The 54,085-nt window shown below is 68.3% G+C and carries 54 protein-coding genes and 1 pseudogene; 14 read left to right on the top strand and 41 right to left on the bottom strand.

The features are described 5' to 3' along the window. Window positions 1-269 (top strand): annotated as a pseudogene (locus ACT4N3_RS02820) (hypothetical protein); the annotation flags it as partial. Continuing rightward, entirely contained in the window at window positions 269-1,306 is a 1,038-nt protein-coding gene (locus tag ACT4N3_RS02815; protein WP_444853689.1) for a glycosyltransferase family 2 protein, read from the top strand. The pseudogene ACT4N3_RS02820 and the gene ACT4N3_RS02815, both read left to right, overlap by 1 nt. Here the strand turns inward: ACT4N3_RS02815 and ACT4N3_RS02810 are convergent. Both ACT4N3_RS02810 and ACT4N3_RS02805 read right to left on the bottom strand, forming a co-directional pair. After that, a complete protein-coding gene (locus ACT4N3_RS02810; protein ID WP_444853688.1) occupies window positions 1,240-1,968 on the bottom strand; it encodes a class I SAM-dependent methyltransferase in 729 nt (242 codons plus the stop codon). The genes ACT4N3_RS02815 and ACT4N3_RS02810 overlap by 67 nt on opposite strands. Before the next feature lie 121 nt (window positions 1,969-2,089). After that, a complete protein-coding gene (locus ACT4N3_RS02805; RefSeq protein ID WP_444853687.1) occupies window positions 2,090-2,494 on the bottom strand; it encodes a GtrA family protein in 405 nt (134 codons plus the stop codon). Between the two features lie 80 nt (window positions 2,495-2,574). Here ACT4N3_RS02805 and ACT4N3_RS02800 point away from each other — a divergent pair, with 80 nt between their 5' ends. Continuing rightward, entirely contained in the window at window positions 2,575-4,383 is a 1,809-nt protein-coding gene (locus ACT4N3_RS02800) for an AcrB/AcrD/AcrF family protein (RefSeq protein ID WP_444853686.1), read from the top strand. On the opposite strand, the gene ACT4N3_RS02795 is transcribed toward ACT4N3_RS02800, so the two are convergent. The 8 genes from ACT4N3_RS02795 to gluQRS all read right to left on the bottom strand — a co-directional run bounded on the left by ACT4N3_RS02795 (window position 4,376) and on the right by gluQRS (window position 10,129). Beyond that, window positions 4,376-4,993, bottom strand: a complete 618-nt coding sequence (locus ACT4N3_RS02795; protein WP_444853685.1) for a MarC family protein — start codon at window positions 4,991-4,993, stop codon at window positions 4,376-4,378. The two genes, ACT4N3_RS02800 and ACT4N3_RS02795, sit on opposite strands and share 8 nt — an antisense overlap. Then, complete coding sequence (gene folD / locus ACT4N3_RS02790; protein ID WP_444853684.1) at window positions 4,990-5,877, bottom strand: bifunctional methylenetetrahydrofolate dehydrogenase/methenyltetrahydrofolate cyclohydrolase FolD; 888 nt, start codon at window positions 5,875-5,877, stop codon at window positions 4,990-4,992. Before folD ends, ACT4N3_RS02795 begins: the two co-directional genes overlap by 4 nt. Before the next feature lie 8 nt (window positions 5,878-5,885). Further along, window positions 5,886-6,188, bottom strand: a complete 303-nt coding sequence (locus ACT4N3_RS02785; RefSeq protein WP_444853683.1) for a YggT family protein — start codon at window positions 6,186-6,188, stop codon at window positions 5,886-5,888. A gap of 67 nt (window positions 6,189-6,255) precedes the next feature. Further along, entirely contained in the window at window positions 6,256-7,218 is a 963-nt protein-coding gene (egtD, locus tag ACT4N3_RS02780) for an L-histidine N(alpha)-methyltransferase (protein WP_444853682.1), read from the bottom strand. Continuing rightward, window positions 7,218-8,471 carry an ergothioneine biosynthesis protein EgtB gene (gene egtB / locus ACT4N3_RS02775; RefSeq protein ID WP_444853681.1) on the bottom strand — a complete coding sequence of 418 codons (1,254 nt, stop codon included), beginning with the start codon at window positions 8,469-8,471 and terminating at the stop codon, window positions 7,218-7,220. The genes egtD and egtB overlap by 1 nt, the downstream gene beginning before the upstream one ends. Window positions 8,472-8,528: 57 nt before the next feature. Then, window positions 8,529-9,077, bottom strand: a complete 549-nt coding sequence (locus ACT4N3_RS02770; RefSeq protein ID WP_444853680.1) for a cob(I)yrinic acid a,c-diamide adenosyltransferase — start codon at window positions 9,075-9,077, stop codon at window positions 8,529-8,531. A 2-nt stretch (window positions 9,078-9,079) separates the two neighbouring features. After that, window positions 9,080-9,280, bottom strand: a complete 201-nt coding sequence (locus tag ACT4N3_RS02765; RefSeq protein ID WP_444853679.1) for an HIG1 domain-containing protein — start codon at window positions 9,278-9,280, stop codon at window positions 9,080-9,082. 9 nt (window positions 9,281-9,289) lie between these two features. Further along, window positions 9,290-10,129, bottom strand: coding sequence for a tRNA glutamyl-Q(34) synthetase GluQRS (gene gluQRS / locus ACT4N3_RS02760; protein WP_444853678.1), 840 nt, complete (start codon window positions 10,127-10,129; stop codon window positions 9,290-9,292). Window positions 10,130-10,321: 192 nt separating this feature from the next. Here gluQRS and ACT4N3_RS02755 point away from each other — a divergent pair, with 192 nt between their 5' ends. Further along, window positions 10,322-10,888 (top strand): HNH endonuclease, encoded by a 567-nt coding sequence (locus ACT4N3_RS02755; RefSeq protein WP_444853690.1) that lies wholly within the window; start codon window positions 10,322-10,324, stop codon window positions 10,886-10,888. A gap of 1 nt (window position 10,889) precedes the next feature. Here the strand turns inward: ACT4N3_RS02755 and ACT4N3_RS02750 are convergent, their stop codons facing one another. The 4 genes from ACT4N3_RS02750 to argH form a co-directional block, all read right to left on the bottom strand. Then, a complete protein-coding gene (locus tag ACT4N3_RS02750; RefSeq protein ID WP_444853677.1) occupies window positions 10,890-11,843 on the bottom strand; it encodes a CorA family divalent cation transporter in 954 nt (317 codons plus the stop codon). Next, entirely contained in the window at window positions 11,843-12,703 is an 861-nt protein-coding gene (locus ACT4N3_RS02745; RefSeq protein ID WP_444853676.1) for a UTP--glucose-1-phosphate uridylyltransferase, read from the bottom strand. The genes ACT4N3_RS02750 and ACT4N3_RS02745 overlap by 1 nt, the downstream gene beginning before the upstream one ends. Before the next feature lie 88 nt (window positions 12,704-12,791). Next, complete coding sequence (locus ACT4N3_RS02740) at window positions 12,792-13,097, bottom strand: hypothetical protein (RefSeq protein WP_444853675.1); 306 nt, start codon at window positions 13,095-13,097, stop codon at window positions 12,792-12,794. Then, window positions 13,094-14,470, bottom strand: a complete 1,377-nt coding sequence (gene argH / locus ACT4N3_RS02735) for an argininosuccinate lyase (protein WP_444853674.1) — start codon at window positions 14,468-14,470, stop codon at window positions 13,094-13,096. Before argH ends, ACT4N3_RS02740 begins: the two co-directional genes overlap by 4 nt. Window positions 14,471-14,525: 55 nt before the next feature. On the opposite strand from argH, the gene ACT4N3_RS02730 reads away from it, so the two are divergent. Continuing rightward, window positions 14,526-15,092: a TlpA family protein disulfide reductase gene (locus ACT4N3_RS02730; protein WP_444853673.1), complete on the top strand. Its 567-nt coding sequence runs from the start codon at window positions 14,526-14,528 to the stop codon at window positions 15,090-15,092. A gap of 601 nt (window positions 15,093-15,693) precedes the next feature. On the opposite strand, the gene ACT4N3_RS02725 is transcribed toward ACT4N3_RS02730, so the two are convergent. From ACT4N3_RS02725 to ACT4N3_RS02710, 4 genes are all read right to left on the bottom strand, one after another. Then, a complete protein-coding gene (locus tag ACT4N3_RS02725) occupies window positions 15,694-16,623 on the bottom strand; it encodes a DMT family transporter (RefSeq protein WP_444853672.1) in 930 nt (309 codons plus the stop codon). Between the two features lie 69 nt (window positions 16,624-16,692). After that, complete coding sequence (locus tag ACT4N3_RS02720; protein WP_444853671.1) at window positions 16,693-17,091, bottom strand: VOC family protein; 399 nt, start codon at window positions 17,089-17,091, stop codon at window positions 16,693-16,695. 6 nt (window positions 17,092-17,097) lie between these two features. Next, on the bottom strand, window positions 17,098-17,910 hold the full coding sequence (gene dapD / locus ACT4N3_RS02715; RefSeq protein ID WP_444853670.1) for a 2,3,4,5-tetrahydropyridine-2,6-dicarboxylate N-succinyltransferase: 813 nt from the start codon (window positions 17,908-17,910) through the stop codon (window positions 17,098-17,100). Continuing rightward, window positions 17,907-18,581 (bottom strand): pyrimidine 5'-nucleotidase, encoded by a 675-nt coding sequence (locus ACT4N3_RS02710; RefSeq protein ID WP_444853669.1) that lies wholly within the window; start codon window positions 18,579-18,581, stop codon window positions 17,907-17,909. Before ACT4N3_RS02710 ends, dapD begins: the two co-directional genes overlap by 4 nt. Window positions 18,582-18,688: 107 nt before the next feature. On the opposite strand from ACT4N3_RS02710, the gene ACT4N3_RS02705 reads away from it, so the two are divergent. After that, window positions 18,689-20,992, top strand: a complete 2,304-nt coding sequence (locus ACT4N3_RS02705; RefSeq protein ID WP_444853668.1) for a S8 family serine peptidase — start codon at window positions 18,689-18,691, stop codon at window positions 20,990-20,992. Here ACT4N3_RS02705 and ACT4N3_RS02700 read toward each other — a convergent pair. From ACT4N3_RS02700 to ACT4N3_RS02660, 9 genes are all read right to left on the bottom strand, one after another. Then, a complete protein-coding gene (locus ACT4N3_RS02700) occupies window positions 20,989-21,984 on the bottom strand; it encodes a DUF4424 domain-containing protein (protein WP_444853667.1) in 996 nt (331 codons plus the stop codon). The two genes, ACT4N3_RS02705 and ACT4N3_RS02700, sit on opposite strands and share 4 nt — an antisense overlap. A gap of 18 nt (window positions 21,985-22,002) precedes the next feature. After that, the gene (locus tag ACT4N3_RS02695) at window positions 22,003-22,362 is read right to left on the bottom strand and encodes a HesB/IscA family protein (protein ID WP_444853666.1); all 360 of its coding nucleotides are present in this window, start codon (window positions 22,360-22,362) and stop codon (window positions 22,003-22,005) included. Then, window positions 22,363-22,827, bottom strand: coding sequence for an SUF system Fe-S cluster assembly protein (locus tag ACT4N3_RS02690; protein ID WP_444853665.1), 465 nt, complete (start codon window positions 22,825-22,827; stop codon window positions 22,363-22,365). It lies immediately after the preceding gene. Then, window positions 22,824-24,137 (bottom strand): cysteine desulfurase, encoded by a 1,314-nt coding sequence (locus ACT4N3_RS02685; RefSeq protein WP_444853664.1) that lies wholly within the window; start codon window positions 24,135-24,137, stop codon window positions 22,824-22,826. Before ACT4N3_RS02685 ends, ACT4N3_RS02690 begins: the two co-directional genes overlap by 4 nt. Beyond that, window positions 24,130-25,218 (bottom strand): SufD family Fe-S cluster assembly protein, encoded by a 1,089-nt coding sequence (locus tag ACT4N3_RS02680; RefSeq protein WP_444853663.1) that lies wholly within the window; start codon window positions 25,216-25,218, stop codon window positions 24,130-24,132. Before ACT4N3_RS02680 ends, ACT4N3_RS02685 begins: the two co-directional genes overlap by 8 nt. A 300-nt stretch (window positions 25,219-25,518) precedes the next feature. Continuing rightward, complete coding sequence (sufC, locus tag ACT4N3_RS02675) at window positions 25,519-26,358, bottom strand: Fe-S cluster assembly ATPase SufC (protein WP_444853662.1); 840 nt, start codon at window positions 26,356-26,358, stop codon at window positions 25,519-25,521. Next, window positions 26,358-26,606, bottom strand: a complete 249-nt coding sequence (locus tag ACT4N3_RS02670) for a hypothetical protein (protein ID WP_444853661.1) — start codon at window positions 26,604-26,606, stop codon at window positions 26,358-26,360. Before ACT4N3_RS02670 ends, sufC begins: the two co-directional genes overlap by 1 nt. Further along, a complete protein-coding gene (gene sufB / locus ACT4N3_RS02665; RefSeq protein WP_444853660.1) occupies window positions 26,599-28,071 on the bottom strand; it encodes a Fe-S cluster assembly protein SufB in 1,473 nt (490 codons plus the stop codon). Before sufB ends, ACT4N3_RS02670 begins: the two co-directional genes overlap by 8 nt. Continuing rightward, entirely contained in the window at window positions 28,068-28,532 is a 465-nt protein-coding gene (locus tag ACT4N3_RS02660; RefSeq protein WP_444853659.1) for an SUF system Fe-S cluster assembly regulator, read from the bottom strand. Before ACT4N3_RS02660 ends, sufB begins: the two co-directional genes overlap by 4 nt. A 168-nt stretch (window positions 28,533-28,700) precedes the next feature. On the opposite strand from ACT4N3_RS02660, the gene ACT4N3_RS02655 reads away from it, so the two are divergent. Then, complete coding sequence (locus ACT4N3_RS02655; RefSeq protein ID WP_444853658.1) at window positions 28,701-29,732, top strand: quinone-dependent dihydroorotate dehydrogenase; 1,032 nt, start codon at window positions 28,701-28,703, stop codon at window positions 29,730-29,732. A 134-nt stretch (window positions 29,733-29,866) separates the two neighbouring features. Here ACT4N3_RS02655 and ggt read toward each other — a convergent pair whose 3' ends face one another. Continuing rightward, window positions 29,867-31,579: a gamma-glutamyltransferase gene (gene ggt / locus ACT4N3_RS02650; protein ID WP_444853657.1), complete on the bottom strand. Its 1,713-nt coding sequence runs from the start codon at window positions 31,577-31,579 to the stop codon at window positions 29,867-29,869. 128 nt (window positions 31,580-31,707) lie between these two features. Here ggt and ACT4N3_RS02645 point away from each other — a divergent pair, with 128 nt between their 5' ends. Continuing rightward, window positions 31,708-33,501, top strand: coding sequence for an AMP-dependent synthetase/ligase (locus ACT4N3_RS02645; RefSeq protein WP_444853656.1), 1,794 nt, complete (start codon window positions 31,708-31,710; stop codon window positions 33,499-33,501). A gap of 15 nt (window positions 33,502-33,516) precedes the next feature. On the opposite strand, the gene gloB is transcribed toward ACT4N3_RS02645, so the two are convergent. The 3 genes from gloB to ACT4N3_RS02630 are packed head-to-tail and all read right to left on the bottom strand — an operon-like array spanning window position 33,517 to window position 35,071. Then, entirely contained in the window at window positions 33,517-34,239 is a 723-nt protein-coding gene (gloB, locus tag ACT4N3_RS02640; protein ID WP_444853655.1) for a hydroxyacylglutathione hydrolase, read from the bottom strand. Next, complete coding sequence (locus ACT4N3_RS02635; protein WP_444853654.1) at window positions 34,236-34,649, bottom strand: DUF4437 domain-containing protein; 414 nt, start codon at window positions 34,647-34,649, stop codon at window positions 34,236-34,238. The genes gloB and ACT4N3_RS02635 overlap by 4 nt, the downstream gene beginning before the upstream one ends. Beyond that, on the bottom strand, window positions 34,649-35,071 hold the full coding sequence (locus tag ACT4N3_RS02630) for a VOC family protein (protein ID WP_444853653.1): 423 nt from the start codon (window positions 35,069-35,071) through the stop codon (window positions 34,649-34,651). The genes ACT4N3_RS02635 and ACT4N3_RS02630 overlap by 1 nt, the downstream gene beginning before the upstream one ends. A gap of 105 nt (window positions 35,072-35,176) precedes the next feature. Here ACT4N3_RS02630 and ACT4N3_RS02625 point away from each other — a divergent pair, with 105 nt between their 5' ends. Next, window positions 35,177-35,905 (top strand): SIMPL domain-containing protein, encoded by a 729-nt coding sequence (locus tag ACT4N3_RS02625; protein WP_444853652.1) that lies wholly within the window; start codon window positions 35,177-35,179, stop codon window positions 35,903-35,905. Window positions 35,906-35,935: 30 nt separating this feature from the next. Here ACT4N3_RS02625 and ACT4N3_RS02620 read toward each other — a convergent pair whose 3' ends face one another. Further along, the gene (locus ACT4N3_RS02620; protein WP_444853651.1) at window positions 35,936-37,858 is read right to left on the bottom strand and encodes a TonB-dependent receptor domain-containing protein; all 1,923 of its coding nucleotides are present in this window, start codon (window positions 37,856-37,858) and stop codon (window positions 35,936-35,938) included. Between the two features lie 131 nt (window positions 37,859-37,989). Between ACT4N3_RS02620 and ACT4N3_RS02615 the strand changes: the two genes are divergently transcribed. Next, window positions 37,990-39,117 carry a sensor histidine kinase gene (locus tag ACT4N3_RS02615; protein WP_444853650.1) on the top strand — a complete coding sequence of 376 codons (1,128 nt, stop codon included), beginning with the start codon at window positions 37,990-37,992 and terminating at the stop codon, window positions 39,115-39,117. Further along, window positions 39,086-39,802: a LytR/AlgR family response regulator transcription factor gene (locus ACT4N3_RS02610; protein ID WP_444853649.1), complete on the top strand. Its 717-nt coding sequence runs from the start codon at window positions 39,086-39,088 to the stop codon at window positions 39,800-39,802. Before ACT4N3_RS02615 ends, ACT4N3_RS02610 begins: the two co-directional genes overlap by 32 nt. On the opposite strand, the gene ACT4N3_RS02605 is transcribed toward ACT4N3_RS02610, so the two are convergent. The 4 genes from ACT4N3_RS02605 to ACT4N3_RS02590 form a co-directional block, all read right to left on the bottom strand. Beyond that, complete coding sequence (locus tag ACT4N3_RS02605; RefSeq protein WP_444853648.1) at window positions 39,799-40,680, bottom strand: tetratricopeptide repeat protein; 882 nt, start codon at window positions 40,678-40,680, stop codon at window positions 39,799-39,801. The genes ACT4N3_RS02610 and ACT4N3_RS02605 overlap by 4 nt on opposite strands. Further along, the gene (locus tag ACT4N3_RS02600; protein ID WP_444853647.1) at window positions 40,677-41,420 is read right to left on the bottom strand and encodes an alpha/beta fold hydrolase; all 744 of its coding nucleotides are present in this window, start codon (window positions 41,418-41,420) and stop codon (window positions 40,677-40,679) included. The genes ACT4N3_RS02605 and ACT4N3_RS02600 overlap by 4 nt, the downstream gene beginning before the upstream one ends. Before the next feature lie 38 nt (window positions 41,421-41,458). Continuing rightward, a complete protein-coding gene (locus ACT4N3_RS02595) occupies window positions 41,459-42,085 on the bottom strand; it encodes a TetR/AcrR family transcriptional regulator (RefSeq protein ID WP_444853646.1) in 627 nt (208 codons plus the stop codon). Window positions 42,086-42,237: 152 nt separating this feature from the next. Next, complete coding sequence (locus ACT4N3_RS02590) at window positions 42,238-45,339, bottom strand: TonB-dependent receptor domain-containing protein (protein ID WP_444853645.1); 3,102 nt, start codon at window positions 45,337-45,339, stop codon at window positions 42,238-42,240. Between the two features lie 244 nt (window positions 45,340-45,583). Here ACT4N3_RS02590 and ACT4N3_RS02585 point away from each other — a divergent pair, with 244 nt between their 5' ends. Further along, complete coding sequence (locus tag ACT4N3_RS02585; RefSeq protein WP_444853644.1) at window positions 45,584-46,162, top strand: PadR family transcriptional regulator; 579 nt, start codon at window positions 45,584-45,586, stop codon at window positions 46,160-46,162. Here the strand turns inward: ACT4N3_RS02585 and ACT4N3_RS02580 are convergent. Together ACT4N3_RS02580 and ACT4N3_RS02575 are read right to left on the bottom strand one after the other, a co-directional pair. Then, entirely contained in the window at window positions 46,159-46,593 is a 435-nt protein-coding gene (locus tag ACT4N3_RS02580; protein WP_444853643.1) for a GNAT family N-acetyltransferase, read from the bottom strand. The genes ACT4N3_RS02585 and ACT4N3_RS02580 overlap by 4 nt on opposite strands. A gap of 4 nt (window positions 46,594-46,597) precedes the next feature. After that, window positions 46,598-47,068: a hypothetical protein gene (locus ACT4N3_RS02575; RefSeq protein ID WP_444853642.1), complete on the bottom strand. Its 471-nt coding sequence runs from the start codon at window positions 47,066-47,068 to the stop codon at window positions 46,598-46,600. Window positions 47,069-47,264: 196 nt separating this feature from the next. Here ACT4N3_RS02575 and ACT4N3_RS02570 point away from each other — a divergent pair, with 196 nt between their 5' ends. Together ACT4N3_RS02570 and ACT4N3_RS02565 are read left to right on the top strand one after the other, a co-directional pair. Then, a complete protein-coding gene (locus ACT4N3_RS02570; RefSeq protein WP_444853641.1) occupies window positions 47,265-48,398 on the top strand; it encodes a sensor histidine kinase in 1,134 nt (377 codons plus the stop codon). Then, window positions 48,395-49,183: a LytR/AlgR family response regulator transcription factor gene (locus tag ACT4N3_RS02565; protein WP_444853640.1), complete on the top strand. Its 789-nt coding sequence runs from the start codon at window positions 48,395-48,397 to the stop codon at window positions 49,181-49,183. Before ACT4N3_RS02570 ends, ACT4N3_RS02565 begins: the two co-directional genes overlap by 4 nt. A gap of 314 nt (window positions 49,184-49,497) precedes the next feature. On the opposite strand, the gene ACT4N3_RS02560 is transcribed toward ACT4N3_RS02565, so the two are convergent. The 3 genes from ACT4N3_RS02560 to gltB form a co-directional block, all read right to left on the bottom strand. Next, on the bottom strand, window positions 49,498-49,839 hold the full coding sequence (locus tag ACT4N3_RS02560; protein WP_444853639.1) for a hypothetical protein: 342 nt from the start codon (window positions 49,837-49,839) through the stop codon (window positions 49,498-49,500). Window positions 49,840-49,847: 8 nt separating this feature from the next. Continuing rightward, on the bottom strand, window positions 49,848-51,203 hold the full coding sequence (locus tag ACT4N3_RS02555) for a glutamate synthase subunit beta (protein WP_444853638.1): 1,356 nt from the start codon (window positions 51,201-51,203) through the stop codon (window positions 49,848-49,850). Beyond that, window positions 51,200-54,085: glutamate synthase large subunit (gene gltB / locus ACT4N3_RS02550; protein ID WP_444853637.1), on the bottom strand; the 2,886-nt coding region annotated here is incomplete at its 5' end. The genes gltB and ACT4N3_RS02555, both read right to left, overlap by 4 nt.

Genomic DNA, 54,085 nt, shown 5'->3' with positions numbered 1-54,085 from the left:
TCGATCCGGGGGCCAATTTCATCCAGGACGCGAGCCAGATCGTCACCGAGGTGCGCTGCCGCTACGAGCCGTGGCGGACAATCGATCAGGCGCTGGCGCATTTCCCGCGCCAGAGCTTCGACTATGTGTGGCTGATCGATCCGCCGCGCCACAATCCGGACCTGCTGCGCGGCCTAGAGCCCATCTGGCGCGAGGGCACCAGCGTCCTCTATAGGGTCGCCGATCGCAACCCGGTCATGCCCTCGCCCCTTGCCTTTCCGAGACGTTGATGTCCCCATTGCCGCTTTCCATCGTTGTCCCCTGCTACAATGAGGAAGCGTGCCTGCGCGAGCTGCACGTACGCCTGACCCGCGCCGCCGCCGCCGCGGTTGGCGCCGGCTATGAGATCGTGCTGGTCAACGACGGCTCGCGCGACCGGACCTGGGAGATCATGCGCGAGCTCGCCACCGGCGAACCCCGCCTCGTGGCGGTCAACCTGTCGCGCAATCACGGCCACCAGCTCGCGCTCACCGCCGGGCTCGACCTGTGCGTCGGCCAGCGTATCCTGATCATTGACGCCGACCTCCAGGACCCGCCGGAGCTGCTCTCCGACATGATGGCGGAAATGGACAAGCAACAGGCGGATGTCGTTTATGCGGTGCGCCGCGCCCGGGCCGGAGAAACGGCGTTCAAGAAAGGGTCCGCCAAGCTCTTTTACCGTACCCTTTCGCGACTCGCCGACATCGACATTCCGCGCGACACCGGCGACTTCCGGCTGATGAGCCGCCGCGCGCTTGACGCGTTGCTGAGCCTGCCGGAGCAGGCGCGGTTCATTCGTGGCTTGGTCGCCTGGATCGGCTTCAGGCAGGCGCCTTTCCCTTACGATCGCGCGCCGCGCCATGCCGGCGAGACCGGCTATCCGCTCGGCAAGATGATCCGCTTCGCACTCGACGCGGTGACCGGCTTTTCGACCGCGCCGTTGCGCTTCGCGAGCCATGTCGGTCTGGGCCTCGTCGGCGCGACGTTGGTCCTGGTGATCTACATCGTCTACGCCTTCCTCACCGGCCAGGCGATCCAGGGCTGGACGTCGCTGATGCTCGTCGTCGTCGTGCTCGGCACGGTGCAGATGTTCGTGCTCGGCATGATCGGTGAATATCTCGGCCGTCTGTATATCGAGGCGAAGCGGCGGCCGCTCTACATTGTCCAGGAAATCGCCGGGCGGGTCGGCGGCGAGCCCGTGCTCGGCCATGTTGCGACGCCTCAGGGCGCGGACGCGATCGCGACCAGTGAGACACCGGGCGGAAGGGGCAGCCTGCCCAGCGCGTAGCGCTCCAGCCGAAATATCCATTCGAACGTCTTGTTGACCGGTGCCAGCGGCAATTTGTCGCCGCTGGCCTCGTGACCCGTCATGCGCCCAGCCAACCGCGCCGTTGCCGCTAGCGGGAAGAGCAGGCTGTTGAACCAACTCATCATCTCCAGCTTCAGCCCCGCCTCATCGACAAGCGCGCGCAGCGTCGATTTTGTGTAGCGCCGCTTGTGATGGTTCACGACGTCGTGCGCGCTCCACATCCAAGGAAAGGCGGGAACGGTGATCAGCATCTTCGCGCCCGGCTTCAGCTTGCCCGCCAGCGCCCGCATGCCCGCGACATCCTCGTCGATATGCTCGATCACGTCGAGGATCGCGATCATGTCGTAGGCACGGTTCGGAACGCCCGGCAGGGCGGGCAACGGCGCGTCCATGATCGGCTGCCCCAGGCGCATGCTGGCCAACTGCCGCGCCGCCGGATCGACCTCGATCCCCTCGACCCGTCCGAAGCGATTCAGCATCTCCAGATTGTGGCCGGTGCCGCAGCCGACCTCGAGGATGCGCGCGTCTTTGGGCGGCGCGATCCGCCGGGCAATGAGATCGGAAAGAATCTCGCGCCGCGCCCGGTACCACCAATGGACCTGGTCGAGCTCCGCCATCCGGTCGTAGACGACCCGCTCCATCAGGACGCCTTCTCAAGGACTGCGCCGGCCCACTCCCCCCCCCGGCCTCCCAACGCATACCCGGGCGTGGGGTGGCCGGGTGGGGGTGTGGGCCGGAGCCGCACGAGCGCGAGCGAGATCATCAGCCGAACACCCAATAGCGGTTGAGGACGAAGGTCACGAGCGGCGTCACCAGCACCGCCGGAATGAGCGGCCACCATGTCGGACCGTGAAAGAGCGGGCCTGTGAGAACCCAGGTGAAAACCACATTGAGCACCATCCCGACCGACTGGACGGAGAGAAACCTGGCCTGCGTCCGCCCCCCTTCGCTGCCCTTGCCGTGGCCCCGAAAGCTCCAGTTGCTGTGCAGCACATAGCCGATGGCGACGGCGATGGAAAAAGCGATGACGACGGCCAGAACCGGATGCACGACATAAGTCGCCAGCGGCCAATAGATGGCGGCGTAGAGGATGGTCGAGAAACCGCCGACCAGCCCGAACCGAACCAATTGCCCGAACAGCGTCTTCAGCGCGCCCTCTTTGTGCATGAGCCGCGCGCGGCCTCCTGTTGTCCTTTGCTCGCGACCGACTAATGACCGGCGTTCGGCTTGGGAAGGGGCATGCGGGGATGACGCTGGGGGATTGGGCGGAGAAGCACTGGCGCTGGCTCGTCCTCGTCTTCTGGCTCGCCGTCTGCGCCTACATGCTGTGGGAGCGCTGGGACGCGATCCGCCTGTTCGCGCTCGGCGACACCGACGACAATATGCGGATGATGCAGGTCCGCGACCTGATCGCAGGGCAAGGCTGGTTCGACCTCAGGCAATACCGGCTGAGCCCGCCGGGCGGCGCGGACATGCATTGGTCGCGGCTCGTCGACCTGCCGATCGCCGCCATCTACCTGATTCTCGGGCCGCTGATCGGCGGCCGCGACGCCGAGCAGGCGGCCGTCGCGATCGCGCCGATGCTGCCGATGCTGGTCGTAATGTTCGCGACCGCGGTGATCGTGCGGCGGCTGATCGGCGGCGGCGCCTTCGCTATCGCGATCGCCTTGGTCGTCTGCGGCGGCTCGGCGCGCGGCATGTGGGCGCCCTTGCGGATCGACCATCATGGCTGGCAGCTCGCCATGCTGGCGGTGACGGTGATGGCGCTCACCGATACGAGGCGCGCGCGCGGCGGCGCGATCGCCGGCGCGGCGACCGCCGTCTCGCTCGCGATCGGGCTGGAGATGCTGCTTTATCTCGCCGTCGCCGGCGTGACGATCGGCTTGCGCTGGATCCGCGACCGCGAGGAAGCGAAACGGCTGTTCGCCTATGGCGTGTCGCTGGCCGGCGGCTGCGCGCTCGGCTTCGCCGCCTTCGCCTCCTACGCCAACCGCATGCCGGTTTGCGACGCGCTCTCGCCGGTCTGGCTGTCGGCGATGCTCGCCGCCGGCGCCGCGGCGGTGCTGCTCGCGATGGCGAGCCCGCGGCACTGGGCGTGGCGGCTCGGTCTCGCGGCGCTCGCCGGCGGTCTCATCGCCGGCGCCTTCATCCTTGTCTGGCCCGACTGCCTCGGCCGTCTCGAACGGGTGCCGCCAGAGCTCGACCGGCTGTGGCTCAGCAAGGTGCGCGAGGCGATGCCGGTCTATGGTCACGGCTTCGACACCACGATCCAGATCGTGACCCTGCCGATCGCCGGCCTGATCGGCTACGCTTTGATGCTTTGGGTCGACCGCAAGGACACGAAGCGGCTGATCGGCTGGGCCTCGGTCGCCGCGCCGGCCTTGCTCGCCGCCGCCTTGCTGCTCTGGCAGACCCGGGCCGGGCCGGCGGCGCAGATGCTGTCCGCGCCCGGCGCGACCGCGCTCGCCTGGGCGGCGATCCTCTGGCTGATGAGCCTGCGCTACATGATCGTGCGGGTCGGCGGCGTGGTCCTTGCCTTCCTCACCGTCTCAGGGCTGGCGAGCGGCTACCTTTCAATGCTCTGGCCGGAAGAGCCGCCCAGCGCCTATCGACAGTCGGTCAACGTCGCCAACTGGCGCTGCTCGACGATGCACGACCTGAGGCCAGTGGCGCTGCAGCCGCAAGGCAATATCCTCACCTTCGTCGATCTCGGCCCGCGGCTGATCACGGTGACACCGCAGAATGCGGTCATCGGCCCCTATCACCGCAATTCACGGCAGATCCTCGACGTGATGCGCGCCTGGCGCGGCAATGTCGCCAATGCCCGCGCGACGGTCGACCGCTACCGGATCGACTATGTTCTGATCTGCCCGAACATGTCCGAGGCGACGATCTACCGCTCCGAGGCGCCGCAGGGCTTCTACGCCCAGATCGCCAGTGATCAGGTGCCGAGCTGGCTGCAACGGGTGCAGCTGCCGGCGGATTCGCCGTTCCGGATGTGGCGGGTGATCCGTCAGCCCGCGTCCCAACCTCCGCAGCAGCCGCGCGCTAGCTGAAGCTGCGCTCGATCCCGTCGATCACGAACTGGGTGGCGAGCGCGGCGAGGATGACGCCGAGCAGCCGCGTGATCATCGCCTCCATCTTATGGCCGAGCAGCCGCATCAACGGCCCGGCGGCGAGCAAAGCGACCAGCGTCAGCACCAGCACCGCGAGCAGCGCGCCGAGCACAACCGCCGTCGCGGCAAGGCCGTCGGCGCGGGCGGTGAGCAGCATCGCCGAGGCGATCGAGCCCGGGCCGGCGATCATCGGGATCGCCATCGGGAACACCGACACGTCGTCCACCTCGCTCGCCGCCACTTCCTCGGCCCGGTTCTCGCGCCGCTCGGTGCGCTTCTCGAACACCATGTCGATCGCGATCAGGAACAGCATGATACCGCCGGCGATGCGGAAGGCCGAGAGCGAGACGCCGAGCGCGCCGAGCAGATCCTCGCCGAGCAAAGCGAAGAAGAGCAGGATGCCGGCCGCGATCAGCACGGAGCGGATCGCCATCGAGCGGCGCTGGGCCGCGCTCGCCTCTCGGGTGAGGCCGGCGAAGATCGGCGCGCAGCCGGGCGGATCGATCACCACCAGAAAGGTGACGAAGGCGGAGATGAAGAGCGCGCTCATAGCCTCTCCGGCGGCGGCAGGCCGGCGCGGCGATGCGCGGCGACCAGGGTGTTGCGGAGCAGAACGGCGATCGTCATCGGCCCGACGCCGCCCGGCACCGGCGTGATCGCGCCGGCGACTTCGCTCGCGCTGACATAGTCCACGTCGCCGACCAGCCGCGTGCCGCCGTCGGCCTTCGGGAGACGGTTGATGCCGACGTCGATCACCGTCGCCCCGGGCTTCAGCCAGTCGCCCTTCACCATCTCCGGCCGCCCGACCGCCGCGACGACGATGTCTGCGCGGCGCGTCACGGCAGGCAGGTCGCGGGTGCGGCTATGGGCGATGGTGACGGTGCAATTCTCGCGCAGCAGCAGCTGCGCCATCGGCTTGCCGACGATGTTCGAGCGGCCGATCACCACCGCCTCCAGGCCCGTGAGGTCGCCGAGCCGGTCTTTCAGCAGCATCAGGCAGCCGAGCGGCGTGCAGGGAACCATCGCCGCGCCGCCGACCGCCAGCCGGCCGGCATTTTCGGTCGTGAAGCCGTCGACATCTTTGGCCGGATCGATCGCGGCGATCACCGCCGCCTCGTCGATCCGGCCGGGCAGCGGCAGCTGGACGAGGATGCCGTCCACCGTCTCGTCCGCATCGAGCGACTGGACGAGGTCGATCAGCTCGGCCTGGCGCGTCGAATCCGGCAGGCGGTGCTCGAAGCTCGCCATTCCCGCTTCCAGCGTCGCCTTGCCCTTGGCGCGGACATAGACCTGGCTCGCCGGATCATCGCCGACCAGCACGACGGCGAGGCCCGGCTTGCGGCCCGTCGCCGGTTCGAAAGCCCTGACGCCCGCCGCAACGCGCTCGCGCAAGCCAGCCGCGAATGCCTTGCCGTCGATCCGCGCCGCGCTCATCGGCCCGCCTATTGCGCGATCGAGAGGATCGCGGCCGGCAACAGATAATTCTTCACTATGATGATCAGCAGCAGCACGATCATCGGCGAGAAATCGAGGCCGCCGAAATCGGGCAGAATCTTGCGGAACGGCCGGTAGAGGGGCTCCGTCATCCGGTCGAGCGCGCGCAGGAACGAGCGCATGAAATCGTTGTGCAGGTTGATCACGTTGAACGCGACCAGCCAGGACAGGATCGCCTGAATGATGATGACATACATCGCGACCGTGAGCAGCAGGTCCGCGATGCCGAACAGGGCTATGACGAAGTTCAAGCTTGGTTCCCTCCGGGCGAGGCCCCGCCTCTAGCGGCGCGGCTTCAACCGAGCAACGGGGAGCCGATCAGGGCGCGAAGCGGGGCGGCTCGGCTTCGGCGAGGATGATCGAGAACCATTGCTTCTCGTCCGTCCACTCCTCGATCACGCCCCAGCCGGCGGCGCGCAGCATCAGCCGGCTGTCGCGATGGCCATATTTGTGGCTGTTCTCGGTGTGGATCGTCTCGCCTGCGCCGAATGAAAAGCGCTGGCCGGACACGGTGAAGGCGACGTCGCGCACCGCTTCCAGATGCATCTCGATCCGGCTCATTTCGTCGTTCCAGATCGCGCGGTGGCGGAAGGCTTCTACGGGGATGTCGCCGTCGAGCTCCGTGTTGATGCGGTGGAGGAGGTTGAGATTGAACGCGGCGGTGACGCCGGCCGCGTCGTCATAGGCGGCGAGCAGCACCTCGACCGACTTGATCCGGTCCATGCCGATCAGCAGCCGCGATCCTTCGCCCAGTGTCTCCTTCATCGCCCGCAGCAGATCGACGGCGGTGCGCGCGACCAGATTGCCGATCGTCGAGCCCGGGAAGAAGCCGAGGCGTGGGAGGCCGGCGATCGCCTCCGGCAAGGCAAGGCTGCCCGTGAAATCGGCCTCGACCGGATGGATCGGCAGGGCCGGGAACTCGGCCTGGAGCGCGGCGGCGGATTCGCGCAGGAAATCGCCGCTGATGTCGATCGGCACATAGGCGGCCGGCGCGACGGCGCGGAGCAGGATCGGGGTCTTGGCCGAGGAGCCCGAGCCGAACTCGATGATCGCCGCGTTCCGCGCCGACAGCGCCGCGATCTCGCCGCTGTGCCGCTCGAGCAGCGCCGTTTCCGTTCGGGTCGGATAATATTCGGGGAGACGGGTGATCGCCTCGAACAATTTCGAGCCGCGATGATCGTAGAACCAGCGCGCCGGCACTGCCGGGATCGGCGCGGCGAGGCCGGCGAGCACGTCGGCGCGGAAGGCCGGATCGGCGCGGACGGTCGTCACCGCGTCCATCACAAATCCTTCGCCAGCCTGAGGCCGGAGAACATCCAGCGCTGATGAGGATAGAAGAAGTTGCGGTAGCTCGCCCGCACATGGCCGCGCGGGGTCGCGCAGCAGCCGCCCCGAAGCACCATCTGCGAGCACATGAACTTGCCATTATATTCGCCGACCGCGCCCGCCGCCGGCCGGAAGCCGGGATAGGGAAGATAGGCCGAGCCGGTCCATTCCCAGACGTCGCCGAACATCTGGCGAAGGCCACAGCCTTCCGAGGACAACGGCCGCACCGGGCCGGCGGCGTCGAGCTGATTGCCCGAATCCGGGTCGAAGCGCTCGGCCGCGACCTCCCATTCCGCCTCGGTCGGCAGGCGAGCCCCGGCCCAGCGGGCATAAGCGTCCGCTTCGTAATAGGAAATGTGGCAAACCGGCGCGCCAGGATCGACCGGCCGCGTCCCGTCGAGGCCGAAGCGGGCCCAGCCATCCCCGCTCCGCGACCAGTAAAGCGGCGCCTCGACATCCTCCGCCCGCACCCAGGCCCAGCCGTCGGCGAGCCAGAGCAGGGGATCGCGATAGCCGCCAGCATGGATGAAGCCGATCCATTCCGCATTGGTCACCGGCCGATCGGCCAAGGCGTGCGGATGGAGCAGAGCCCGATGGCGCGGCCCTTCGTTGTCGAAGGCGAAGCCCGGCCCGGCCTGCCCGATTTCGGCTATCCCTTCCCGTCCCTCGATCCAGCGGATCGGCGGCGGCAAGGCGGCGGGTGGCGCGGGCACGGCGTCCCACAAGGCGGGGCGCGAAGGCTCGGCGGCGAGCGCGGCTGTGAGGTCCATCAGCATCAATTCCTGATGCTGCTGTTCATGGTTGAGGCCGAGCTCGATCAGCTCGGCCGGCAAATCATCAATGGCATCAATCAGGGCGGCGTCGACGACGGCGCGCCAATCGCGCACTTCGTCGAGTGTTGGACTGGCGATCAGTCCGCGCTCGGCGCGCGGGTGCCGGTCGCCCTCGCCTTCATAATAAGAGTTGAAGAGGAAGGCGTGGCGTTCGTCATGGAGGCGATAGCCCGGCACATGGTCGCGCAGCAGGAAGGTCTCGAAGAACCAGGTTGTATGCGCCAAATGCCATTTGGCCGGCGAGGCGTCCGGCATCGGCTGAAGGCAGGATTCGGCCTCCGAAAGCGGCGCGGCGATCGCCGCACTGAGGCTTCGGACCGCCCGAAGGCGGTCCGCGAGACCTGGTTCAGTCCCTGCCTTGGCCTGCGTCGCCATCAAGCGCCTCCCGCTGCGCCGCTATAGCAGGGTTCCGGCACAAAAGAAGAACAAATCTCAGCGCGTCGCGCCGGGCTGCCAGAGAATATCCCCCTCATCACGCGCCAGCCAACGCGCGAGCACGAACAAATGGTCCGAGAGGCGATTGAGATAGGTGAGCGCGTCCGGGCGAAACGCATCCGCCCCAGCGACCGCGGAGCGCTCGGCGCGGCGCGTCACGGCCCGCGCGCGGTGCAATTCCGCCGAGCCGCCTTCGCCGCCGGGGAGAATGAAGCTTCGGAGCGGCTCCAGATCCTCGTTCATCCGGTCGATCTCGCGCTCCAGCCGCGCGATCTGATCGGGCAGGATGCGGAGCGCGCCGTCTATCCCCTCGGGCGTGGCGAGATCGGCGCCGAGATCGAACAATTCGTTCTGGATGCGCGACAGCATGGCTTTCGCCTGCTCGTCGCCGATCGCGAGCAATGCGACGCCGATCGCGCAATTGGCCTCGTCGACATCGCCGATCGCGGCCATGCGCGGATCGGCCTTGGAGACGCGCGAGCCGTCGACCAGGCCGGTCTGGCCGGCATCGCCGGTGCGGGTGTAGATCCTGTTGAGTTTGACCAAGGCTAGCGGCCGCTGGCGACCAGCAGCAGCAGGACGGCGATGAAGATCGCGATCGCCTGAAAGAGCACCCGCTTGCGCATCAGCTCCTGCGAGCGCTGCCCGGTAATGTCCTTGCCGCCGGCCATGGTGACGACGCCGCGGATCAATACGAACAGGGTCGCCAGGGCGGCGAGGACGAGCAGGATGACGAGAACGATGCGCATGGCGCCCCTCTAATCCCGTCCGAGCGAATAGCCAAAGGGCAAACGCCCGGCGCGCAGGCCTTCGACCAGTTCCGCCGGGTCCATGCCCTGATCGCGCAGATCGGCAATGGTCGGCGCGCCGTGCCTTTTGGCGAGCCGGCCGCCTTCTGCATCGGCAAGCAGCACATGGTGGTGATAGGCTGGCGTCGGCAGATCGAGCAAAGCCTGGAGCAGCCGGTGGACATCGGTGCAGGCGTAAAGATCGCGCCCGCGCACCACGTCGGTGACGCCCTGCGCCGCATCGTCCACCGTCACCGCGAGATGGTAGCTCGCCGGCGCGTCCTTGCGGGCGAGGACCACGTCGCCGAACCTTTCCGGCTCCGCCTGCGCCTCGGTATGGTCATCCATCCAGTAGAGCGGCCCGGCGCGGGCCATCGCCTTCGCCACGTCGAGCCGCCAGGCATGCGGCCGATCGAGATCGGGCTCGGCCAGGCCGCGACAGGTGCCCGGGTAGACCTGCCTTTCAGGGCCGTGCGGGGCGCTGGTGCTCGCGGCGATGTCGGCGCGCGTACAACAGCAGGGATAGATCAGATTCTGGCGCTTCAGAGTTTCCAGCGCCGCGGCATAGAGATCGAGCCGCTCCGACTGGTAGACGAGCTCGCCGTCCCATTCGAGGCCGAGCCAGAGCAGGTCCTCGAAAATCCCGTCCACGAAGGCGGCGCGCGTCCGGCCGGGATCGATATCCTCGATCCGGAGCAGGAACGTCCCCTCCCGCTCGCGGGCGAAATCATGCGCCATCAGCGCCGAATATGCGTGGCCGAGATGCAGCCGGCCGGTGGGCGAGGGGGCGAAGCGGGTGACCGGGTGCACGCCCCCTCATTATCGTGCTTGACCGCGAGTCGCGACCTATGGTGTCATGGCCGCGTCACGGTCATCCGCCAAATGGCCGCGACAGACAGGAGAAGACGGCCGCGAGACCGCTTTCTCCCTGATTTCGAGTGTGACGGCATCGGGGGCAGCGTTTCCGGGGGCGGCTTCGCCAGGAAACGGGAGCCTGTGACCTTGTACCACCCGGATCTCCTCCGCCATCCCGAAGGCTGTCCGGCGCTCGTCCTCAACGCCGACTATACGCCGCTGTCTTATTACCCGCTCAGCCTCTGGCCCTGGCAGACGGCGGTGAAGGCGCTGTTTCTGGAGCGGGTGGACGTCGTCGCCTGCTATCAGCGCGAGGTGCACAGCCCGAGCCGGGCGATGCAGCTGCCGAGCGTGATCGCGCTCCGCCAATATGTCCGGCCGAGCGAATATCCCGCCTTCACCCGGTTCAACCTGTTCCTGCGCGACCGCTTCCAATGCCAATATTGCCGCGGCATCGCGGAGCTCACCTTCGACCATGTTCTGCCGCGCGCCCAAGGCGGCCGGACGACCTGGGACAATGTCGCCACCGCCTGCGCGCCGTGCAACCTCAAGAAGGGCGGCCGCACGCCCCGGCAGGCGCATATGAACCTGCTGCGACATCCCTATCGCCCGACGAGCTGGCAATTGCAGGAGCATGGCCGCCGCTTCCCGCCCAACTATCTCCACGAGAGCTGGCGCGACTATCTCTATTGGGACGTCGAGCTGGAGGCGTGAGTCAGCGCCGCAGCCACTGGCGGAAGTAGAACCAGAACAAGACCCCCAGCCCCACCGCGACGCAGAAGGCCGCCACCCCCCAGAACGCCCAGGGCGCATGGGCATAGGGGATGCCCTCGACGTTCATGCCGAGCAGGCCCGTGATGAAGGTCAGCGGCAGGAAAATGAAGGCGACCACCGCGATCACCAGGCTGCGCTGGTCGAGCTGCTCGGCACGCAGGTCGGTGATCTGCTCGTGGAGCAAGGCGGCGCGCTCGCGCACCGCCTCCAGCTCCTCGGCCATCCGGGCGAAGCGGTCGGCCGCCTCATTGATGTGCAGCCGGTCGTCCTGCCCCAGCCAGTCGAATTCCTGCTCGGTGAGGGTGCGCAACGCGTCACGGTCGGGCGCGATGAAGCGGCGATGGCCGATCGCCTGCGAGCGGATCGCGGTGATCATCCGGCGCAGGCGATAGAGCTGGGTCGCCTCGAGATCGCTCTCGACATTGTCGAGCGCATCGCCGAGGGCGGCGACTTCGGGATCGAGCTGGGTGCTGATCGCCCAGGCATAGGCCGCGATCAGATCGCCCGAATCGAGGATCCTGCCCGCCTCCATCTTCGCGATCACGACCGGCGTCGCCGCCAGCGCGCGCCGGCTGAGCGAGGTCACCTTGTCGCGCGTGACCCAGAAGCGGATCGAGACCAGCCGGTCCGAATCGAGCGGGTCGCGATGGCCGAGGCCGCGCAGATTGACGATCGCGCCGTCCTCGATCGGCTCGCAGCGCGGCCGGGTCTCGGTGGCGATCAGGGCGCTGGTGGCGACATCGGGAATTTCGTCATGCGCCTTCAGCCGTTCGAGGTCGAGCTCGTCGCGGCCTTCGAGATGAGTCCAGAGGAAGCCGGGGCCGCGATAGGCCAACGCGTCCGCCGCGCTCATCCGCCGCGCGGCGCCGTCGACGAGCAGCCAGCCGCCTTCCATCAGTCGCGCGAGGCCAGGAAGGCGCGCACCCGGGGCGCGAGATCGGCGCGGCCGAGCGCGAGCGCGAGATTGGCGACGACGAAGCCGCCCGCGTCGCCGCAATCGTGCCGTTCGCCGGCGAAGGTGAAGGCGTGGAAGGGCTGCGTTCCGATCAGCTCCGCCATGCCGTCGGTGAGCTGGATTTCGCCGCCGCTGCCCTTCCCGATCCGGCCGAGGATCGCCATCACCTCGGGCTGGAGGATGTAGCGGCCGACAACGCCGAGCGTGGAGGGCGCGTCCTCCGGCTGCGGCTTCTCGACCAGTCCCCGAACCTCGGTCAGCGGCCCGTCGGACGCGCCGGGCGTGACGATGCCGTAGCTTTGGGTGCGCTCGCGCGGCACATCCTGCGCGCAGACGATGTTGCCGCCGACCTTCTCATAGGCCTCGACCATCTGGGCGAGGCAGTTCGGCTTGCCGACCATCAGATCGTCGGGGAGCAACACGGCGAACGGTTCGTCGCCGACGATCTCGCGCGCGCACCAGACGGCGTGGCCGAGCCCCAGCGGCTCCTGCTGGCGGACCGAGACCAGGGCGCCGGGCTGGAAGCGGGTGCCCCCGAGCCGATCGAGCGACTTGCCGCGCGACGTCATCACTGTCTCGAGCTCGTAGGCGATGTCGAAATGGTCGACGAGCGCGCTCTTGCCGCGCCCGGTGACGAAGACGAAGCGCTCGACGCCCGCCTCCAGCGCCTCCTCGACCGCATATTGGATCAGCGGCCGATCGACGATCGTCAGCATCTCCTTCGGCATCGCCTTGGTGGCGGGGAGGATGCGGGTGCCGAGCCCGGCGACCGGGAAGACGGCGGTACGGACCCGTTTCACGCGAAATCTCGATGGTGAACAGGCCCGTCATGCCCCCGGCATGACTGCAACGTGCGGGGCACGTTGCACCTGTTCATCGCGTGAAACGTCATTCCGGTCCTGCGCCTTGTGGATCGCTATTCTCGATCGGGATCGGCACGACGCCGGCCGGCACCTCCGGCGGCGGCAGATCGAACCGGTCCTCGTCGCGCAATTCGGAGCGGCGAACGATCTCGTCGACCCGGGCCGGGCGGGTGATCGGCGGCTGGGCGAGCAAAGCCTGCGCGTCCGGCCGCGTGCGCGAGGCCGCCGGCGCGACCGGCAGGCTGGCGCCGGGCGGCGGCTGCAGCGGCTCGCGCAGGCCGCAGCCGGCGAGCGCCGCCGCCGTCAGCAGGGTCAGCCCGATCCGTTTCATCCGCTTATGCCCAGTTCCTTGCGCGCCGCCGCGATCCGCTCCCGGACCCGGGCCGGCGCAGTGCCGCCGTAGCTCGTGCGGCTTTTAACCGAGGCGTCGGGCGAAAGCACATCGAAAACCGCCGGGCCGATCCGTTCGTCGACCGAACGGAGCTGGTCGATGGTCAGCTCCCACAGGGCCACGCCCGCCTTGTCGGCCAGCTTCACCGCCCGGCCGGTGATGTGATGCGCCTCGCGGAACGGCACGCCCGCCTCACGCACCAGCCAGTCGGCGAGATCGGTCGCGGTCGCGTGGCCGGCGGCGGCGAGGGCGCGCATCCGCTCGGACTGGAAGGCCGCGCTCTCGATCATGCCGGTCATCGCCGCGAGGCAGAGGCCGAGCAGATCGTGCGCGTCGAACACCGGCTGCTTGTCGTCCTGCATGTCCTTCGAATAAGCGAGCGGCAGGCCCTTCATGGTGACGCACAGCGAGGCCATCGCGCCGAGGATGCGGCCGGAATGACCCCGCGTCAGCTCGGCGGCGTCCGGGTTGCGCTTCTGCGGCATGATCGAGGAGCCGGTGGACCAGGCGTCCGACAGCTGCACGAAGCCGAAGGGCTGGCTCGCCCAGAGGATCAGCTCCTCGGCCAGCCGCGACAAATGCAGCGCGCACTGCGTCGCGCTCATCAGATAATCGAGCGCGAAATCGCGGTCCGAGACCGCGTCGAGGCTGTTCGCCGTCGGCCGGTCGAAGCCGAGCGCCAGCGCCGTCGCCTCGCGGTCGACCGGGAAGCCGGTGCCGGCGAGCGCCGCGCTCCCCAGCGGGCTCTCGTTCAACCGCGCCCGCGCGTCGGCGAAGCGCGAGCGGTCCCGCCGAAGCATCTCGTAATAAGCCATCAGATGGTGGCCGAGCGTCACCGGCTGGGCGGCCTGCAAATGCGTGAAGCCGGGCATCACCGTCCCGGCATGCTCGGCCGCGCGACTCACCAGCGCCCGCTGCAGCGCCGCGATGCCCGCGCCCGCCTCGTCGATCGCGTCGCGCACCCAGAGGCGGAAGTCGGTCGCGACCTGGTCGTTGCGCGAGCGGGCGGTGTGCAGCCGTCCCGCCGCCGGGCCGATCAGCTCGGCCAGCCGCGCCTCGACATGCATGTGGATGTCCTCAAGGCTCGCATCCTCCGGCACGCCGTCCGCTTCATAGTCATCGGCGATCCGGTCGAGCCCCTCCTCGATCGCGTCGGCGTCGGCTTGGTCGACGATGCCCTGCGCCGCCAGCATCGCGACATGGACCTTGCTCGCCGCGATGTCCTGCCGCCACAGCCGCTTGTCGAAGCCGATCGAGGCATTTATCTCGCGCATCACCGCCGCGGGACCTTCAGCGAAGCGCCCGCCCCACATCGCGCTGGAGTCCTGGTCCTTGCGGCTCGTAATCTCTTCTCTCCCCGCTCTGGCGATGAGCCTTGCGCTGGCCGGCTGCGATAGGCAAGGCGCCGGTGCCCCGCAAGGCGAAGCGGCCAATCAAGCCAATGCAGCCGGAGCGGCGGCTGCGCGCTATCCCACCGGCCGGCTCGACCGCAGCCATGCCGGCACGGCGGCGCCGACAACCCAGTTCCAGGACCCGCAAGGGCGCCCAACCAGCCTCGCGGCATTCCGGGGACGTCCGCTGCTGGTCAATCTCTGGGCGACCTGGTGCGGCCCCTGCATCGTCGAGATGCCGGCGCTCGACCGGCTCGCCGCGCGCGAGGCGGAGCGGATGCAGGTGCTGGCGATCAGCCAGGATACGGACGGCCGCGAGGCCGTCACCCGCTTCTTCGCGGCGCGCAGCTTCCAGCGGCTCCAGCCCTATCTCGATCCGCGGCTCGACATCATGATGGCGCTGCGCGTCGACACCCTGCCGACGACCATCCTCTACGATGCTGAAGGCCGCGAGGTCTGGCGGATGACCGGCATGGCCGAGTGGGGGGACGAGCGGACGACGCGGTTGTTGGGCGAGGCGGAGCGAGGCTCAACACCGCGTTGAGGGCGGGGATGTTCAAAGACCACATGATGCGCGGCCACTTTCCATCCTGGCGAACATAATGTAATAATGTCTCATTATGATCGGCCCGGGCGTTCTTGGCGCGGAGGCGCGGGCGGCGCTTATTCATATTCGCGCTGCCCTCCTCATCTTGGCGACCACGCTTCTCGCCATTTTCGGAGCCCTGCTCCCGTCGATCCCGACCCAGACACACGGCATCCTGCTTGAGTTGAACGACCAGCATCTTCGACAACTATCTCGAACCGGCAGCCCAACCCATAGGCTGGAAATAGATCGCGCCGGGCACCTGACATTCGACGGTAGACAGCTGTGTGATTTGATCGACCTTCGACAGCGTCTGGACTTTCTGATGCTTGGGCGGGAGCCGATCTTGAACGTGCGGCCAGACCCGGAGCTACGATATGAAATCCTTGTCGAAATTATAGCTGTGGCGGGGCGGGCGAGTGTTCGTAACCTCCGAGTCGATTTGCAGCCACAAGTCGCGAACCGCCGACCGGTCGGCGACGGTTCCGCGGACTGCCGCGACAGATATACGCTCTGAGTCACCTCGCCGCCGCCCAGCAGGCGCCCTGCTTCGAGGCAGTCAGATCTGAACCGGCCGCCTCCGCCGCACACGCGCCCACAATCGCCCGTCGATCGCCGCCAGCCCCAGCCCGATCAGCGCCATGCCGGCGAAGTGGCGGGGCTCGAGCCGCTCGCCGAGCAGCAGCGCGCCGAGCAGGATCGCGCTGATCGGGATCAGGAAGGTGACGAGCAGCGAGTTGGTCGCGCCGGCCGAGGCGAGCAGGCGGAAATAGAGGATGTAGGCGAAGCTGGTGCAGACCAAAGCCAGCCCGGCGAGCGCCGCCCAGGCCTGGGGCGTCGGCATCGTCGCGTTCCAGGGCGGCTCGAACAACAGGACGAGCGGCAGCATCACCAGGGTCGCGGCGGTGAGCTGCCCGGTCGCGACCGCCACCGGCGGCACGCCCATCGCCTTGAACCGCCGCGCATAGACGCCGGCCAGCGCGTAGCAGAGCGTCGCCCCCAAACATTCGAGCTGCGCGACCACGTTCGCGCCGATCCCGGCGAGAAAATCCACGCCGATCATCACCGCGACCCCGCCGAAGCCGAGGATGACGCCCGCCACCTTGCCGGGCGTCGCTTTCTCGTCGGCGGTGAAGGCATGGGCGACGATCACGCCCCAGATTGGCGTCGTCGCGTTGAGGATCGAGCCGAGCCCGCCGCTGATCTCCTGCTGCGCCTTGGCGAAGAGAATGAACGGGATCACGTTGTTGAGCAAAGCGAGGATCAGCAGCGCCGTCGCCGCGCCGGCCGGCAGCGCCATGCGCTCGCGCCGCACCGCCAGGAACAGCCAGAGGAACGCCGCCGCCAGCGCCACGCGCACCAGCACCAGGCTCAGCGGCCCGAACGAGCCGAGCGCGACCTCGATGAAGAAAAACGACCCGCCCCAGATCACCGAAAGGGCGAGCAGGATCGTCCAGTCCTGACGATTCATGGCGGGCGCGGGGATCATGCGCTGCGGATATAGAAGGCGGAGCCGCGGGCGCGTCACGAAAGCTGCGGCCAAAGTGATAAGCTCGGCTTATGGTTGCGCCGCGCCAGCCTCCTCCCAGCCGAAATCGTAGAAGACGCGAAGGACATTCCCGTCGATGTCCCGCGCGAAAAATTCGTAGAGCTTGTAGGGCTTTGCGGCGGGAGCGTCCGCGATATGCGCGCCCGCGGCTTGCCACTCTGCGTGGAGAGCGTCGATCTCGGCACGGCTGGAAAGGTTCAGCCAGAGGACGATCGGTGCCCGGTTCCCGCGCCCGGATCGATAGCCCGCGTCGCTCATGAACAGCCGGGCGTCGTCGCGCGACAGGCCGGCGAGGCCGAGCTCATCGTCCGACCAGTCGACGGCGAACCCGAGCTGGTCCCGGTGATAAACAAGCGCCGGCGCCAATGCGGCGACCGGAATTTCCGGACAAGCTGCGGGGAAATGCATGGCCGCCTAGTCCCGCAGCAGCTCGTTGATGCCGGTCTTGCTCCGCGTCTTCGCGTCCACACGCTTGACGATCACCGCGCAGGCGAGGCTCGGGCCGCCATCCTTGCCGGGGAGGGTGCCGGGGACGACCACCGAATAAGCCGGGACGCGGCCGTAGATCACCTCGCCGGTGGCGCGGTCGACGATCTTCGTCGAGGCGCCGAGGAACACCCCCATCGAGATGACCGCCCCTTGCTCGACGACCACTCCCTCCGCCACTTCGGCGCGGGCGCCGATGAAGCAATCGTCCTCGACGATCACCGGCCCGGCCTGGAGCGGCTCGAGCACGCCGCCGATCCCGGTGCCGCCGGAGATATGGACGTTGCGGCCGATCTGGGCGCAGCTCCCCACCGTCGCCCAGGTGTCGACCATCGTCCCCTCGCCGACATAGGCGCCGATGTTGACGAAGCTCGGCATCAGCACCGCGCCCTTCGCCACATAAGCGCCGCGCCGGACAATCGCGCCGGGCACGGCGCGGAAACCCGCCGTCTCGAACTCGGCGTCGCTCCACCAGGCGAACTTCGACGGCACCTTGTCCCACCAATGCGCGCCGCCGGGGCCGCCGGAGATCGCCGCCATCGGATTGAGCCGGAAGGAGAGCAGCACCGCCTTTTTCAGCCACTGGTTGACCGTCCAGCCGCCCGGCCCCGGCTCGGCGACCCGCGCCGCGCCGCTGTCGAGCAGCCGGATCGCCTCATCGACTGCTTCGCGAAGCTCGGCCGTCGGCTCCAGCGCGTCGCGCGACTCCCACGCCTTCTCGATCACCGCCTGGAGCGTCATGCCATTTCCTCTTCGAGTATCTCGTGCAGCCAGGCGCCGACGTCATGGGTGACGAAATCGATCGCCTCATGGTCTGCGTCATGGCCGCCTTTCTCGGAGCCGTTGTCGACCCAGATCGTGGTCATGCCGAGCGCCTTTGCCGGGATCAGGTTGCGCGCCATGTCCTCGACGAAGGCGGCTCGCGTCGGCTCGATCCCGAACCGCTCGCACAGCGCCCGGTAGGAGGCCGGATCGGGCTTGGGCGCATAGTTCATCGCATGGATGTCGTGCAGGCCGTCGAAGGCGTTGGCGAGGCCGAGCCGCTCAAGCACCCGCGCCGCATAATCCTCGCTGGCATTGGTGAAGACGAACTTGCGCCCCGGCAGCCGGTCCAGCGCCGCGACCAAAGCCGGGTCGGCGGCGATCCGGGCGAGATCGATATCGTGGACGAAGCAGAGGAATTCGCGCGGATCGACGTTATGCGAACGCATAAGACCGGCGAGCGTCGTGCCATGTTCGAGGAAATGCCGCTTCTGAACGCTACGCGCCTCCACCGGGTCGCAGCCGAGCAGGCGCTGGATATATTCGCCCATCCGGACGTCGATCAGAGCGAACAGGTTGGTCGCGGCGGGATAGAGGCAATTGTCGAGATCGAAGATCCAGTCGTCGACATGGGCCAGAGCGGGGATCATGGCGAGCGCCCTAGCCGAGCATGTGGCCTTCAGCAAAATGAAAGCATTTCGGCTCTATCCTGCGTCCAGGAAATCGATTAAGTTTCAATCAGATAGTAGCGACGGTCATGCGCATCGACTCGACCAAGGCTCGCCTCGCCCTTACCGTGTGCGCCGTTGCGCTCGCGGTGTCGGGCTGCGGCGGCGGCAGCACCGGCGGCGGTGGCGTCGAGCCGATCGCCGCCCCGCCGCCGGCGCCGCCCCCTCCTCCGCCACCGCCTCCCCCACCCCCGCCGCCGCCACCCCCGCCGCCACCGCCGCCGGCGGTGAATTTCGACGATGCCGAATATCGCCGCTCCACCGGCGCGGTCTCGTCGGGCGCGATCAACGCGTGGAACGCGGGCGGTCGCGGCCAGAACACAATTGTCGCGGTGGTCGATTCCGGCATCAATCCGAGCCTCGCCGAGTTCGCCGGGCGGATCCACGCAGCGAGCGGCGACATGGTGCTGAGCCGCGGCGTGGTCGACGAGGACGGGCATGGCACAGCCGTTTCCGGGGTGATCGCCGCGGCGCGCAACGGCAGCGGCCCGATGGGCGTCGCGTTCGAATCGATCATCCTGTCACTGAACACGTCCGACCCCAATGACTGCGACCCTCAGGACGGGTGCCAGCACAGCAGCACCGACATTTCCCAGGCGATCGACGTCGCGCGGGTCAACGGCGCGCGGGTGATCAACATCTCATTGGGCGGCGACGGCACCACCCAGCAGGTGATCAACGCGGTCAACCGCGCGGTCGCGGCCGGGATCGTGATCGTGATGTCGGCTGGCAATGACAGCGCCGCGAACCCGGACGGTTTCGCCGCCGAGACCGCCAGCGGCGCCAATGGCAGCCAGATCATCATCGCGGGAGCGATCGATTCGAGCGGGACGATAGCGAGCTTTTCGAACCGCGCCGGCACGTCGGCCCAGGTCTATCTCGCTGCGCTTGGCCTCGGCGTGCGCACGATCAACGAGAACGGGGTTCAGGTGAACGGCTCCGGGACGTCCTTCTCGGCGCCGATCGTCAGCGGCGCGGCGGCTTTGCTCGCCAGCGCCTTCCCAAACCTTACCGGCGCCCAGATCGTCTCGATCCTGCTCACTTCGGCGGACGATGCCGGGGCGGCGGGCGCCGACACTGTCTATGGCCGCGGCATCATCAATATCGGCCGCGCCTTCCAGCCGATGGGGACGAGCACCCTCGCCGGCACGTCGCTGGCCGTTGGCGAGCTTGGCGAAGGCGATGCCTCCGAGGCGATGGGCGATGCGACGCCGGCCTTGGCCGGCGCGATCATCCTCGACGGCTATTCGCGCGCCTTCGCCGCCGATCTGGTGCGCGCGCTCAACCGCGCGCCGGCGCAGCGGCCGCTGGCGCAGGGGCTCCGCACCGGCCTTTCCACCGGTCATGCCGCAGCCGGCCCGGCCTTGGTGTCGGTGACGGTGCGCCGCGATTTCGCCGGTCAGCCCAATGTCGGCCTGGCGCAGCAGGGGCTGACCCGCGAGGACGCGCGCGCCGCGCGGCTCGTCGCCGGCCATGCGATCAGCAGGCTGAGCCGCGACACCGCGATAGCTCTGGGCTTTTCGGAAAGCGCCCGCACGCTCCAGCAGCGGCTGGCCGACACCGGCGACGCGGCCTTCCTCGTCGCCCGCGACCCGATGGGGCGGGCGGGCTTCCAGGCCGACAGCGGCGTCGCTTTCGGTGTGCGCCAGCGGCTCGGCCCGGTCGCTTTGACCCTCACCGGCGAGCGCGGCGATGTATTGCTGCCGGGCGCGCGGCACGGCGTCGCCGACCCGCGCTACGCCTTGTTCGGGCTGACCGCCGACCGCGACTTCGGCCCGCTCAACCTGTCGCTCGGGCTGGCCCGGCTCGAGGAAGACGGGACGGTGCTGGGCGGCCGCTTCGCGATGGCGCCGACCGGGGCGCGCAGCCTCTTCATCGACGCGGCGGCGCGCTACGATCTCGGCGGCGGCTGGGTCGCCGGCGCGCGCTACCGGCGCGGGACGACCGGCATGGGCGCGAGCGGCGGCCTGGTCGCGGGCGGGCGGCTTTCCACCGACGCCTGGTCGGCCGATCTCGGCCGCGCCGGCCTGTTCGCGCGCGGCGACAGCCTGTCCTTTCGCGTCGCCCAGCCGCTCCGGGTGCGGAGCGGCGGCTATCGGCTGAACCTGCCCGTCTCCTGGGACTATGAGACGGCCAGCGCCGGCTATGCCTCGCGCGAGTTCAGTCTTGCCCCGAGCGGGCGGGAGATCGACTTCGAGGCGGTCTATTCGCTGCCGATCCTGCGCGGAGCCGGCAGCGTCAGCGGCAACGCCTTCCTGCGCCGTCAGCCCGGCCATGTCGCCGCCGCGCCCAACGATCTCGGCGCCGCGGTGCGGCTCAGCCTCGGCTTCTAGTCGATCGGCCGGTCCGGCCGCAGGATCAGGACATTCAGGTCGCGGGTCGGCCGCCAGTTGCGCCGCCTGATCTCGAACTGCGTCGGGCTGATGCGGCGGACGCCTTCGCCACAGAAGCTGACCAGATTGCCCGGAAGGCCCTTGTCGACGACCAGCCGGAACTCGCCGATCGGCGAGCGCCAGTTGCCGCCGGTGGTGAGGATATAGCTCACCCATTCCTCGCCGACATTGATGATCTCGCCGGCCCGCGCCCGCGCCTGGAGACGGTCGACGCCGGCCATGAAGGCGTCGTCGATGCAATAGCGCTCGCGCCATTCGCGGATGCCCTCGCCCTGCCGGTATTCGTGGCTGAGCAGGCCGGTGGTGACGGTGCCGCCGGCGCCCGGTGCGTAGCGATGCGCGACGGTGACGTTGCGCCCGGCCGGGAAAGTCTGCGTCCAGTGCCAGGTTTCGCGCACGATCCACATCGGCTGGAAGCGCCGGCGCCCGCCGTCGTTGAACCCTTCGATGAGCCCCAGCCGCTCCAGCCGCTCCCGCTGCCCCGGCGCCAGCCGCTCGATCGCCTGCGATCCCGGCTCGGACAGCGCCACCTCGGCAGCGATCGGGATGCGAAGTTCGCGGAGCAGGGCGCTGTGTTCGACATTGCCGAGAAAGGCGCGATGCTCGACCTGCATCCGGACCGGCCGTCCGTCGACCTGGGTGCGGAAGTCGCGCGGCCAGCCGCGGTCGCCGTCGCCATATTCGGCGAGGTTGCGGTCGGGCAGCGGGAAGGCGACGATCGTGCGGACCGGGCGGCGCGATCGGTTGCGGAAGACGTAGCGGACCCGGATCTCGGCGGCCGAGACGTAAAGGTCCTCCGACAGCATATCGATGTCGCGGTTCTGCCGGAGCACCAGCCCGCCAGCGGCGCTTTCCGCGCTGCTGTCATTGGCGGAGGCTGTCGGCCCTAGCAGCAGCGCCGCGCCTGCGGCCAGTCCTGCAATCCAGCGCATCTGCCCTCCTGAGCAAGATCAGACGGTGAAACTCTCGCCGCAGCCGCAGGCGCCCTTGGCGTTGGGGTTTTCGAAGAGGAATCCGGCGGCGAAATCGTCCTCCTTCCAATCCATCGTCGAGCCGACGAGATAGAGGACCGAGGCACCGTCGATGTAGAAGGCGCCGCCGGGCGTCTCGATCTTCTCGTCGAACTTTACCTCCTCGGTCACATAGTCGACCGAATAAGCGAGGCCCGAGCAGCCGCGCCGGGGAGTCGACAGCTTGACGCCGATCGCGCCTTCCGGCGCGCGCGCCATCAGGTCGGCGATACGCTGCTCGGCGGCCGGCGTCAGGGTGACGGCGGCGGGTCGCTGGCGGATTTTGGTTTCGACGTTCATCTAGAGCATTCCCAGTTCGAGGCGGGCCTCGTCGGACATTTTCTGCGGGTCCCAGGGCGGATCCCAGACCAATTCGACTTCGGCGTCGCCGATCCCGGGCACCGCGCCAACGCGCAGCTCGACCTCGCCCGGCATCGATTCGGCAACCGGGCAATGCGGCGTGGTCAGCGTCATCTTCACCTTGGCGTGATGCTCCGGTGTGATCTCGACATCGTAGATCAGGCCGAGATCGTAGATGTTCACCGGGATTTCCGGATCGTAGATATCCTTCAGCGCCTCGATCACCGCCTCGTACAGGTCGCCTGCGGGTTCGATCGCCGATGGCTCGGCCGGTTTCTGGGCGAGGAAGCCTTCGAGATAGTCGCGCTTGCGCTCGAAGCCCTCGCGCACATCGGAGACGCGTGCCTTGGGCGGTGGGGCGACGCCCTCCACCTCTTGCGCCTCGATCTTGCGTTCCTCGTTCACCCGAAAATCTTCCTTACCCGCTCGATCCCGCGCGTCAGCGCGTCGATATCGCGCCGGCCGTTATAGACGCCGAAGCTCGCCCGCGCCGTCGCGTCGACCCCAAGCGCCGCCATCAGGGGCTGTGCGCAATGATGACCGGCGCGGATCGCCACCTTTTCCTCGTCCAATATGGTGCCGATATCGTGGGGATGCACCCCCTCCAGCGCGAAGCTGACGATGCCGGCCGAATCCTCGGGCCCGAACAGACGGACGGAATTGAGGCCGCGCAGCGTCTCGCGCGTCTCTGCGACCAGCGCCGTCTCGTGCGCGTGGATCGCGTCGAGGCCGATCCCGCTCACATAATCGATCGCCACGTGAAGCCCGATCACGCCGACGACGTGCGGCGTGCCCGGCTCGAACCGCGCCGGCGGCGGGGCGTAGGTCGTCTTCTCGAACGTCACCTTGTCGATCATCGCGCCGCCCCCCTGCCAGGGGGGCATCGCGTCGAGAATCTCGCCGCGCGCCCAGAGCACGCCGATTCCGGTCGGACCGTAGAGCTTGTGGCCGGAGAAGACGTAGAAGTCGCAATCGAGCGCCTGCACGTCGACCGGCATGCGCGGCACCGCCTGGCAGCCGTCGAGCAGCAGTTTCGCCCCGGCCGAATGGGCGATCTCGGCCGCGCGCTTTGCGTCGAGCACCGAGCCGAGCACATTCGAGACATGGGCGAGCGCAACCAGCTTGTGCTCCGGCCGGATCATCGCGGCACAAGCGTCCAGATCGATGCGATGGTCCGCGGTCAGCGGCACCACATCGATCTGAGCACCCGCCAGCTGCCACGGCACGATGTTGCTGTGATGCTCGAGCGTCGAGAGCAGCACCCGATCGCCCGGTTTCAGATTGTCGCGGCCCCAGCTTTGCGCGACGAGATTGATCCCCTCGGTCGCGCCGCGGACGAAGACGATTTCCTCCGGCGCGGCCGCGTTGATGAACTCCGCCACCCGCCTGCGCGACGCCTCGAACGCCAGCGTCATCTCCGCCGAGCGCTGATAGACGCCGCGATGCACCGTCGCGTAGGTTTCGCCATAAGCGCGCCCGATCGCGTCGATCACCGCCTGCGGCTTCTGCGCGGTGGCGGCGCTGTCGAGATAGGCCCAGCCCTCGGGAATCGCCGGGAAATCGGCGAGCCAATCGAGCGGTGTGCTTTCCCTCTCCCGCTCGCGGGAGAGGGCAGGGTGAGGGTCTTGCTGAGTCAGAAGCTCGCGCCGCGCGCTCGCACCCTCACCCCAACCCTCTCCCGCAAGCGGGAGAGGGGGCTTGCTTGCGTCAGCCATCGCCGCCTCCAAACCACCCTTCCGCATCGGCGTAGAACGCGTCCCGCACCTCTACCGCGCCGATCCGGTCGAGCGCGTCGGCGACGAAAGCGCGGGTGAGCAGGGCCTTCGCCTCCTCCGGAGTCACGCCCCGGCTTTCGAGATAGAAGAGCGCGCGGCGGTCCAGCTCGCCGACGGTCGCGCCATGCGCGCATTTCACGTCGTCGGCGAAAATCTCCAGCTCCGGTTTGGCGTTGATCGTCGCGCCGCGGCTGAGCAGCAGGCCCTTCAGGCTCTGCTCGCCATCCGTCTTCTGCGCATCGCGCGCGACCTCGACCCGGGCGGCGACCGAGCAGGCCGCCTTGTCGTCGGCGACCGAGCGCCACAGCTGGCGGCTGGTGCCGGACGGGGCGCGGTGGCGGAGCACCAGATTGACGTCGTGCCGCTGCCGGGCGCGGGCGAGCAAGGCGCCGCCCGCCTCGGCGAAGGCGCCCGCGCCGTCGAGATCGATCTCGCCGTCGAGCCGCGTGTCGCGCCCGCCGGCGGCAAGCGTCGCGAGATCGAGACTCGCGCCTTCGCCAAGGCTCGCGTGGTCGGTCAAGCTGACAAATCCGACAGTCCCCAATACCCGCCGGCTCAGCATCAGCCGCGCGCCCTTGCCGAGGCTCATCGCGGTCAGCCGGTTGGTCCAGCCATCGCCAATATAGGTCTCGACGATCGACGCCTGCGCATCGTCGGCCAGCGCCATCTCGGCGGCCAGATGATCGGCCGCGCCGGTCGAGACATGGATGATCTGGACGAGCCCGCCCGCCGCATGGTCGCGCCCGAGCCGAAGCGCCCAGCCGGATTTGCCCGCAAGGCGGCCGAGCGGGTGGGAGGTTTCGGCCGTGACAGTGCCGATCTCGACCGGACCGAGCCGGCTGCGGCCCTCATCCAACTTCCCATCGACGAACAGCAACCGCGCCGCCTCATGCTCCGCCTCGATCCAGGGCAGCGCCTCCGGCACGCGCCCGCTCGGCGCGGCATCGGCCAGCGCCGGCAGCGCCGAAAGGTCGCTCCAGCGCCACGCTTCCGCACGATTCGAGGGCAGATCGAGCAACATCACCGCGCCGTGCTTCCGCACCCGAAACGGGCCGGAAGTTTCATAAGTTTCAGCTTCCCTGGAGCAAAAAAAGTGGCCCTTCCGGACGCTCCATTCGACAGGTTCAACAACCTTGGGCGACGGCAGGCCATAGCCGCGCCAATGCCATGAACGGGGGCATGTAGGAAAATGCCGGCTTCAACCGCTGTTCCGTCATGCCGGACTCGATTCAGCATCCACCTTCTCCTTCGAACAACGCTGCGAGGCAGGTGGATTCCGGATCAAGTCCGGAATGACGAAGGGTAGAGGCGAATGCAGCCATCACGCCGCCATCTCTCCATAGCCCTCACGCTCGAGCTCGACCGCCAGCTCCGGCCCGCCGGAGCGGACGATCCGCCCGCCGGCCAGCACATGGACGAAATCCGGCGCAACGATGTCGAGCAGCCGCTGGTAATGAGTGATCAGCAGCACCGCCTTGTCGGGCGCGCGCATGATCCGGTTGATGCCCTCGCCGACGACGCGCAGCGCATCGATGTCGAGGCCGCTGTCGGTCTCGTCGAGGATGGCGAGCTTGGGATCGATGATCCCCATCTGCACCATCTCGCCCCGCTTCTTCTCGCCCCCCGAGAAGCCGACGTTCACGCCGCGCTTCATCATATCCATGTCGAAGCCGAGCTTGCCGGCCTGCTCGCGCGCCAGGCGCAGGAAATCGCCCGCCGAAAGCTCCGCCTCGCCCCGCGCGCGGCGCTGGGCGTTGAGCGCGGTGCGCAGGAACTGGACGTTGGAGACGCCCGGAATCTCGACCGGATACTGGAAGCCGAGGAACATGCCGAGCGCGGCGCGCTCGTGCGGCTCGAGGGCGAGCAGGTCGATTCCCCTCCCGCTTGCGGGAGGGGTTAGGGGAGGGCTTGTTGGGTCGGAGCGTGCATCGACAGCCCCTCCCCCGACCCCTCCCGCCAGCGGGAGGGGAGGAAGGTAGGTCACCGAACCCTTCGTGACCTCATAGCCCGGCCGCCCGGCGAGGACGTAGGCGAGCGTCGACTTGCCCGACCCGTTCGGCCCCATGATCGCATGGATCTCGCCCGGGTTCAGGGTGAGGCTGATCCCGTTGAGGATCGCCTTGCCGTCGACGGTGGCGTGGAGGTTATCGATTTTGAGCATCATTCCGAATCCGTGAGCGCGTCTAGACCGTCGAGCTGAGCGAGGTCGCCGCCATAGCGTCGATAGACCGCCTGCAGTTCGCGAAGGTCTGCGGCTGTCAGCTTTTGCGCGTCGATATCGAGGAACAGTCGGCGACCTTCGCCGCGCACGCCATTGATCGCAGCGATGCGATCCAGCCACGCAAAATGCGCGTCCTCATCGCCGGGCGACCAATAGGTCGTTTCCTCGAAAAAGTAGGCGCTAGCCAACGGAGCCCTCCAGACTGATCCCCAGCAGCTTCTGCGCCTCGACCGCGAACTCCATCGGGAGCTGCTGCAGCACCTCCCGGGCGAAGCCGTTGACGATCAGGGCGACGGCATCCTCCTGCGAAAGCCCGCGGCTCATCGCGTAGAAGAGCTGGTCGTCGCTGATCTTGGAGGTGGTCGCCTCATGCTCGATCTGCGCCGAGGGATTGCGGACCTCGATGTACGGCACGGTGTGGGCGCCGCATTTGTCGCCGAGCAGCAGGCTGTCGCACTGGGTGAAGTTGCGGACGTTCTCGGCGCCACCCTGCACCCGCACCAGCCCGCGATAGGTGTTGTTCGAGCGGCCCGCCGAAATGCCCTTGGAAACGATCGTCGATCGGCTGCCGGCGCCGATATGGATCATCTTGGTGCCGGTATCGGCCTGCTGCCGGTTGTTGGTGAGCGCGACCGAATAAAATTCGCCGACGCTGTTCTCGCCCTTCAGGATGCAGGACGGATATTTCCAGGTGATCGCCGATCCGGTCTCGACCTGCGTCCACGACACCTTGGAGCGCGCGCCGGCGCAGATCGCCCGCTTGGTGACGAAATTGTAGATGCCGCCGCGCCCCTCGGCATCGCCCGGATACCAGTTCTGGACGGTGGAATATTTGATCTCCGCGTCCTCGTGCGCGTAGAGCTCGACCACCGCCGCGTGCAGCTGGTTCTCGTCGCGCATCGGCGCGGTGCAGCCTTCGAGATAGGAGACATAGCTGCCGTTGTCGGCGACGATGAGCGTGCGCTCGAACTGGCCGGTATTCTCGGCGTTGATGCGGAAATAGGTGCTGAGCTCCATCGGGCAGCGCACGCCCTCCGGCACATAGACGAAGGTGCCGTCGGAGAAGACCGCGCTGTTGAGGCAGGCATAATAATTGTCGCGCTGCGGCACGACGCTGCCGAGATATTTGCGGACCAGATCGGGATATTCGCGGATCGCCTCGCTGATCGAGCGGAAGATGACGCCGGCCGCCTCCAGCTCCTTGCGGAAGGTGGTGGCGACGCTGACACTGTCGAACACCGCGTCCACGGCGACCTTGCGCGCGCCTTCGACGCCGGCAAGCACCTTCTGCTCCTCGATCGGGATGCCGAGCTTCTCGTAGACGCGCAGGATTTCGGGATCGACCTCGTCGAGGCTGCCGAGCTTCGGCTTCGCCTTCGGCTCGGCGTAATAATAAGCGTCCTGGAAATCGATTGGGGGGATGTCGAGCTTCGCCCAGTCGACCTCCGCCATGGTCAGCCAGGCGCGCCAGGCCTTGAGCCGCCATTCCAGCATCCACTCCGGCTCCTGCTTCTTCGCGGAGATGAAGCGGACGGTGTCTTCGCTCAGCCCCTTGGGCGCGAACTCCTGTTCGATCTCGCTCGACCAGCCGAACTCATAACTGGCGGCGCGCTCCGCCGCTTCGATCGCCTCGCGGTTTTTCACATCGGTCATGACGCCACCCGTTCCCCAGCGAAGGCCGGGGCCCAGGCCTGGGCTCCTGCCTTCGCAGGAGCGCAGGAGAGATTGGCCAGCGAGACCCCCGCCAATGCACCGCGCACCGCGCCGTTGACGACGCTCATGTGCGGCCGGACCTGGCAGCAGCTTTCGAGCGCGCATTCATGCCGGCCGGCATCGATGCAGCTCGTCATCTCGATCGGCCCCTCGACCGCTTCAATGATGTCGGCGAGGCTGATCGCGGCCGGCGGCCGGGCGAGCCGGACGCCGCCGCCGACGCCGCGGGTCGATTCGAGCAGGCCCGCGGCGGAGAGCTTGCTGACCAGTTTCTGCGCGGTGGGGAGCGGGATGCGCGTCTCGGCGGCCAGGGTCGTCGCGTTGACCTTGGCCTGCCCGCAGTGGCGCGCGGCGGCCGACATCATCACGACGGCATAGTCCGCAAGACTGGAAAGACGCATATCCGTTCCCAATTGCGAACGATTCTCAAATAAGATCAAATCGTTCCGATTTGTCATCTAGTCGCGACGGACCATTACTTCAACCGTCATCGCGAGGTGCGAAGGACCGTGGCGATCCAGAGCGTGACTGGATTGCTTCGCTCTGCTCGCAATGACAGGGGTGGGAGAATGGCGCTCTACCCGCTCTTCCGCCCGCTGGCCTTCGCGCTCGATCCCGAGCGGGCGCACCGGCTGACGATCCGGGCGCTGAAGCTGAAACCTGCTGGCCGGCCGCCGGAGCCCGATCCGATGCTCGCGATCGAGGTCGCCGGGCTCACCTTCCTAAATCCGGTGGGGCTCGCCGCGGGCTTCGACAAGGATGCCGAGGTGGCCGACGAGATGCTGGGCCTCGGCTTCGGCTGCGTCGAAGTCGGCACGCTGACACCGCTGCCGCAGCGGGGCAATGCGAAGCCGCGGCTGTTCCGGCTGGTTGAGGACGAGGCCATCATCAACCGCATGGGCTTCAACAATCGCGGACAGGACAATGCGTGGCCGCGGCTGCACGCGCGGCGTTACGATTGGAAGGATGGCATTGTCGGTGTGAATATCGGCGCCAACAAGGACAGCGAAGACAGAGTCGCCGACTATGCGTTGGGCGCGCGGATAATGTGCCCGGTCGCCGACTATCTCACCATCAACATCTCCTCGCCCAACACGCCAGGCCTGCGCGCGCTGCAGCACAAAGGGGCGCTCGATGAGCTGCTCGCCGCGGTAATGGCGGCGAACGAGCGCAAGGTGCCCGTTTTCCTGAAGGTCGCGCCGGACCTGGAGCCGGCCGACATCGACGACATCGTCGCGGTGTCATCCGAGCGGAAGATCGATGCGTTGATCGTCAGCAACACCACGACTACCCGGCCGCCACTCCGATCCAGACACGCGCAGGAAACCGGTGGTTTGTCCGGCGCGCCGCTGAAGGCGCTGGCGCTCCAGCGGCTCAAGGATTTCCGCGCGGCAACCGGCGGTGCGCTGCCGCTGATCGCGGCCGGCGGGATCGCCAGCGGCGCCGACGCTTATGCTCGCATCCGCGCCGGAGCGAGCCTCGTCCAACTGTACACCGCGCTCGTCTACAAGGGCCCCGGCCTCGCGAGACAGATCAACGCCGAGCTGAAGACTCTGCTGGAACGCGATGGCTTCGCCTCGGTCGCCGAGGCCGTCGGCTAGTCTTAGAGGGAGTCATCCCGGCGGAAGCCGGGACCCATGACCACCTGGTTTTCGGCTGAGCGTTCCGGCCCAATCGCATTCCTGAATATGCCGAGTTCATGGGTCCCGGCTTCCGCCGGGATGACTCGAACGATTCAGCGCGCCGGCTCGATCAGCACGACGCCCTCGCGTCGGCGGTCGGCGCCGCCGTCGAGCCGGCCATTGCGCCACATCACCCCGTGCAACCCCGAATCCTCGCCCTGGCCGGAGCGGACCTCGACGCCGCGCGCGCGCAGCGCCTCGACGACGCCGGGCGGGAAGCGGTCGACCTCGCCCTGGAAGGCGCCGCCGCGGGCGATGAGGTTCGGCAGATCGATCGCCTGCTGCACCGGCAGACCCCAATCGATCATCCCGACCAAAGCCTTGGCGACATAGGCCAGGATCGCATTGCCGCCGGGAGAGCCGATCGCGCCGACGAACCGGCCTTGCGCATCGAGGATGATCGCCGGGGTCATCGACGAGCGCGGGCGCTTGCCGGGCGCGACCGCGTTCGCCGCCGGCCGTCCTGCCGCGTCACGCGCGCTGAACGAGAAATCGGTCATCTGGTTGTTGAGGAACATGCCGTCGACCATCCGGCCGGAGCCGAAGATCGATTCGACCGTCGCCGTCATCGACACGACATTTCCCTGAGCGTCGCCGACGATGAAATGGGTGGTGCCGGCGGGTTCGCGGGTCATATCCCGCGCGGCCGTCGCGGACCCGGGCGGCGTTCCCGCGAGCGGTGGCGACCCAGCCTGCGCGCCGATCAGCGCCGCGCGGGAGGCGACATAGGCGGGGTCGAGCAGCCCATCGACCGGCACCTGCGCGAAGGCGGGATCGCCGACATATTGGTCGCGGTCGGCGTACATCAGCCGGCTCGCCTCGGCGAACAGGAACCAGCCCTGCGGATCGCTCGGGCCCCGCGCGGCGATATCGGTCCGCTCCAGCATTGCGATGACTTGCAACAGCCCGACCCCGCTCGACGGCGGCGGCGGCACGCAGATGACATAGACGCGGAACGGACGGCAGAGCGGCTCGCGCTCGATCGGCCGATAGGCGTCGAGATCGGCCTGGGTCATCGCTCCCGGCAGCGCGCCCTCGCGGACCCGGGCGAGAATCCGCGCGGCGGTCGGTCCGCGATAGAGCGCGTTCGGCCCTTCGGTGGCCAAGCGGCGGAGGAAATCGGCATAGGCCGGGTTGCGCAGGCGATCGCCCAGATCGAGCAAGGTTCCGTCGCCTTCCGCGAAATAGGCGCGCGAATCGGGCGTTCCGGCCTGCGGCGCGGAACTCGCAATCATCCGGGCGAGACGAGGGCTGACGATGAAGCCGTCGCGCGCCGTCCGCTCCGCGTCGCTGAACAGGCTGTTCCAGCGCAGCCGGCCGTGCGCACGGTGGGCCATGTCGAGCATCCGCACGACGCTCGGCACGCCGGTGGCGCGGCCGCTCAGCACCGCCGTACGGAACGGCAGCGGCTGCCCGTTGTCGTCGAGGAACATGTCCGTGGTGGCGCCGGCCGGCGCGGTCTCGCGGCCGTCATAGACGGTCACCCGGCCGCGCGCGGCGTCGTAATAGGTCATGAACCCGCCGCCGCCGAGGCCCGAGCTCTGCGGTTCGACCAGGCTCAGCATCGCCTCGACCGCGATCGCCGCGTCGACCGCGCTGCCGCCGCGGCGCAGCACGCTCATTCCGGCTTCGGCGGCGAGCGGATTGGCGGCGATCACGTAAATCTGCCGCTGCGGCTGGGTCGTGGCGGTCTGGCGCGAGGGCGTGGCGCAGCCGGCAAGCGCGACCGCCGCGATCAGCCAGAAGAACCGGAGCAGCCCACCCATCGGAGCGGACCTAGCCAAGCCGCCGGGACCCGTCCACACCCGATCGGGTTGGCGCTTTGGCGGCAAGCGGATTAGGAAGCGGGCTCGGACGCGGCAAAGCCGCGCGGGGCCGGAGGGGTGTCATTGCAATGAGCCGTCAGCTCGAACATTTTCCGAACCTCGTCACGATGTTCTTCGCCCGCGCCGCCGCCAAGGGCGACGTGCCCTTCCTGTGGGCGAAGATCGGGGGCGAATGGCGCCCGACGAGCTGGAAGCAGGCGGCCGAGCAGGTCGCCAACCTGTCCTCCGCGCTGACTCGCTTGGGCCTTCGGCCCGGCGACCGGGTGATGCTGGTCTCGGAGAACCGGCCGGAATGGCTGATCTCCGACCTCGCGATTATGGCCGCCGGCTGCGTCACCGTGCCGACCTACATCACCAACACCGAGCGCGATCACCAGCATATCCTGGACGACAGCGGCGCCCGGGCGGTGATCGTCTCCACCCAGAAGCTGGCGAAAAACCTGCTTCCGGCCGCCGTGCGCTCGAACGTCTGCGAACATGTGATCGGGATCGAAAAATTGCCAGGCGGGCAGGCCGGCACGGTCGCCTTCCACGACTGGGCGGCCCTGATCGCGGCCGAGCACACCGACGTCGCCGCGGCCGCCGCCGGCGCGATCTTCCTGCGCAATGAGCTTGCCTGCATCATATACACCTCCGGCACCGGCGGCGCCCCGCGCGGCGTGATGCAGCATCATGGCGCGATCCTCTGCAATATCGAGGGCTGCGCGAAGCTGATCTCGGAGGATTTCGGCTGGGACGACGAGGTGTTCCTCTCCTTCCTCCCCGCCTCCCACGCCTATGAGCATACCGGCGGCCAGCATTTCCCGATCGGCCTCGGCGGCCAGATCTATTATTCGGAAGGGCTGGAGAAGCTTGCCTCCAATATCGAGGAGGTGCGCCCGACGATCATGGTCGTCGTGCCGCGGCTGTTCGAGGTGCTGCGCCAGCGCATCCTCAACCAGGTCGAGAAACAGGGTGGCCTCACCAGCTATTTGATGGGCCGCGCGCTCTCGATCGGCGCCAAGGACTATCATGGTTCGGTGCCCGTCTGGGACAAGCCGATGAACTTCTTCCTCGGCCGCACCCTGAGGCCGAAGATCGCCAAGAAGTTCGGCGGCCGGATCAAGGCGATGGTGTCGGGCGGCGCGCCGCTCAATCCCGAGGTCGGCATCTTCTTCCACGCCCTCGGCCTCAATATGCTGCAGGGCTATGGCCAGACCGAGGCGGCGCCGGTCATCTCCTGCAACCGGCCCAAGGCTGGCCTCAAGATGGACACGGTCGGCCCGCCGCTCGACAAGGTCGAGGTCCGGATCGCCGAGGATGGCGAAATCCTGGTCCGCGGCGAGCTGGTCATGCACGGCTACTGGCGCAACGAAGCGGAGACGGCGCGCGCGCTGGTCGGCGGCTGGCTGCACACCGGCGACGTCGGTCATGTCGACGAGGCCGGTCGCATCGTCATCACCGACCGCAAGAAGGATCTGATCGTCAACGACAAGGGCGACAATGTCGCACCGCAAAAGGTGGAGGGAATGCTGACCCTCCAGAGCGAGATCGTCCAGGCGATGGTCGCCGGCGACAAGCGGCCTTATCTGGTCGGCCTCATCGTCCCCGATCCGGAATGGACCGCCGATTGGTGCGCCGCGAACAAGCGCGAATGCCATTTCCACGAGCTCGCCCACGACCCCGATTATGTGAAGGCGCTGTCGGCGGCGGTGGACCGGGTGAACCGGGATCTGTCGGTGATCGAGAAGGTCCGCCGCTTCATCATCGCCGACGAGCCGTTCACGGTCGAGAACGAGCAGCTGACGCCCTCGATCAAGATCCGTCGCCACGTGATCAAGAGCATTTACGGCGAGCGGCTCGACGCGCTGTACAAGCGGTAGCCTGCTCCCGGCGAACTAGAACGCGTCCTTCGCCGCCCGTCGTTTGGCCAGCTCCTCGACCGAGCCGGCGCGCATGAAGGGGTTGGTGGCGCGCTCGAGCGCAATCGTCGTCGGCACCGTCGCCTCGCCGCGGGCGCGCAGCGCCTCGACCTCGGCCATCCGCTCGACGAGGGCGCGATTGTCCGGCTCGACGGTGAGCGCGAAGCGGCCGTTGGCGAGCGTATATTCGTGGGCGCAATAGACGAGTGTGTCGGGCGGCAGCGCGGCGAGCCGCTGCATGTTCGCATGCATCTGCGCCGGTGTGCCCTCGAACAGCCGGCCGCAGCCCATCGCGAACAATGTGTCGCCGACGAAGGCGGCGCATTCGCTCGGCAGCAGATAGGCGATGTGGCCGGCGGTGTGGGCCGGGACCTCGATCACCTCCGCCTCGATCTCGCCCAGGCAGACGATATCACCCTCGCCCACCGCGCGATCGAGCGTCGGGATGCGCCCGGCCTCGGCCGCCGGCGCGGTCACCGTGCAGCCGGTCGCCGCCTTGATCGCCGCATTGCCCCCGGTGTGGTCCGGGTGCCAGTGGGTGTTCCAGATCTGGGTGATCTGCCAGCCATGCTTCACTACCTCGGCCAGCACCGGGTCGGCGACGGCGGGATCGATCACCGTCGTCTCGCCCGAATCGGGCTCGTGAACGAGCCAGACGTAATTGTCCGAAAGAACCGGGATGCGGACGACCTCGATCATCGCGACTCGCCCTCGGCGAGCCGCGCGTCGCGCGGGCCCGTCCAACTGATGAACATGACGCATTGCTCGCTGAGACAGGAATCGGCATGGGCGACGCCGCCCGGCTGGAACCAGTAGCTACCCGGGCCGAGATCGGCGGTCTCGCCCGCTTGATCCGCCGCGCGATGGCGCATCGTGCCGCTGGGCACGACAAGGCGATAGTCGGCGCTGTGGACATGGAGTCGCCCCTCGCCGCGGCCTATCCGCAGCAGCATGTCGGAGGGGCCGGCGGCGGGGTCGCCGCGGAGCACCGCGATCGCCGCGCCGTCGGGCCGGGCGGGATCGATGGGGGCAAATCGCGCCTCGCCGCCGGGAACGACGACCATCGGCGCGCCGGCAGCCAGCAGGACGGCGAGGAGGCCAGCGCTCATCACCAATGGCCCGTATTCGGCATCGAGGCCCAAGGCTGCGCGACGGGGAGATGACCGCCTTTCTGCAGCAGCTCGACGGAAATGTTGTCCGGCGTGCGGACGAAGGCCATCCGGCCTTCCCGCGGCGGCCGGTTGATCGCGTAGCCGGCCTCGGTCAGTCGCCGGCAGGTGTCGTAGACGTCGTCGACTTCATAGGCGACATGGCCGAAATTGCGGCCCTCGCCATAGCCTTCCTGCGGAACGTCCCAATTGTGGGTGAGCTCGATCTGCGCCTGCTCGTCGCCCGGCGCGGCGAGGAAGATCAGGGTGAACCGCCCCTGTTCGTTGTCCATCCGCCGCACTTCCCTGAGCCCGAGCACCTCGAAAAAGCGCAGCGTTTCCGCCGGGTCCGAAACGCGGATCATCGTGTGCAGATATTTCATGGACACCGCCTCAATTCATCGACATAAATGCACGGTTCATCGTGCGCGGCGCATGGATGAGCCGTGCCGGGCAATCGCGCCCGGCCAAGGGGAAGGATCTATATCATGTCCGAGCGTTTCACGGGCAATCGTATCATCATCTGGGTCGCGGCGGGAATCCTCGCCATTGGCGTGATCCTTGGCGGCTATCTGCTCGGCGATGGCATGCGGCGCGCCCGCATGGCCGACCGCGCCGTCACCGTGCGCGGCCTCGCCGAGCGCAACGTCACCGCCGACCTCGCGACCTGGAACATCAGCTTTTCGGCGCAGGGCAGTGACCTCTCGGCCGTGCAGGCCGAGATCGACCGCGACACGGCGACCGTGAACGAGTTCTTCCGGCGCGCCGGCTTCCCGGCCGAGGCGGTGACCGATGGCGGCGGCTCGGTGAACCAATATTACGACACCAACCGCGGCGAGAACCAGATCACGATCAACCGCCGCATCCAGCTGCGCACCACCGACGTGATGCGGGCGCGGCAGGCCCATGCGCTGCAGTTCAACCTGATCCGCGCCGGGGTCGCGATCCAGGACGGATCGGGCATGCAGTACAACTTCACCCGCCTCAACGACATCAAGCCCGAGATGATCACCGAGGCGACGCGCAACGCGCGCGACGTCGCCGACCGCTTCGCCGCCGACAGCGGCACCGCGGTGGGCGGCATCCGCTCGGCGACGCAGGGCTATTTCTCGGTCGGCGCGCGCGACGGCGACGTCAGCGAGGAAGGCTCGGGCGAGCGCGACTCGCCGTTCCAGAAAGTCCGCGTCGTGACGACGATCGACTTCTATCTGAACTGACCCGAGGGGCGGCCCGCGCCGCGCCGCTCGCTAGCGGCGCGGGCCGAAACCGAGCGTGAGGATCGCGCGCACTGTGCGGGGCGCGATGGGCGAGAGGAGGCCGGAAGGCGCGACGAGGAAGCCTTCTTCGCCGGCGAGGTTCGAGGCGAGCACGCGCAGCTCCGCCGGGCGGCCGGCCAGGCTGAAGCGCCCCCGAACGCCGAGGCTGAACGTCGTCACCGCCGGCGCCCTGAAGCTGTTCGCCGTATCGGCCCAGCGTTCGCCGAGATGGCTGACGCCGGCGTCCACCGACCAGCCCTCCCAAAGCCGCCGCTCGATATTGGCGTTGACGACGAATTGCGAGATGCCCGCCGCGCTCCCCCCGACGATGCCGGCATCGACCAGCGGCCCGGTCACATCCGAATCGAACAGCACCATTCCGGCGACGACCCGCGTCGCATCGTCCAGTTGCCCGGCGATCGAGGCCTCGAAGCCGCGGTGCCGGACCTCGCCGACCAGCCCGAATGATCCGTCGCCGCGGAAACCCGGGGTCGGCTTGGAGACCTGGAACAGCGCGCCGATCAGGGTCAGTCGCGGCGTGATCGCGTAGCGCGCGCCAAGCTCGAATTGTTCGGTCTGCACCGGCGGCAGAACCTCCTCGCGGTTGGTCGCGGACGCGGGCGCCGAGCCGCTTTCCTCCAGCCCCGTCACCCAGCTTCCGAACAAAGCGAACCGATCGGTCAGGTTAACGACGGCGGAAATATTGTAGTCGGTCGTGTTGCTGACGCGCTCACTCGTTAGGCCGGACGTCGAGCGCACCGTCTTGTCGTAGCGCGTCCGGTGCACGCCGAAGCGCAGTTGCACCCGGTCGCGCCAGGTCAGGCCATAGCCCGCGGAGACGATAGTTTGCCTGACGACGTCGTCGCCGCGCGTGCCGGACCAAGGGCGTTCGGGAACCTCCGGCGGGTCGCCGGTCGCGAGGTCGAACGCGCCCAGCGGAATGGCGAGGCTGGTGGCGAGTTCGGTCACGGTGTGCCGGCCGCGCGCGGCCAACGTGATCTGGTGCCCGAAATCGCCGGTCTCGAACGCGCGCGCCAGCCGGATCTCGCCGGTGTCCGCGACCCGGTAGTCGCGCTTCGGCGTGCGCAAAGTGACGGCAGTCGCGTTCCCGTCCGCGTCGGCCGAGATCAAAGTGTTGTCCGCGTTGTCGAGGGAGAATCGCGAGCGGAAGGCCGATGCGTCGACCGTGAAACGGTGGATCTCGCCGCGGTACAGAAGGCCAAGGTTGATCGTCGTGCCGATGGTCCGCGCCCAGTCCGGCGAATATTGATGCAGCGGCCTGAGATTGGGCGGGACCGCCCCCGCGGTCGGGATGATCGCATAGTCGCCATCATATTCGCGGTCGTTGATCGATCCGAACACCCGCAGCCGATGGCCGGGCGCGATGGTCCAGCCGACCACGGCGCCGCCATTGCGGGCCGAGCCGCGCTCGCCGCGCGCGAGACGCCAGTCGGGGCGCCATATGACGCCGCCGGCGAGGCTGAACGGCCCGGCGCGGAGCGAAAGATCGCCCTGAAGCAGCCAGGTCCCGAAATCGCGAAAGCCCGTACCGACGCGCAGCTCGTTCGCCGGCCCCGCCTCGCGCAGCCGGTAGTTCACGACACCGGAGGGAGCGGGATAGGGGAGCCGCGCCGCGTTCACGCCGACGCGCACACTGACGCCCGCCAGAATCGTGTCGTCCAGCGCCTGGGCGCGGCTGAAATAGGCGTCGTCGATGCGATAGGCGCCGCTGTCATTGAGATCGAAGCCGCGCACCTGGCTCTCGGTATAGAGGCCCGATTGCTCGATCCCGGCGCGCTCGCCGAACGCGTCGGCTGCATTGGCGACGGCATTGTCCTGCGCGGCCGCCGGCACGGCGATGGCGCAAGTGAGGACGATCCCGCCGAGGCGGGTCAGAGGCGCGAGGCCGTGCATAGAAGCTCCTTGGATGTGGAGCGCCAAGCCTAAGGAGGTCGACGATGCGGGCGAAGACGGCTCGCTGCACCGAGCCTGCGCTTCGCTGCATTGTTGCGGCGTTTGCCCCAGGTTCGACTAAAGCGGGCGTCATGACCCACGCCGCCGCCCCTTCCGCGCCGATGATCGGCTGGCGATGGATCGCCATCTTCTGGTTCGCCGCCGCCCTGTTCGAGGCCACACAATCCATCCTCATCCAGCACTCTTTGGGGCGGCACGGCGGGGAAGCGCTGCTGTTCGTGGTCGAAATGGCGGGCTGGCTGCCCTGGGCGCTGGCCACGCCCTTCGTCATCGAGCTGGCGCGGCGTCATCCGGTCATCCCCGCCCCGACCGCGCGCGGCGTCGCGGCGCACCTCATCGCGCTCCTCGGCATCACCCTGATCGCCGAAGGGTGGTCGGCGGCGCTCCACATGCTGTTCAATCCCTGGGCCCATCGCACGGCGCCGACCTTCTGGGACACGCTCAGCGCGACGCTCATCTTCCACGGCCTGATCTGCCTGTTCGCCTATCTGCTGATCCTGGCAATTACTTATCTGGTAGATTCGCGGGACAAGGTCGCGCGCAAGGTGACCGAGACCGCTTTGCTGGGCGAGGAGCTTTCGAAGGCCCAGCTCGCGGCTCTGCTCCGCCAGATGGAGCCGCATTTCATGTTCAACACATTGAATTCCATCGCCGGGCTGGTGCGCGACGATCGCAAGGCGGCGGCGGTCGAGATGATCGTCGGCCTCAGCGAGATCCTCCGCCGCGCGTCCCGGAACCACCAGCCGGAGACGACGCTCGCCGAGGAGGTCGAATATGTGCGGCGCTATGTCGACATCCAGAAGGTCCGCTTCGGCGATCGCCTCCGCTACGGCGCGGACATTCCCGACGCGCTGATGAACGCGACGGTCCCCAGCCTCCTGCTTCAGCCTCTCGTGGAAAACGCCATCAAACACGGGCCGCGGAGCGGGTGGCGGGCGGCGAGATCCGCGTCGCGGCGGCGAGACAGGGTGCGGCGCTGTCCCTCACCGTCACCAATGACGGCCCGGTCCTCGCGGCCGACTGGGAGTCGAAGGGCGGCGGCGTCGGCCTCGCCAATCTGCGCAGGCGGCTGCAGATCATGCATGGCGACGCCGCCGACCTGCTCGTCAGGAACGCGGCTGGCGGCGGCGTCGAGGTGGTCGTCACGCTGCCGCTGGCGGATGCCGCATGACGCGGATCAGCGCCCTCGTCGTCGATGACGAGCCGCTCGCCCGGCGCAATCTAACGCTTCTGCTGAGCGATGACCCCGAGATCGGATCGATCGAGGAGTGCGCGTCGGGAGCGGAAGCGGTCGCGGCCATCCAGCGCCGGCAACCGGACCTCTTGTTCCTCGACGTGCAGATGCCCGAGTGCGACGGCTTCGATGTCCTGGAATTGCTGGGCACTGACCTTCCGCGGACGATCATCTTCGTCACGGCCCACGATCACTATGCGCTGCGCGCCTTCGAGGCGGGCGCGCTCGACTATCTGCTGAAGCCGTTCGACGACGCGCGTTTCACGCGGATGCTGGCTCGCGCCAAGGAGAAGATCGCGCTCCATGCGTCACGTCAACAGGCGCCGCGCAGGCTCGTCGTGAAAGGGCTCAGTCAGCTGCATTTCATCAATGTGTCGGACGTGGATTGGGTGGAAGCCGCGGACTATTATTCCTGCCTGCACGTCGGGCGGGAGACGCATCTGATCCGCCGCACCATGGCCGAGCTCGAACGGGATCTCGGCGACAATTTCACCCGTATCCATCGCTCGGCGATCGTGAATCTCGATCGCGTGCAGGGCCTCGAGCTGCAGAGCAATGGCGAGCACGAAATCATCCTGAAGTCCGGCCGCTGCCTGCGGCTGAGCCGGCGTTACCGGAAGCAGGTTCGGGAGCGTTTGGGCGCCGCCTAGCGGGGTTGCACGGGCGACTGCGCCGGCGGCGCCGGGCTTGGTCCCGCCGCCAGGCTCGCGGCGGCGGCGCGGCCCGCATCGGTGTTCGGCGCCTGCTGGGCCACTCGGCGGTAGAGCGCCTCGGCCCGGGCGCGGTCGCCGCGCTGGCCGGCGATGGTGCCGGCGAGCAGGACGATGTCCGGATTGTCGCCGGCCAGGCTCATCGCCCGCTGGATGTCGGTCTCGGCGCGGGCGAGGTTGCTCTCGCGCCGGGCCAGCTCGGCGGACAGGTACCAGACCATCGGGTCGCCCGGCACCAGCGATCCGGCGCGGTCGATGTCCTGCCGGGCGGCGGCGAGATTGTTGAGCGCGACCATCGCCCGGGCCCGGTCGAGGTGGACCTCGCCGCGCAGCTCGTCGGTCAGGTTGGTCGTCGCCAGCGCCGCGTCGAGCGCCAGCACGGCGCGGGTCGGCTGGCCGGCCGCGATCCAGGCGTTGCCGGCCTGGACCAGGAAATCGGCGCGGCGGATGTCGCCCGCATTCTGCGCCTCGGCGGCCGCCTGCTCATAGACCGTCGCCGCCGGCCCCCAGCGCTCGAGCGCCACATAAGCGAGGCCGAGGCAGAGCCGGGCATAGATGCCGCCGCCATCGACGCGCCACGTGCTCGCCGCCTGGATCGCCTGTTCCGGATTCTCGCGCACCCGCGCGACGCAGGCGCGGTAGCGGCCCTCGGTGAGCCCGTCCATGGCCGGCGCGGCCTGACGCGACGGCGCCGCGGGAGCGGCCGCCTCCGGCCGCGCGCGCGGCGGCGGCGGCACGACCGGCGCCTGATTGGGGGTGGGCGTGCCGCCCGGCCCGAGCTGAAGCGCGAAAAGGAATGCAACCACGGGAAAGGTCACGGGTCGAGCTGCTCCATCAAATCGGCGACGGTGGCGGTCAGCAAGGCGATATCGGAATCGCGCGACAGCCGGTGATCGCCGTCCTTGACCAGACTTAACCGAACGTCGGGTGAACGGATCAGCTCCGTCAGCCTGAGCGACCAGGCCCAGGGGACATCCGGGTCTCGCTGCCCGTGCAACAGCCGCACCGGGCAGTCGATCGCGATCGGGGCGTGCGTCAGCCGCATCGCCTCGCCGCTTTCCCAGAAGGCCCGGCTGGTGACCGTCGGCGCGTCGCCATAGGGATTCGGCTGCTCCAGACGCCCCGCCGAGAGGATCGTCAGCTTCTCCTCCTCGGTGAAGCCCCAGCCGGTGAAGTCCGGCGCCGCGGCGATGCCGATCAAGCCGAGGACCCGTTCCGGCCGGGCGAGTGCCGCGTGCAACATCAGCCAGCCGCCCATCGACGAGCCGACCAGCAGGACCGGCCCCTCGACGACCTCGTCGATCATGCCGAGCGTGTCGTCGCGCCACTGCGCGAGGCTCTGTGTCTCGAATTCGCCCGGGCTTTCGCCGCAGCCCGAATAGTCGAAGCGCAACATCGCCCGCCCGTTCGCCGCCGCCCAGGCGTCGAGCGCGAGCGCCTTGGCCCCGGCCATGTCCGAGGCGTAGCCGGGCAGGAAGACGATCGTCGGCCCCCGCCGCTCGCGATGATGATAAGCGAGCAGGGTCGCGCTCACCGAAACAGCGGAAAAGCCGGTCACGCGCCGCGCCTAGCACAGCGCCGCGCGTCAGCCCAAGCTCAAGCGGCGGCGGGAACGCTCCATTCGAACAGATAGGTGGCGGCGAACGCCTCGCGCACCGCCTCGCCGAGCAGCCGTTCGCGCTCGTCGGCCGCCGGCGGCTCGCCAGCCGGGAGCAAGGGTGCCAGCGCGAACGCCGTCTCCAGCCGCTTGACCAGCCGCCGCGCCGCCCCGTCGCGCATCAGGATCGTCACTCCGCGGAGCCGGCCGCTCTCTTGCACAACGGCTTCGACCTGACGGCAGAGCAAGGCAAGGATCCGCCGCTCATAGGCGTCGCAGAGCCAGGCGCGGTCGCGGCCGCGCAGCATCGGCAGCAGCATGTCGCGATAGGCGTCGCTCGCGAACAGATCGGCGAGGAAGGCCGCGTGGGATGCGAGGGCGTCGATCGTCGTTTGCGCCTCGTCGGACGGGCGGCCGGATGACAGCGCCTCCACCCGGTCCATGAGCTGTGCCGCGACCGCGTGGAACAAGGTCTCCGCGTCGCCGAAATTGTAGCGCAGGGCCCACATCGAGACGTCGCAGGCCTCGGCGATCGCCTGCAGACCGAGCTGCTCCGCCGGACGGGTGGCGAACAAGGCGGCGGCGCGCTCGATCAGCGCCTGGCGGTTGCGGTGCAATCTTGGCATTGGGACGCTCCAATAGTGCGTTTAGCACTATATTGGAGTGCGGACCATGTCGAAAGGACGCTGGGCCGGCACGATCCGCCATTCACCCGCAGCGGACGCGAAAAAGGGGCGGACCTTTCGGCCCGCCCCTCTCTTCCGATCTGTGGGCTTGATCAGAAGCGGATGCGCGCGCTGGCGACGAAGCGGCGGCCCAGCGCGTCGTAGGTCGACGGATAGGTGTTGCCGCTGTTGAACGCCGTCGAACCGGCGCTGCTGCCGACGACCGGCGGGGCGCGATCGAGCAGGTTCTGCACCGAGAGCGTGATCGTCAGATGATCATCGACCGCGATTCGGCCGGTCAGGTCGAAATAGTCCGCCGACGGGATGCGATCGAAGTCGACGGCCTGACCGGAGAGGTCGCCGAGACCCGCGCCGAGCGTGCCGGTGAACGGATTGCCCTGGCCGGGCTCGTAGCTGACCGCGTCGATATGCCGCCACAGCAGCGAGATATCGATATTGTCGAACGTGAAGGTCGTGCGCAGCGACCATTGCCACTCGGGCTGGATCGAAGCGCAGTTGACCGAATAGAAGCCGACGCACTCGCGGTTGACGCTGACCCCGGAGACCGCCTGGAACAGCGACTCGTCGGTCCAGTTGAGGACGAAGTTGAACGCGAGGCCCATGCCGCCCAGGATGTCGAGATTGCGACGATAGTTCAGCACGAAATCGACGCCGCTGGTCTCGAGAATGCCGAGATTCGACAGCGCCAGGGCCAGGCCCGGCGTGGTCGCCGGGTCGCCCGAGAGCTGGCCGGTCGTCGGATTGCGGCGGATCCCGGTGCAGGCCGCGCTGGCCGCGGCGCCGGCGGGGATCGCCGTCGCCTGGCCGTTCGCCGCGAGCGGGCCGAAGCAGGACTCGATCGCGTCGCCCGGTGTCGGCACGGTGATCGCGTCGGTGATCCGAATGTTGTAGTAATCGGCCGACAGCGACAGGCCGGGAATGAAGTCCGGCTGAAACACCACGCCGACCGTCCAGCTCGTCGATTTCTCCGGCTGCACGTTGAGATTGCCGCCGACCGTGACGTTCGCCTGGCCCGCCGTCGGCACGCCGATCGCGCCGATCGCGCCGGCCGGAGCACCCTGCGCAAGGCAGATCGCGAGCAGCTGCCCGGTCGGCACCGGCCGGCCCGGGATCGGATTGCCATTGTCCTGGAGGTTGGCGCACGGATCGTCGTTGAGGTTGGTCAGCACCGTGTTCACCGGTGTGAACAGCTCGAAGATGCTCGGCGCCCGGATCGCGCGGGAATAGCTGCCGCGGAACCTCAGGCCATCGATCGGCGCCCAGGTGCCCTCGACCTTCCAGGTCGTTGTGTTGTAGCTGGGGCTGCCCGGGGCGTCGACGCCGTAGCTTGAATAACGGATGCCGCCGCGCAACTCGAGCAGATCGAAGAACGGCCGTTCGGAAATGATCGGCACGATCAGCTCGCCGAACGCCTCGTAGACATTGAAGCCGCCGTTGATGTTCGGGGCCGCGCCGCCGGCGCCGCCGAGGTCGCCCGACTGGGCCAGGCTGTCGGAGCGCTGCGAAGCGGTATATTCGCGGAACTCGCCGCCGACCGCGAAGCTGACCGGCTGGCTCGCCCAGGGCAGGCTCCAGCCGAAATCGCCCGAAACCGTGCCGCGCGCCTGCGCCAGCGTCACGGCGACGAGAACGGTGCTGGAATCGGTGAGATAGTCGATCGCCGCCGGCGTCCAGGTCGCGTTGCCGGCCGGGCCGAAGAAGTTGATCGGCACGCAGCCCGGCGTCGTCGAGCCGCCGAGCGGCGCGTTGGGCAGGCAGGTCGCGGCGTTGGTCGCATAAGCGGCCGCGCGAACGCGGGAGTTCAGCGTGAAGCCCGAGACCGTCGCCAGAACGTCGCTCTCGCCATAGCTGCCGAACAGATCCCAGTCGATCGAGTCGGTGATGCCGCCGCGCGCGCCGAGACGATAATCGAAGATCGTCGTGCCGAACGAGCTGATGCGCGGGCCGACCTCGACCGCGCGCCGCGACAGGATCGTCGTCACGGTGCGGAAATTGGGGTCGGCCGGGGTCAGCGCCGTCGCCGCCGCGGTGCACTGCGCCGGCGTGTAGAGCGGCACATAAGGCGCGCCGGTGTTGGTGTCGAAGGCGCAGAACGCGTTGCGTAGCGCCGGGGTCAGGAACGGGCTCGACAGCGGCACGGTGACCTGCAGGCCGAACGCGCCGGACGGGGCGATGATCGTGTCGACCGTGTTCTTCGAGAACAGGCCGCGGGTGTAGATCTCGATCGCGTCACTGATCTGGTAGTTCGCCGACGCATAGATGTTGAAGCGCTCGAACGGCGTCTGGAAGATGTTGTACGGGTTGAAGTTGAATGGCGTGAACGCCGCCGTCGGCTGGAAGGCCGTGCCGGCGTCGTTGAGCTGGCGATTGCCCTGCGCCGCGGCGCAGGTCGGCTCGCCGGGGCCGCCGCAGGGGCCAAGCGTGTTGACGCCGGTGAAGCGCGACGGGACCGCGGTGCCCGAACCGCCTACCGCGCCGGTGAACGTGTCGACGCCGAAAATCGAGAAGCCACGCGCGCCCTGGTAGACCGGGTCCGCCTCCTGATAACCGACAGACAGGGTCGCATTGCCGCGGCCGTCGTCGAAATTGGCGCCGATGGTGACGTCGGCGCGGAAGATGTTGCCGTCGCCCCGCTCGGTGATCTGCTCGGAGAGGTTGATGTCGATGCCGGCGAAATCACGGCGGGTGATGAAGTTCACCACGCCCGACACCGCGTCGGCGCCATAGGTGGTCGAAGCGCCGCCGGTCAGCACGTCGACGCGCTGGATGAGGGCGAGCGGAATGTTGTTGAGGTCGAACTGGCCGAGCAGGTTCGCAGGAACGAGCCGGACGCCGTCGATCAGGACGACGTTGCGGTTGGCACCGAGGCCGCGCAGGTTGACGAAGGACGAGCCGCCATTGCCGTTGTTCACGGCCGAGCCGACCGACGGGACGGCGCCCGGCAGCTCGCGCAGCAGCTCTTCGGCGACGTTCGCCTGCTGGAGCTCGATCTCCTGCTCGCCGACCGAGTTGATCGGCGACGAGGCGACCAAATTGGGGTTGCGCACCAGGGTGCCCGTGACGACGATCGCCTGATCGTCGCCGCTCTCCGCGGTCTGTGCCGTGTTTTGCGCGAAGGCGGGCGCAGCGGCGAAAGCCGCCGAAGCGATGATGGTCGACGCCAGAAACCGCGTCCGGACGCTGGATTGCCTCATGATCCGAATAACCTCCTGTTGGCCGCCCGGTATTTTAGTGCGGCTAGCACTATCGGTGATGGGCCGCGACCAGCCGGATCGGCAAGGGTGATTATGGTGCGGTTAGCACTTTTCGTGTTTTGTGTTGCAGTCGCGCCACAAGCGGCGCCCTCGCCGGCGGCTCGGGTTTCTAGCGCGGTCGGGCAAGGTGGCTTGACGCGGCATGACCGATTGCGGAGACCATGTCCGCGAGTGCGGGGGCTGCATGACTCAACGCCAGAACCGATCCGCGGACCGCGCCGCCGCCGCGCCCGCCGACGGACTTACCGACAATGAGGGCAGCCTGCTGGCGCTGATGCTGCGGCGCCAGCCGGTGACCGCCTATCAGCTGCTGCGGCTTTACGAGCAGTCGCCGGTCAGCAGCTTCAACGAAAGCAAGGGCAGCCTCTATCCGCTGATCCGTCGGCTGAAGGCGCGGGGGCTGATCGCCGCGCAACCGATCGCCGGCGATGGGCGAAAGTCCGAGCGGCTGAACTGCACGGCGGCAGGCCGCGCGGCGGCGCGGCACTGGGTGAAACGGCTGGAGCCGCGTCACATCCTTCCCGACGATCCGTTGCGCACCAAGGCGATCTCGTTCGAGCTGCTCGACGCCGGCGAGCGCAGCGCCTGGATCAAAGCAGCCAAAGCGCTGACCGAAGCCAAGATCGCCGAGGTCGAGGCCTATATGATCGGCCTCGATTTGCCCCATAAGGAAGCGATCGAGGCGAACGCTCTCGGCGCGCTGCAGGCGCGCCTCGACTGGCTCGACCGGCTGGCCGGAGCGGTGTCGGAGCCGCCGGCCTAGAGCAGCCCGCACAGATCCTTTTCAAAGCGGCGCATCGGGCCGCGGCGGGAGGACGCCGCGAGGCCAAGCGCACGGGCGACCTCATGCGCGGCCGGAGCATCGGCAGGCAGCGTCGCGCGGACCCCGCGCGCCCCGAGCAGGCGGAGCGCCGGCGGCGCCGCGGCGCGCGCCGCTTCGCGCATCAGGCCGCGGCCGCGATAGAGCGGGGCGAGGAAGAAGCAGAGCTCGGCGACCCGATCGGCGCCGCCGCCAAGCGCGAACCCGATCCAGCCCGCTTCCGCGAGGCCAGGCTTGAGGAGGATCGCAAGATCGACCGTGCCAGGGGCGGAATCGCGCGCGCGAAGCACCAGCCGCGGCGTCTCGATCGCCGGCAGCGAGCGCGGCGCGCCGCTTGTCTGCGCGGCCGGCATGGCGAGGGCGAGCGCGGCCATCGCGTCAGGCTCGCGCCGCCGCGAGCGCGCCGCGCCGGGGCCCGATCAGGAACGCGATCGGCAGGCCGACGAGCACGACATGAGCGAACACCGCCTTGGCGACCCGGTCCGCATCGACGACCGGATGAACGTCCGGCCAGCGCAGCGGCAGCACGACCCAGTACATGAAGGCGTAGAGCAGCAGGCCGTAGCCGACTCCCGCCAGCACCGGCCCCAGCCGCGCCAGCAACTCGCTTTGACGCGCGGCGAGCGCGGCATAGAAAGCGACCATCGCGGTCATGATCGCGAAATGGATCGCGAGGCCAAGAGCCGGCGCCCAGGGTTCCTGCGTCACGCCGGGGCCGAACGGGCCGCTGGCGATGCCGGCGAGCACCCGCGCCGGCGTTCCGCCGTTCATGCCGGCGAAAACGAAGGCGCTGGCGATGTCGAGCACGCCGGCAACCAAGGTGGCGATCGCGACCCGCCGCATGTCCATCACGTCCTCCCACTTCTGTCAGGCCCCAACAGTGCGGCGCGCGCCGTTTCATCGCCACGCCGGCCCGCGCGGGCGTCGGCTTTTTGCCGCCGAACGCGCGTCCCGGCGCGGGACAAGGCGTCGGGCTGCGGGGGAACGTCGCCTTTCTGCGCGCGAGCGTCGTGCCGCCGCGCGGTCATCATGTTATGGGCGAGTCATGAACGCGCAGAGCCCGCCGCCGCTTGCCCGGCCCGACGAGGACGTGCTCGTCGGGGCGCCGCCCGCATTCGATTCCGATGCGCTCGACGCGCCGACGCGCCGGATGGCGATCGCGATGACGCTGATCTTCTGGATCGCCAATATCTCGGTCCAGATGTTCCGCTCCTATCTGGAGGATCATGGCGATATGGGCGGGCTGCTGCTCGCCCGCGTGACCACCGCGGCGGGTGGGCTTGGCCTGTGCTTCCTCGTCCATCTCGTGATCGCCCGGCTCGGCCATCGCTCCTTCGCGGCGCGCGCCGTCGTGCTGGCGCTGATCGTGCCGATCGTCGCCGATGCCTGCGCCTGGCTCAGCTATCTCACCATGGCCGCCTTCGCGCCCGTCTCGGTTGTCCGCACCGCGACCTCCAGCGCGACGATCCAGGCGGTGCTCTACTGGGTGTGGTTCTTCTTCGCCTGGGCGGCACTCTATCTCGCGCTGCGCTACAGCTATGAGGTGAAGGCGTCGGAGCGGCGGGCGCGGATCGTCGAAGGGCTTGCCCACGCCGCGCAGCTGAGGGCACTGCAGAACCAGATCAGCCCCCATTTCATGTTCAACACGCTGAACTCCATCTCGGCCCTGATGCTTGACGGAAAGGCCGAACGGGCCGAGGCGATGCTCCGCCGCCTGTCCGATTTCCTGCGCGCGACGCTCGCGCTCGACGCTTTGTCGGACATCACCCTCGCCGAGGAGCTGCGCATCCAGCGCATGTACCTGGACATCGAGCAGGCGCGTTTCCCCGATATGAACGTCACCGTCGACTGCCCCGATGAGCTGGGCGATGCGCTGGTGCCCGCGCTCATCACCCAGCCGATCGTCGAGAATGCGGTCAAATATGGCGTCGCCCGCTCGCTCGGCCCGGCGCGGATCGACATCGCCGCCTCGCGCGCGGAAGATCAGCTCGTGCTCGCCGTCGCTGACGACGGGAGCGGCCCGGGGCAGCCCGCCGCCGGCCTCGGCGTCGGCCTGCGCAACGTCGCCGATCGGCTGCGCGGCCGGTTCGGCGCGGCGCACCGCTTCGCGGCCGGCCCGACGGAACAAGGCGGCTTCCGTGTGACGCTGGCGCTTCCATTGAGCCGGACGAAGCGATGACCCGGATCCTGATCGTCGACGACGAGCCGCTCGCCCGCCGGCGGCTGGAGCTGCTCCTCGCGCAGCTTCGCGTCCCGGCCGACACGGTATCGACCGCCGACGGCGTCGAGACCGCCGTCGCCAGCTTCGCCGCCGCGCCGGCCGACACCGTGCTGCTCGACGTCCGGATGCGCGACGGCACCGGCTTCGACGTCATTCGGCGGCTGCCGGAGGGCGCCGCGCCGGCGATCGTCTTCGTCACCGCCTTCGACGATTTCGCGGTGCGCGCATTCGAGATCGCGGCGGCCGACTATCTGGTCAAGCCGGTCGGCGCCGAGCGGCTCGGCGAAGCGCTGGAGCGCGCCGAGCATATGCTGAAGACGCGCTCGCCGGCGCAGCGGCGCGCGGCGCTCACCCGTCTTGCCGCCGCCGCGCCGGGTATGCCGGACGCCGCGCCCGGGGAGCGGGAAACCGAGTTCTGGATCCGGCGCGCCGGCGGCGATTTTGTCCGGCTCGAAGCGGCGGCGATCGACTATGCGGTGGTGGAGGAGGATTATGTCCGCATCTTCGCGGGCGAGCGCTCCTACTTGCTGCGCGAATCGATCCGCGGCTTGCTCGGCCGGCTCGATCCGGACGAATTCATCCAGGTCCACCGCTCGGCGCTGATCCGCCGTTCCGAGCTGGCCGAGGTCGCCCGTTCCCGTCTCGGCCGCGCCGAGGTCCGGCTGCGCGGCGGCGAGCGCCTGCCGCTCGGCCGGGTTCACGGCAAGGCGATCCAGCGCCTGCTGCGCGGCGCGGGCGGCTGATCGGGACGGGCAAAAGCTGGCGGTGCTGTCAGCCTAACGCGAACTCGTCTCTGCGCGGCGCAGCTCGGTCTTTGATGCTGGCAGGTCAGGTGGCAATCTGGCGCCCCTCAGCAAGCGCCGCGGTGCAGCGCTCCTTGTAGGTCTCGGCTGCGCTTCCCTGCACACATGCCGGAGCCTCTGTCGACCAATCGTGGCGATTGGCCGACCACATTACCAACGGCGTCGGAGCCGATCCACGCGCTTTTCAGACTCGGTGATCAGCGTACGCATCGCGCTGAGCTCGTCCCCAGGAGCACCTCGCTTTTCAGCCAGGCTCATGCAGACGCGACGGTGGTCAAGTTCGCTCTGGAGCGGTACCCCGCGCGAGCGCGAGCCGCTTCGATCGCCTCGATCCGCCTCAGCAGCGCCGCGGCCGAGAATTCGCTTCCCACGAGATGAAGGTCGCTTAAGGCCACCAGCTTGAACTTGCCCAGCTTTAATCGCTTGGGCTCCACCCCGTCCCGCGCAACCGTCACCGCTTTGAGAAAGGCTTCGCCGCCTTCGCTGAACAGCTGAAGTGGGGCCAGGATCGAACGGCCGCGATTATAGGCCACGCTCGTCAGCACCTGCCGCTCGATCGCATTGCCCAGAGCCAACATTTCCCGGTCGCTCAGCACGCACAGCCTCAGCGCATCATGGCAAGGTGCGAGTCGACCGCGGCCGCACATTCGCGCCCCTCGCGAATCGCCCACACCACCAGCGACTGGCCGCGGCGCGCATCCCCGCAAGCGAAGATGCCCGGTCGCGAAGTCGCGTAGGCGGCCCGGCCGAGTTCGACGGCTGCCTTCGACACCACGCCGCCATGCTCCGGGCCCGTAAAGCCTGTGGCGAGGAGCACCAGGTCAGCCTCGAACGAGAGCGCCTCGCCATCGTGCTCGCCGTGCAGGTTCGTGACCTGGCCACCCCGGCCGTCTAGGCGAAGGGTCGCCACCGAGAACTCACGGGCGGCCCCTTCTTCTTGGGAGGACGAGGTGCGCAGGCGGAGCGGCCAACGGGGCCAGCTCAGGCCCTTGTCCTCGGCCAGCGGCGGCTGGGCGAGGATCTCGAGCTGGGTGACCGACGCCGCGCCCTGGCGGTTGGCCGTGCCAATGCAGTCCGAGCCGGTATCGCCGCCACCGATCACCACGACATGCCCGCCCGTCGCGAGGATCGGCGCGCCGGCATGCGGCAGGCCGGCGTTTCGCCGGTTCTGCTGGACCAGGTAATCCATCGCGAAATGGACGCCGCCGAGCGCGCGGCCCGGCACGTCGAGGTCGCGCGGCTGCTCCGCGCCGGCGGCGAGGACGAGGACGTGGTAATCGTCCATCAGCCGTTCCACCGAGACGGCGCGCCCCACCTCCATGTTGGCGCGGAAGATCACGCCCTCCGCCTCCATCTGCCCAATCCGCCGGTCGATCAGCATTTTGTCCATCTTGAAATCGGGAATGCCGTAGCGAAGCAGGCCGCCGATCCGATCGGCTTTCTCGAATACGGTCGGCGAATGGCCGAGGCGGGCGAGCTGCTGCGCGCAGGCGAGGCCAGCCGGACCGGAACCGACAATGGCTATCCGCTTGCCGGTGCCGCGCGGCGAGAAGCGGGGGACGATCCAGCCCTCGTCCCAGCCACGGTCGACGATGGCGCACTCGATCGTCTTGATCGTCACCGGCGCATCGTCGAGGTCGAGCGTGCAGGCCGCCTCGCAGGGTGCCGGGCAAACGCGGCCGGTGAACTCGGGAAAATTGTTGGTGCGGTGCAGCCGCTCCAGCGCCGCACGCCACTGGTCGGTACTCACCAGGTCGTTCCAGTCGGGGATGAGATTATCGACCGGGCAGCCGGTGTGGCAGAAGGGTACGCCGCAATCCATGCAGCGCTCCGCCTGACGCTTCAGCTCGGCCTCGGGCAGCGGCTCGACGAACTCGTTCCAGTGGCGAAGGCGCTCGGCGACCGGCCGATAGTGCCGGTCTTGCCGATCGATCTCGAGGAAACCGATCGGGTTGGTCATGCCGCCGCCTCCAGCGTGGCGAGCGCGCGACGATAATCGGTCGGCATGACCTGGACGAACTGGCGCTGCGCGGCGAACCAGTCGGCGACGAGCGCGGCGGCACGGACGCTGCCAGTGAGGGCGAGGTGCCGCTCGATCAGCGTGCGGAGCGTTTCGACGTCATCGACAGGTTCGAGCGCGACACTGGCTTGGTTGCTTAGGGCGTCGAGCCGGGGTTCCGGGTCCCAGACGTAAGCCACGCCACCGGACATTCCTGCTGCGAAGTTACGGCCAACGGGACCAAGCACCACGACCGCCCCGCCAGTCATATATTCGCAGCCATGATCGCCGGTGCCCTCGACCACCGCGACCGCGCCGGAATTGCGCACGGCGAAGCGCTCGCCCGCGACCCCGGCGAAGAAGGCCTCGCCCTCGGTCGCGCCGTAAAGGCAGGTGTTGCCGACGACGATGTTGGCGGCGGCCTCGCGAGGCGCGCCTTCCGGCTGGCGGACGATCAGCCTGCCGCCCGACAGGCCTTTGCCGGCATAGTCGTTGGCGTCGCCGATCAGTTCCAGCGTCACTCCGCGGGCGAGGAAGGCGCCGAAACTCTGTCCCGCTGTGCCCGCAAGCCGCGCGTGCAGGCTGTTTTCCGCCAGTCCGGTATGGCCGAAGCGGCGCGCAATCTCGCCGGACGCCATCGCGCCGACCGCCCGGTCCGTGTTTGCAACGTTGCTTTCAATGTGGGCTGGCAGAGGCCCCTCCAGCGCCGCAATCAGCTGCCGATCGATCACGGTGCCAGAAGCGCGGCAGAGGCCGCCCCCGTGACGAATTCCCTCGGCCTCCGGCATGTGAAGCAAGCGCGTCAGATCGACGCCCTCGGCCTTCCAATGCGCCTCCACATCTACGCAAGCGAGCAGGTCGGACCGGCCGATCAGATCATCCAGACTGCGCAGGCCGAGCGCGGCGAGAATTTCGCGCACCTCCTCGGCGACGAAGAAGAAATAATTGATCACGTGTTCCGGCTGGCCCGTGAATCGGGCGCGTAGCACCGGGTCCTGCGTGGCGATCCCCACCGGGCAGGTGTTGAGATGGCATTTGCGCATCATTACGCAGCCGGCGGCGATCAGCGGCGCCGTGGCGAAGCCGAACTCGTCCGCGCCGAGCGCCGCCGCGATGGCGACGTCACGGCCGGTGCGGAGGCCGCCGTCGGCCTGAACCACGACCCGCTCGCGCAGGCCATTCAGAACCAGCGTCTGCTGCGTCTCGGCGAGGCCAATCTCCCACGGCAGGCCCGCATGGGTGAGCGAGGTAAGAGGCGAGGCACCGGTGCCCCCTTCATAACCGGCGATGGTAATATGGTCGGCCATGCACTTGGCGACGCCCGCCGCCACGGTGCCGACACCCTGCTCGCTGACCAGCTTTACCGACAGGCGTGCCGTCGGGTTCACGCTCCGCAAATCGTGGATCAGCTGGGCGAGATCCTCGATCGAATAGATGTCGTGGTGCGGTGGCGGACTGATCAGGCCGACGCCGGGCGTGGAATGGCGGACCGCCGCGATCTCGGCATCAACCTTGTGGCCGGGGAGCTGGCCGCCTTCGCCCGGCTTGGCGCCCTGGGCGATCTTGATCTGCAGATCGTCGGCATTGACCAGATATTCGGCGGTGACGCCGAAACGACCCGAGGCGACCTGCTTGATCGCCGAGCGCGCGTCGGTGACGAAGCGCTCCACCTCCTCGCCGCCCTCGCCGGTGTTCGATTTGCCGCCGATCCGGTTCATCGCCTTGGCGAGTGTCGTGTGCGCCTCGCGGCTGATCGAGCCGAAGCTCATCGCGCCGGTGGCGAAGCGCTTCACGATCTCCGTGGCCGGCTCGACCTCCGCGATTGGCACTGGCGGGCCGGCGGGCCGGAAGTCGAGCAGCCCGCGGATGGTGAGTAGCCTGCGGTCGCGGGCGTTCAGTGCGTCGGCGAAAGCGCGGTATTTGTCCGGCAGATTGCCCCGCGCGGCATGCTGAAGGTTGGCGATACTGTCGAACGTCCAGGCATGGTCCTCGCCGTCGGCACGTTGGGCATAGAGGCCGCCGGGATCGAGCGCGTCGACCTCGGGGGCGTGGGCGGCGCGGTGGCGGCGGGCAGTCTCCTCGGCCAGCTCGGCCAGGCCGATGCCGACGATGGGCGTTGCCGTGCCGGCAAAATACCTCTCGACGAGGCAGTCGCTGAGACCCACCGCATCGAATATCTGCGCGCCGCAATAGGATTGGAAGGTGGAGATGCCCATTTTGGACATCACCTTCAGCATGCCCTTGCCGATCGCCTCGATGTAATTGGCCTGCGCATCGTCAGGTGAAACATCGATACGCCCGCGCACGCGGAGATCCTCGATCACGTCAAAGGCCAGCCAGGGATTGATCGCCTCCGCTCCATAGCCGGCCAGGACGCAGAAATGATGGACCTCGCGCGCCTCGCCCGTCTCCAGGACAAGGCCGGTCTGCATCCTGAGACCTTGACGGATCAGATGATGGTGCACCGCCCCGGTCGCCAGCGCGGCGGGGATCGGGATGCGGTCCGGCCCCTCGGCGCGATCGGAGAGGATCAGCAGATTGATGTCGGCAAGCACCGCCTCGGTCGCTTCCCAGCACAGCCGATGCAGCGCCGCCTCGAGCGACTGGGCATCGCCGCCTTTCGGCCAGGTCGCATCGAGCGTTGTGGTGCGAAACGCGCCGTCCAGCGTCTCGTGGATCGAACGGATCTTCTCCAGATCCTCGTTGGTGAGGATCGGCTGCGAGACCTCGAGCCTTTTGTGGTTGCCGGCGTTATGGCCCAGCAGGTTGGGCCGCGGCCCGATCATCGAGACCAGGCTCATCACCAGGCTCTCGCGAATAGGATCGATCGGCGGATTGGTGAC

The sequence above is a fragment of the Sphingosinicella sp. genome (genome assembly GCF_052388015.1).
GTDB lineage: Bacteria > Pseudomonadota > Alphaproteobacteria > Sphingomonadales > Sphingomonadaceae > Allosphingosinicella.
Note: the sequence above shows the minus strand (reverse complement) of the source record. Positions and strands in the feature narration are given on the sequence as shown.

Coding starts and splice junctions, on each gene's coding strand:
- ACT4N3_RS02815 (WP_444853689.1), top strand. CDS start 269: ATGTCCCCATTGCCGCTTTCCATCGTTGTCCCCTGCTACAATGAGGAA.
- ACT4N3_RS02810 (WP_444853688.1), bottom strand. CDS start 1,968: ATGGAGCGGGTCGTCTACGACCGGATGGCGGAGCTCGACCAGGTCCAT.
- ACT4N3_RS02805 (WP_444853687.1), bottom strand. CDS start 2,494: ATGCACAAAGAGGGCGCGCTGAAGACGCTGTTCGGGCAATTGGTTCGG.
- ACT4N3_RS02800 (WP_444853686.1), top strand. CDS start 2,575: ATGACGCTGGGGGATTGGGCGGAGAAGCACTGGCGCTGGCTCGTCCTC.
- ACT4N3_RS02795 (WP_444853685.1), bottom strand. CDS start 4,993: ATGAGCGCGCTCTTCATCTCCGCCTTCGTCACCTTTCTGGTGGTGATC.
- folD (WP_444853684.1), bottom strand. CDS start 5,877: ATGAGCGCGGCGCGGATCGACGGCAAGGCATTCGCGGCTGGCTTGCGC.
- egtD (WP_444853682.1), bottom strand. CDS start 7,218: ATGGACGCGGTGACGACCGTCCGCGCCGATCCGGCCTTCCGCGCCGAC.
- egtB (WP_444853681.1), bottom strand. CDS start 8,471: ATGGCGACGCAGGCCAAGGCAGGGACTGAACCAGGTCTCGCGGACCGC.
- ACT4N3_RS02765 (WP_444853679.1), bottom strand. CDS start 9,280: ATGCGCATCGTTCTCGTCATCCTGCTCGTCCTCGCCGCCCTGGCGACC.
- ACT4N3_RS02750 (WP_444853677.1), bottom strand. CDS start 11,843: ATGGAAGGCGGCTGGCTGCTCGTCGACGGCGCCGCGCGGCGGATGAGC.
- ACT4N3_RS02740 (WP_444853675.1), bottom strand. CDS start 13,097: ATGAAACGGATCGGGCTGACCCTGCTGACGGCGGCGGCGCTCGCCGGC.
- argH (WP_444853674.1), bottom strand. CDS start 14,470: ATGTGGGGCGGGCGCTTCGCTGAAGGTCCCGCGGCGGTGATGCGCGAG.
- ACT4N3_RS02730 (WP_444853673.1), top strand. CDS start 14,526: ATGAGCCTTGCGCTGGCCGGCTGCGATAGGCAAGGCGCCGGTGCCCCG.
- ACT4N3_RS02725 (WP_444853672.1), bottom strand. CDS start 16,623: ATGATCCCCGCGCCCGCCATGAATCGTCAGGACTGGACGATCCTGCTC.
- ACT4N3_RS02720 (WP_444853671.1), bottom strand. CDS start 17,091: ATGCATTTCCCCGCAGCTTGTCCGGAAATTCCGGTCGCCGCATTGGCG.
- dapD (WP_444853670.1), bottom strand. CDS start 17,910: ATGACGCTCCAGGCGGTGATCGAGAAGGCGTGGGAGTCGCGCGACGCG.
- ACT4N3_RS02710 (WP_444853669.1), bottom strand. CDS start 18,581: ATGATCCCCGCTCTGGCCCATGTCGACGACTGGATCTTCGATCTCGAC.
- ACT4N3_RS02705 (WP_444853668.1), top strand. CDS start 18,689: ATGCGCATCGACTCGACCAAGGCTCGCCTCGCCCTTACCGTGTGCGCC.
- ACT4N3_RS02700 (WP_444853667.1), bottom strand. CDS start 21,984: ATGCGCTGGATTGCAGGACTGGCCGCAGGCGCGGCGCTGCTGCTAGGG.
- ACT4N3_RS02695 (WP_444853666.1), bottom strand. CDS start 22,362: ATGAACGTCGAAACCAAAATCCGCCAGCGACCCGCCGCCGTCACCCTG.
- ACT4N3_RS02685 (WP_444853664.1), bottom strand. CDS start 24,137: ATGGCTGACGCAAGCAAGCCCCCTCTCCCGCTTGCGGGAGAGGGTTGG.
- ACT4N3_RS02680 (WP_444853663.1), bottom strand. CDS start 25,218: ATGTTGCTCGATCTGCCCTCGAATCGTGCGGAAGCGTGGCGCTGGAGC.
- sufC (WP_444853662.1), bottom strand. CDS start 26,358: ATGCTCAAAATCGATAACCTCCACGCCACCGTCGACGGCAAGGCGATC.
- sufB (WP_444853660.1), bottom strand. CDS start 28,071: ATGACCGATGTGAAAAACCGCGAGGCGATCGAAGCGGCGGAGCGCGCC.
- ACT4N3_RS02660 (WP_444853659.1), bottom strand. CDS start 28,532: ATGCGTCTTTCCAGTCTTGCGGACTATGCCGTCGTGATGATGTCGGCC.
- ACT4N3_RS02655 (WP_444853658.1), top strand. CDS start 28,701: ATGGCGCTCTACCCGCTCTTCCGCCCGCTGGCCTTCGCGCTCGATCCC.
- ggt (WP_444853657.1), bottom strand. CDS start 31,579: ATGGGTGGGCTGCTCCGGTTCTTCTGGCTGATCGCGGCGGTCGCGCTT.
- ACT4N3_RS02645 (WP_444853656.1), top strand. CDS start 31,708: ATGAGCCGTCAGCTCGAACATTTTCCGAACCTCGTCACGATGTTCTTC.
- gloB (WP_444853655.1), bottom strand. CDS start 34,239: ATGATCGAGGTCGTCCGCATCCCGGTTCTTTCGGACAATTACGTCTGG.
- ACT4N3_RS02635 (WP_444853654.1), bottom strand. CDS start 34,649: ATGAGCGCTGGCCTCCTCGCCGTCCTGCTGGCTGCCGGCGCGCCGATG.
- ACT4N3_RS02630 (WP_444853653.1), bottom strand. CDS start 35,071: ATGAAATATCTGCACACGATGATCCGCGTTTCGGACCCGGCGGAAACG.
- ACT4N3_RS02625 (WP_444853652.1), top strand. CDS start 35,177: ATGTCCGAGCGTTTCACGGGCAATCGTATCATCATCTGGGTCGCGGCG.
- ACT4N3_RS02620 (WP_444853651.1), bottom strand. CDS start 37,858: ATGCACGGCCTCGCGCCTCTGACCCGCCTCGGCGGGATCGTCCTCACT.
- ACT4N3_RS02615 (WP_444853650.1), top strand. CDS start 37,990: ATGACCCACGCCGCCGCCCCTTCCGCGCCGATGATCGGCTGGCGATGG.
- ACT4N3_RS02610 (WP_444853649.1), top strand. CDS start 39,086: ATGACGCGGATCAGCGCCCTCGTCGTCGATGACGAGCCGCTCGCCCGG.
- ACT4N3_RS02595 (WP_444853646.1), bottom strand. CDS start 42,085: ATGCCAAGATTGCACCGCAACCGCCAGGCGCTGATCGAGCGCGCCGCC.
- ACT4N3_RS02590 (WP_444853645.1), bottom strand. CDS start 45,339: ATGAGGCAATCCAGCGTCCGGACGCGGTTTCTGGCGTCGACCATCATC.
- ACT4N3_RS02585 (WP_444853644.1), top strand. CDS start 45,584: ATGACTCAACGCCAGAACCGATCCGCGGACCGCGCCGCCGCCGCGCCC.
- ACT4N3_RS02580 (WP_444853643.1), bottom strand. CDS start 46,593: ATGGCCGCGCTCGCCCTCGCCATGCCGGCCGCGCAGACAAGCGGCGCG.
- ACT4N3_RS02575 (WP_444853642.1), bottom strand. CDS start 47,068: ATGGACATGCGGCGGGTCGCGATCGCCACCTTGGTTGCCGGCGTGCTC.
- ACT4N3_RS02570 (WP_444853641.1), top strand. CDS start 47,265: ATGAACGCGCAGAGCCCGCCGCCGCTTGCCCGGCCCGACGAGGACGTG.
- ACT4N3_RS02565 (WP_444853640.1), top strand. CDS start 48,395: ATGACCCGGATCCTGATCGTCGACGACGAGCCGCTCGCCCGCCGGCGG.
- ACT4N3_RS02555 (WP_444853638.1), bottom strand. CDS start 51,203: ATGACCAACCCGATCGGTTTCCTCGAGATCGATCGGCAAGACCGGCAC.